General features: G+C 44.4%; 38 protein-coding genes (1 of these 38 only partly in view). 12 read left to right on the forward strand and 26 right to left on the reverse strand.

Going from position 1 to position 57,671, the window contains the following annotated elements; translation table 11 throughout:
• Positions 1–55 precede the first annotated feature (55 nt).
• The 6 genes from nrdJ (AACV78_RS02430) to AACV78_RS02455 form a co-directional block, all read right to left on the reverse strand.
• Positions 56–1,096 carry a ribonucleoside-triphosphate reductase, adenosylcobalamin-dependent gene (nrdJ, locus tag AACV78_RS02430; RefSeq protein ID WP_370528816.1) on the reverse strand — a complete coding sequence of 347 codons (1,041 nt, stop codon included), beginning with the start codon at positions 1,094–1,096 and terminating at the stop codon, positions 56–58.
• Between the two features lie 277 nt (positions 1,097–1,373).
• Entirely contained in the window at positions 1,374–2,618 is a 1,245-nt protein-coding gene (gene nrdJ, locus AACV78_RS02435; RefSeq protein ID WP_228042051.1) for a ribonucleoside-triphosphate reductase, adenosylcobalamin-dependent, read from the reverse strand.
• 257 nt (positions 2,619–2,875) lie between these two features.
• On the reverse strand, positions 2,876–3,163 hold the full coding sequence (locus tag AACV78_RS02440; protein ID WP_194008052.1) for a hypothetical protein: 288 nt from the start codon (positions 3,161–3,163) through the stop codon (positions 2,876–2,878).
• Positions 3,164–3,411: 248 nt separating this feature from the next.
• Positions 3,412–5,574 (reverse strand): DUF4394 domain-containing protein, encoded by a 2,163-nt coding sequence (locus AACV78_RS02445; RefSeq protein WP_194008051.1) that lies wholly within the window; start codon positions 5,572–5,574, stop codon positions 3,412–3,414.
• Positions 5,575–6,206: 632 nt separating this feature from the next.
• A complete protein-coding gene (locus AACV78_RS02450; protein WP_194008050.1) occupies positions 6,207–7,247 on the reverse strand; it encodes an ABC transporter permease in 1,041 nt (346 codons plus the stop codon).
• Positions 7,248–7,443: 196 nt separating this feature from the next.
• A complete protein-coding gene (locus AACV78_RS02455) occupies positions 7,444–7,956 on the reverse strand; it encodes an adenine phosphoribosyltransferase (protein ID WP_194008049.1) in 513 nt (170 codons plus the stop codon).
• 403 nt (positions 7,957–8,359) lie between these two features.
• Between AACV78_RS02455 and AACV78_RS02460 the strand changes: the two genes are divergently transcribed.
• Positions 8,360–9,526 (forward strand): pyridoxal phosphate-dependent aminotransferase, encoded by a 1,167-nt coding sequence (locus AACV78_RS02460; RefSeq protein WP_228042052.1) that lies wholly within the window; start codon positions 8,360–8,362, stop codon positions 9,524–9,526.
• A gap of 552 nt (positions 9,527–10,078) precedes the next feature.
• On the opposite strand, the gene AACV78_RS02465 is transcribed toward AACV78_RS02460, so the two are convergent.
• Together AACV78_RS02465 and AACV78_RS02470 are read right to left on the reverse strand one after the other, a co-directional pair.
• Positions 10,079–10,852: an RNA polymerase sigma factor SigF gene (locus AACV78_RS02465; protein ID WP_194008048.1), complete on the reverse strand. Its 774-nt coding sequence runs from the start codon at positions 10,850–10,852 to the stop codon at positions 10,079–10,081.
• Between the two features lie 441 nt (positions 10,853–11,293).
• On the reverse strand, positions 11,294–12,136 hold the full coding sequence (locus AACV78_RS02470) for a photosystem II manganese-stabilizing polypeptide (RefSeq protein WP_194008047.1): 843 nt from the start codon (positions 12,134–12,136) through the stop codon (positions 11,294–11,296).
• Between the two features lie 297 nt (positions 12,137–12,433).
• Here AACV78_RS02470 and AACV78_RS02475 point away from each other — a divergent pair, with 297 nt between their 5' ends.
• Positions 12,434–12,880, forward strand: a complete 447-nt coding sequence (locus AACV78_RS02475) for a hypothetical protein (RefSeq protein ID WP_339383435.1) — start codon at positions 12,434–12,436, stop codon at positions 12,878–12,880.
• 86 nt (positions 12,881–12,966) lie between these two features.
• Here AACV78_RS02475 and AACV78_RS02480 read toward each other — a convergent pair whose 3' ends face one another.
• The 5 genes from AACV78_RS02480 to AACV78_RS02500 all read right to left on the reverse strand — a co-directional run bounded on the left by AACV78_RS02480 (position 12,967) and on the right by AACV78_RS02500 (position 32,733).
• A complete protein-coding gene (locus AACV78_RS02480; RefSeq protein WP_194074271.1) occupies positions 12,967–14,457 on the reverse strand; it encodes a calcium-binding protein in 1,491 nt (496 codons plus the stop codon).
• Positions 14,458–14,664: 207 nt separating this feature from the next.
• Positions 14,665–20,196 (reverse strand): trifunctional serine/threonine-protein kinase/ATP-binding protein/sensor histidine kinase, encoded by a 5,532-nt coding sequence (locus AACV78_RS02485; protein ID WP_194008045.1) that lies wholly within the window; start codon positions 20,194–20,196, stop codon positions 14,665–14,667.
• A gap of 79 nt (positions 20,197–20,275) precedes the next feature.
• Complete coding sequence (locus AACV78_RS02490) at positions 20,276–26,191, reverse strand: trifunctional serine/threonine-protein kinase/ATP-binding protein/sensor histidine kinase (protein WP_194008044.1); 5,916 nt, start codon at positions 26,189–26,191, stop codon at positions 20,276–20,278.
• Between the two features lie 79 nt (positions 26,192–26,270).
• Positions 26,271–32,153: a trifunctional serine/threonine-protein kinase/ATP-binding protein/sensor histidine kinase gene (locus tag AACV78_RS02495; protein WP_194008043.1), complete on the reverse strand. Its 5,883-nt coding sequence runs from the start codon at positions 32,151–32,153 to the stop codon at positions 26,271–26,273.
• Positions 32,154–32,325: 172 nt separating this feature from the next.
• Positions 32,326–32,733, reverse strand: a complete 408-nt coding sequence (locus AACV78_RS02500) for an AEC family transporter (RefSeq protein ID WP_228042053.1) — start codon at positions 32,731–32,733, stop codon at positions 32,326–32,328.
• Between the two features lie 154 nt (positions 32,734–32,887).
• Here AACV78_RS02500 and AACV78_RS02505 point away from each other — a divergent pair, with 154 nt between their 5' ends.
• Both AACV78_RS02505 and AACV78_RS02510 read left to right on the forward strand, forming a co-directional pair.
• A complete protein-coding gene (locus tag AACV78_RS02505; protein ID WP_194008042.1) occupies positions 32,888–35,419 on the forward strand; it encodes a vWA domain-containing protein in 2,532 nt (843 codons plus the stop codon).
• A 98-nt stretch (positions 35,420–35,517) separates the two neighbouring features.
• Positions 35,518–35,862 (forward strand): hypothetical protein, encoded by a 345-nt coding sequence (locus AACV78_RS02510; RefSeq protein ID WP_194008041.1) that lies wholly within the window; start codon positions 35,518–35,520, stop codon positions 35,860–35,862.
• 115 nt (positions 35,863–35,977) lie between these two features.
• On the opposite strand, the gene AACV78_RS02515 is transcribed toward AACV78_RS02510, so the two are convergent.
• The 3 genes from AACV78_RS02515 to gyrA all read right to left on the reverse strand — a co-directional run bounded on the left by AACV78_RS02515 (position 35,978) and on the right by gyrA (position 41,152).
• Positions 35,978–37,273: a ribonuclease D gene (locus tag AACV78_RS02515; protein WP_194008040.1), complete on the reverse strand. Its 1,296-nt coding sequence runs from the start codon at positions 37,271–37,273 to the stop codon at positions 35,978–35,980.
• 388 nt (positions 37,274–37,661) lie between these two features.
• Positions 37,662–38,318 carry a Uma2 family endonuclease gene (locus tag AACV78_RS02520; RefSeq protein WP_339383437.1) on the reverse strand — a complete coding sequence of 219 codons (657 nt, stop codon included), beginning with the start codon at positions 38,316–38,318 and terminating at the stop codon, positions 37,662–37,664.
• A 116-nt stretch (positions 38,319–38,434) separates the two neighbouring features.
• A complete protein-coding gene (gene gyrA, locus AACV78_RS02525) occupies positions 38,435–41,152 on the reverse strand; it encodes a DNA gyrase subunit A (protein ID WP_194008039.1) in 2,718 nt (905 codons plus the stop codon).
• Positions 41,153–41,687: 535 nt separating this feature from the next.
• On the opposite strand from gyrA, the gene AACV78_RS02530 reads away from it, so the two are divergent.
• Positions 41,688–42,611, forward strand: coding sequence for a histone deacetylase family protein (locus AACV78_RS02530; RefSeq protein ID WP_194008038.1), 924 nt, complete (start codon positions 41,688–41,690; stop codon positions 42,609–42,611).
• Positions 42,612–42,651: 40 nt separating this feature from the next.
• Here AACV78_RS02530 and AACV78_RS02535 read toward each other — a convergent pair whose 3' ends face one another.
• Positions 42,652–42,822 (reverse strand): hypothetical protein, encoded by a 171-nt coding sequence (locus tag AACV78_RS02535; protein ID WP_194008037.1) that lies wholly within the window; start codon positions 42,820–42,822, stop codon positions 42,652–42,654.
• Positions 42,823–42,996: 174 nt separating this feature from the next.
• Here AACV78_RS02535 and AACV78_RS02540 point away from each other — a divergent pair, with 174 nt between their 5' ends.
• Positions 42,997–43,185 carry a hypothetical protein gene (locus AACV78_RS02540; RefSeq protein ID WP_194008036.1) on the forward strand — a complete coding sequence of 63 codons (189 nt, stop codon included), beginning with the start codon at positions 42,997–42,999 and terminating at the stop codon, positions 43,183–43,185.
• 661 nt (positions 43,186–43,846) lie between these two features.
• Entirely contained in the window at positions 43,847–44,869 is a 1,023-nt protein-coding gene (locus AACV78_RS02545) for an ABC transporter ATP-binding protein (protein ID WP_194008035.1), read from the forward strand.
• A gap of 129 nt (positions 44,870–44,998) precedes the next feature.
• Here the strand turns inward: AACV78_RS02545 and AACV78_RS02550 are convergent, their stop codons facing one another.
• Together AACV78_RS02550 and AACV78_RS02555 are read right to left on the reverse strand one after the other, a co-directional pair.
• A complete protein-coding gene (locus AACV78_RS02550; RefSeq protein ID WP_194008034.1) occupies positions 44,999–45,613 on the reverse strand; it encodes a Uma2 family endonuclease in 615 nt (204 codons plus the stop codon).
• Between the two features lie 147 nt (positions 45,614–45,760).
• Positions 45,761–46,918 carry an NB-ARC domain-containing protein gene (locus AACV78_RS02555; RefSeq protein WP_228042054.1) on the reverse strand — a complete coding sequence of 386 codons (1,158 nt, stop codon included), beginning with the start codon at positions 46,916–46,918 and terminating at the stop codon, positions 45,761–45,763.
• Between the two features lie 489 nt (positions 46,919–47,407).
• Here AACV78_RS02555 and AACV78_RS02560 point away from each other — a divergent pair, with 489 nt between their 5' ends.
• A complete protein-coding gene (locus AACV78_RS02560) occupies positions 47,408–49,732 on the forward strand; it encodes a DUF4189 domain-containing protein (protein ID WP_194008032.1) in 2,325 nt (774 codons plus the stop codon).
• Positions 49,733–49,948: 216 nt separating this feature from the next.
• Here the strand turns inward: AACV78_RS02560 and AACV78_RS02565 are convergent, their stop codons facing one another.
• From AACV78_RS02565 to AACV78_RS02585, 6 genes are all read right to left on the reverse strand, one after another.
• A complete protein-coding gene (locus AACV78_RS02565; RefSeq protein ID WP_194008031.1) occupies positions 49,949–50,302 on the reverse strand; it encodes a DUF433 domain-containing protein in 354 nt (117 codons plus the stop codon).
• A 184-nt stretch (positions 50,303–50,486) separates the two neighbouring features.
• Entirely contained in the window at positions 50,487–50,897 is a 411-nt protein-coding gene (locus AACV78_RS02570) for a type II toxin-antitoxin system VapC family toxin (RefSeq protein WP_194008030.1), read from the reverse strand.
• Positions 50,888–51,088: a hypothetical protein gene (locus AACV78_RS02575; protein ID WP_194008029.1), complete on the reverse strand. Its 201-nt coding sequence runs from the start codon at positions 51,086–51,088 to the stop codon at positions 50,888–50,890. The genes AACV78_RS02570 and AACV78_RS02575 overlap by 10 nt, the downstream gene beginning before the upstream one ends.
• A gap of 65 nt (positions 51,089–51,153) precedes the next feature.
• Entirely contained in the window at positions 51,154–51,267 is a 114-nt protein-coding gene (locus AACV78_RS28630) for a type II toxin-antitoxin system PemK/MazF family toxin (protein ID WP_194008028.1), read from the reverse strand.
• On the reverse strand, positions 51,257–51,463 hold the full coding sequence (locus AACV78_RS02580; protein WP_228042055.1) for a hypothetical protein: 207 nt from the start codon (positions 51,461–51,463) through the stop codon (positions 51,257–51,259). The genes AACV78_RS28630 and AACV78_RS02580 overlap by 11 nt, the downstream gene beginning before the upstream one ends.
• Before the next feature lie 3 nt (positions 51,464–51,466).
• Positions 51,467–51,673: a hypothetical protein gene (locus AACV78_RS02585; protein WP_194008027.1), complete on the reverse strand. Its 207-nt coding sequence runs from the start codon at positions 51,671–51,673 to the stop codon at positions 51,467–51,469.
• Positions 51,674–51,960: 287 nt separating this feature from the next.
• Between AACV78_RS02585 and AACV78_RS02590 the strand changes: the two genes are divergently transcribed.
• Together AACV78_RS02590 and AACV78_RS02595 are read left to right on the forward strand one after the other, a co-directional pair.
• Positions 51,961–52,851, forward strand: coding sequence for an ABC transporter permease (locus tag AACV78_RS02590; RefSeq protein WP_194008026.1), 891 nt, complete (start codon positions 51,961–51,963; stop codon positions 52,849–52,851).
• Between the two features lie 129 nt (positions 52,852–52,980).
• Positions 52,981–53,370 carry a hypothetical protein gene (locus AACV78_RS02595; protein WP_194008025.1) on the forward strand — a complete coding sequence of 130 codons (390 nt, stop codon included), beginning with the start codon at positions 52,981–52,983 and terminating at the stop codon, positions 53,368–53,370.
• Between the two features lie 285 nt (positions 53,371–53,655).
• Here AACV78_RS02595 and AACV78_RS02600 read toward each other — a convergent pair whose 3' ends face one another.
• A complete protein-coding gene (locus AACV78_RS02600) occupies positions 53,656–54,405 on the reverse strand; it encodes a methyltransferase domain-containing protein (RefSeq protein ID WP_194008024.1) in 750 nt (249 codons plus the stop codon).
• 276 nt (positions 54,406–54,681) lie between these two features.
• Here AACV78_RS02600 and AACV78_RS02605 point away from each other — a divergent pair, with 276 nt between their 5' ends.
• Together AACV78_RS02605 and AACV78_RS02610 are read left to right on the forward strand one after the other, a co-directional pair.
• On the forward strand, positions 54,682–56,151 hold the full coding sequence (locus AACV78_RS02605) for an adenylate/guanylate cyclase domain-containing protein (RefSeq protein ID WP_194008090.1): 1,470 nt from the start codon (positions 54,682–54,684) through the stop codon (positions 56,149–56,151).
• A 271-nt stretch (positions 56,152–56,422) separates the two neighbouring features.
• A protein-coding gene (locus tag AACV78_RS02610) for an adenylate/guanylate cyclase domain-containing protein (RefSeq protein WP_194008023.1) crosses the window boundary here: on the forward strand, positions 56,423–57,671 show its 5' portion. It continues 164 nt past the right edge of the window; only the first 1,249 of its 1,413 coding nucleotides appear in the window; its start codon is at positions 56,423–56,425; its stop codon lies off the right edge, out of view.

The raw sequence follows: 57,671 nt of genomic DNA on the forward strand, positions 1-57,671 counted from the left end.
AGCAATTAAAAACATAAAAAAAAATCCCCCGTTTGGGGGATTTCCTTCAAGGCTATTACATAGCCTTAGTTTCCGGCATCAAACACTTATCAGAATCGCATCCCGCCGGCCCAGAATCCATCATTTCACCCAAATCGTAACGGCTCAAAGCCTCGTGGAAAACATCAATATCGCGGCGCGATAAAGCCTCTGCCACCATTTTGGTGTAAGTTTCCTTGTTAATCGGTTCAAAGGGCAAGCGCGGGAAAGTTTCTAGAGCATCAAACCTGGCTAAAAGTGCGGCGGAAATGTAGCCTTCGTCATCGCGAATTGCTTCGTAAATTCGAGTACCCAAACTTTCAACTTCATTTTCCCGCAACTCAATCGTGGCCGAAGTATTGTGTCTGACATAGAACTTTTGCACCTGCATATAAAAGTCCATTTGTGCCGCCGCTGAGAATTTGTTGATGTCAATTTCGTCGGCACCGGGCAAATCTGCCCAACTTACGGCAACGGGTATTTCTACCAGCCATTCTGTACAGCGTTCGTCGAAGGGATTGTTGAGTAAATTGCCGTTTTCATCTTTGTCAGATTGAGACGGAATCACGTTGTATCCGTAGTCGATGCAGGCGAGGGCTACGGGGTCGTTTTTGCCGAAAGTGATCCGGCGAATAAAACGCTGGGCTTTCGGCGGATGCCAGCCGGGGGAAGCGCCTGTGAGCAGAGATTTTGTACCGGATGGTTGGACGGTTGTGCAGCGATTGGGGCGTTTCAAGGAATGGCGATCGCAATAATCCCATACTACCCGATCGACAATCTCCCGCCAACCAGTCAAATACTCTTCTTCCCGCTGTTTAAACGCCATACCCCGGTCAGTTTGCGGGCGGCCTTCCACCCACCAGCGCAGCCACTCAACGCCAAAAGCATGAACGAAGAAATCGAACAATCCCGTGAAAGATACGCCGACAATCGGGTCTAATTCGCGGCTGTATTGATAGCGGGGTTCGCTAAATTTATGATTGAGAAGTACGGCGACAGATAAACCTGCGGCCCTGAAAGCTTCCTCCTGTTCTTTAAAATTGTAAGGGTCGATTTGATTGAGGTGAACCTCCCCCAAGTTACAGTGGAAGTTAGATCCAATGATTTCCAGTTTTGTTATCCTAAAGGCTTTTTATCCTCTAGTTCTACAGATTCTATTTTCCCTGTAGCTCGGCGTACTTTTTCATTTACTTTAGTTATAAATGCCCCGCACTCTTGCCAGGATTATGTTCTTCTATCAAGAAGGTTCACCCGGTACGCTCTACGGTGGTAAAGGCTTTTTAATTCCCTTACTTACCTCGGAGTCAACATCTCAGTCTTCTCCGAATTTGCGAGGTTTTTAACGTGAGGCAAAATTACTTACCACACGGGTTTAAGCCCGAACGAACTGATCGATGCTCTAATTCTTCCGCAGTCATGTCAGGATAGCGTTTCTGCAACCAATCTTTAGCTTTTCCTTCGTTGTAAGCTTTCAAAAACTCAAGTTTAAGACTCCGTGTTGAAAGTAAATCAACGTTAGATCGAGCTACAGCTTCACCGGCCCATTGAATCGCACCTTCGCCGCTGTAATACTGTTTGCGGACAGCATCAATACATTCTTCTAGTGTAGGTTTGCTATGGAAAACTCGCGTATGGTTGGCCATCCGAAGGGCATCGCGTTCTGGATCTATTCTCCAGTTGCCAGTTTCATCTTGTTGCCACAAATTGTTTTTAGCATTTGCCCCCAGTTCATCACCAGATTCAAATTGACGCATCCCCGCGCTTCTTCTGATATTTCCGGCGACGATTGTGACGGCTGCTTCGTCAATCAACACGCAGCATTCAACTGAATTTAATTGCCGCCCTTGAGCTTTATTCAAAATTGCCGAACACCGTTGATAAAGGTCAGGCAATTTCACCGGATTTGCGACTCCGCCAAAACCTTTTAAAGGCTCTCCCACCGGGCGAACGTCGCTCAAATCTATGTAAACTTGAACTTCGCCTGCAAATCTTTCATCTGTGGATAATTCCAGTAACGTTTGATAGGATTGCACCCAACCTTGGCGAGAATCTCCGACATGGATAGTGGCGGTTTTTTCGTCTATTTTTACTTCGGTTGCTTGGCGGCGCGACTGGGCGGGTGTAGAGCCGATTTCGCCTTGCACTGTCACGGTTAAGCGGTTGCGGATTGGCGGCAATTGGTTGATATATTTGGGTTCCAAAACTGCACCGGTGCCGCAGCCCATCATTGCCAAATCCATTAACAAGCCAAAGGCGCGCCAGTCGATAATATTGGTTGAGGAACAATTATAGGCGCCGGAAAAGTTTTCGGGTTGTTCTATCCATTTGCTGCCGCCTACCCACAGCCAGCGCCCGGAAGCGAGGGTTTTGAGCTGTTTTTGCATCCGGTGTAGGAGCTCTGTTTCTTCAGCAGTGAGGTTTCCGAGCGATGCTAAGCCCTTGACTGTCCGATCGCACACGTCTGCCCAAGTCTCCCGCCCTGTCTCGGTACGGCGGCTGTAAGTCCTGAAAAATACTGGATTGGCTGCGGGTGCTGTTTCGGGGAAATCGGACAGGTTGCGTTTGTCGCTGGCACTCGATCGCTCTAATTTTGGAACCATAATTTATGTACTGACGCGGAATATATCAACAAACTACGAATATACAATAGGATTCAGATTGAGAGTTAAACGTTAATATATTGGATGAATTGCACTAAATAGGGTGTTTTGGGCTTTGTCAGATCCAAGACTTACGCAGTGTCAAAGAAACCCGGTTCCTGCTCATCCGTGCGCCGGCAAACTAAGAGTGCCCCAAAACTCAATCAAAAAACCCGATTTCTGCCAGAAACCGGGCGAAGCACAAAAGTTATCAATTGTCAATTATTTGTCAATAAAAACTCAATATTTGGTAACAGCGGGTCTTGAACAATCCCCACACCCTTAAAGCTCCAACGTTCCAGCAACTTTTTTACCTGAGACCCAGAAATAGATTCTACTCCGAATCGATCGGCAACATCAGCAGCATGGGTGTTCAGATAGCTCAAAGCGTCATAGTCTTCGCGAAACATTAACAAGTAACTAACTGCCGAATCAGGATTGGGATTGGCGGATAGATATTTGCCGTCAGCACGAGAACGGAGCAAGTAAAAAACTTGGGATAACATCTTATCTTTTTTGTCAAAATAATAGATTAACTCAAATTGGGAATCGGGAATGGGGAATTGGGAATCGGGAATGGGGAATGGGGAATTGGGAATCGGGAATTGGGAATTGGGAATCGGGAATTGGGAATTGGGAATTGGAAATGGGGAATCGGTAAATTAAAAAAGTTTAATTATTTTTCTTTCTTCTTCCTTCTTCCTTCTTCCTTCTTCCTTCTTCCTTCTTCCTTCTTCCTTCTTCCTTCCCATATTTAAATCAAAGTCAGTGCCAAACCTTTAATCGATCGCCCGTCGCCAATTGGACCGACGATGGAAGCCCGACCGGTCGTCAAATTAATATTGTACAGGCTCGAAACTCCCCCAACCTCGATCGCAGCCAAAGCCGTCTCGTTACCGCCAACACTCCTGACATCAAAGCCGAGAACCGTACCAGCATCAACTCCCAAAGATCCGATCGTATTCAACACTCCATTATTCGGCGGATCTTGCCGCACCAAAACGTCGGCGTTGCTGTCGATGGCAAACAAAGTTGTCGAATTTACCCCAGGCAAATTGTTAGTATAGGCAGCAGCCGCCACCGCCGGAGAATTTCCAAAATTGCGATCGCCCGCAGCATAAGCCAAATTCCCGTCGAGTTGAATTCCCCCCGTCAGCGTGTCAGTATCCACAACTGCCCCCGTATCTGGGTTGAGGCGGGCATTTTGACCGGCTTGATTGACAAACCGAATGCGATCGACTGTGGGATTGAAATCAAAACCCGCAGCCCCCGGAGTCAAACCAACAGGAAATTGCCCAGTCCCGACTTGACTTGCAGCCCCAGTCACCGGATCGATCGCGTACAAGCGATTGCTAGAACCCACACCGTAAAGTTGGCCGTTAGCGGGGCGAAAATCAATTCCCAGCAAACTTTCTCCAGGCTGCAAACCCGTAACTGTCGCTTCGCCCAGAATTGCCTGCGGTGCCGCCTCGTTAAAACCGACAATTGCTTCAGCGCCATTTCTGACAGTCAAGGCGTAAGCTGTAGGCAAAGGCAAAGCCAAACCGTTAATCTGTCTTCCGTCGGCAATTTGACCCGCGAAGGAAGCTTGACCGGTTGTCAAATTGATATTGTACAAACCGGAAACACCCCCAACTTCCAGCGCAGCCACCGCCACATCGCGGCCGCCGATAGTTCTGATATCAAAGCCGAGAATGCTAGTAGCATCAACTCCCAAAGATCCGATCGTATTCAACACTCCATTATTCGGCGGATCTTGTCGCACCAAAACGTCTAAATTGCTGTCGATTGCAAACAAAGTTGTCGAAGTTACCCCGGCCAAATTGTTAGTATAGGCAGCCCCAGCCACCCCCGGAGAACTTCCGAAATTGCGATCGCCCGCAGCATAAGCCAAATTCCCGTCGAGTTGAAGTCCCCCCGCCTGCGTGTCAAAATCCACAATTCCCGCCGTATTCGGATTGAGGCGGGCGTTTTGACCGGCTTGATTGACAAACCGAATGCGATCCACCGTCGGATTGAAATCAAAACCCGCAGCCCCCGGAGTCAAACCAACAGGAAATTCCCCGCTACCGACTTGACTTGCTTCTCCAGTTCTGGGATTGAGGGTATACAAGCGATTGCTGCTACCCACACCGTAAAGTACGCCATTCGCCGGCCGATAATCAATTCCCAGCAAACTTTCTCCCGCTGGTAATCCAGTCACTGGCAAATCTGAGATGACACTTCCCGGATTGGAAAGACTAAAACCAACAATCCGATTAGTAGAAGTTAAAGCATAAGCCGTTGTCCGCGGTGGAGGCGGGAGAGTGGGAACAATGCTGCTAATATTATTAGTAAAATTTGCCGGGCCGATCGAACTTTGTCTCACCCCTTGGAGAACCGCAAAAAATTCTCCTGTCACCCGGTCTTGAATAACAGTATTGTTTCCAGCTTCCAGAATATTCAAGTCGCTAAAACTGACACCTTCTCCCAAACCGATTAAATCTGTACCTGGTGCAAAATCTGCGATCGCGTCAGCATCGCCCAAACTTACACCGCCGCTGGTACGAAAAGGATCGGCATCAGCGTAGCGCCTCAAAACAAATACGTCTGCCCCCTCGCCGCCGCTTAGGATATCAGTACCGCGATCGCCCGACAAAATATCATTGCCGGAGTTTCCTGAGATGAAATCGCTACCTTTTCCGCCCACTAAAAAATCGCTACCTTCACCGCCGTTAATAGTATCGTTATCTAAATCTCCAAAAATCGAATCTTGACCCGAACCCCCATCAATGGAATCGCTTTGTTTTCCTCCAAAAATGCTGTCATTTCCCGAGTTTGCCGCGATGGTGTCATTGCCCGCCAAACCAAAAATTAGGTCATCTTCTGGAGTTCCGGCTAGCAATTCTGCTTGTGAGGTACCTCTAATTTCTGCCATGCTGTAATCACCCTCTAATTTTGATATTTCTTTTGCCTAAAAGCGGCGACTTTCTCAGTTCAACATATCACGAATTCGCACTGTCAGAATGTTTGTCCCACTCTAGACATCTCCAATCAAATTTTGGGCAGGCTGGATGCCTGCACCACAAGAATTATTGGAGATGTCTATTAGTAATATACGATGAATTCATAATTTTGGATCTGTACCTCGCTCGATTACTTTTCAATACCATCTCATCTATAACTAAATCCCCGGTCATACTGCTTGTGGATTTGCGCGATCGGGCTTTGACAGAGCGCAAAAAAATATTCGTAAATACTGATAATTCACGACTAAATTTACCCGATCCATGCTAGACAATTTCTCAATTAAATGAGATACGCGGTTTAGCAATTGCCAGATCGGATTGCCAAGTAGCTCTCCTATCTTCAAAGGCATCTGCTACCAACTGCATTACATCTGCGTAAATCTGTGTTTTTCTTCCTCAATCTGCAGTTTTCTTATCAATAAAAAACATGACATAAATCTACAATACATAAACCGCAGATGTCATGCAGACAAACACAGAACGACGCATATGGACTTCAATAGAATTTGAAAATGAGTGTAATCTTGTCTGATTTAGTTGACTATTTAAGATTTTCCAGTTTAATTCTAGGGTCAACTGCTTTGAGTAGTAAATCCGCCAACAAATTACCAACAATCAACATGGTCGCGCCCATCATCAAACTTGCCATGACTAAGTACAAATCTTGATTTGTCACGGCTTCCAACGTCAGTTTTCCCAAACCAGGCCAATTAAAGAAAAATTCAGCAATAAATGCACCGCTTAACAAACTAGCAAACTCAAAACCCAATAGCGTGACTAACGGATTAATCGCATTCCGTAAAGCGTGAACGTAAATTACTCGATTGTCGGGCAAACCTTTGGCCTTTGCGGTGCGGATGTAATCTTGACGCAGTACGTCCAATAATTGTCCGCGCATCAATCTTTGTAAGCCTGCAAAACCAGTAACGCTGAGGGCGACTGTTGGCAAAATTAAGTGCCAGCAGTAATCGAGGATTTGACCCCACCAAGGTAAGTCTGCATGGTCGATGCTGGTCATTCCTCCGACGGGGAAAAGAGGGGAAGTATTTTGAGCAAAAAATAGCAGCAGCAAGGCTGTGATAAAGCTGGGAAATCCCTGGCCGGTGTAGCTGACTACTTGCAAAACTCGATCGACTGTGCGGTTTTGATTGACGGCGGCGACTATTCCCAAAGGAAGCGCGATCGCCCAAGTTACAATCAAAGAGGCGATCGCCATCAACAGCGTCGCCGGCACCCGTTCCCACAGCAGCGACGCTACGGATCGCTGATACACAAAACTTGTGCCAAAATTCCCCCGCGTCACAATTTGTTGCAACCACAGCCAATACTGCACAATCGCTGGTTTATCCAAGCCGAACTGCTGTTCGAGTTGCTTGAGTGTCTCCGGCGAAATCTTGGGATTTTGGCTCAAAGTATCTAAGTAATTTCCTGGTGCCAACTCAATAATTGCAAAACAAAGAGCCGATGCTAAAAATAAGGTTAAAAGTGCCTGCAACAGTCGCTTGACTACATAAGTAAATGTCTCGCTACCCAACACAGAATTCAACATTCGCAACTTTCGATTAGATTTAATAGAAGTCATAGGATTTTAGATTTTAGATTTTAGATTTTAGATTTGTGAATGATATTAATTCCAGTTGCATCGGAATGATTTAACCGCAGAGATCGCAGAGATCGCAGAGAAAGAAAAGAGAGAGATGAATGATTCCGATGCAAAGGTCAAGGATATTATTGGTCAACAGTCAACAGTCAACAGTCAACAGTTAACAGTTAACTGACTAATACTCAACTAAGGTAACAATTGGCACATCAGGCAATTTCTGCCTGCCGCCCAAAGCCTGCAATTCAATGACAAAAGCAAAACCGATAAGCTCGCAGCTTGCTTGCTGCAACAACTGAGCCGTTGCTAACGCCGTTCCGCCAGTGGCGATTAAATCGTCCACAACCAGCACCCGGCTGCCGGATTTCATGGCGTTTCGGTGCATCTCCAGTCGATCGACACCGTACTCCAACTCGTACTCAGCAGAATAAACTTCTCCTGGCAGTTTCCCCGGCTTGCGGACAGGAATAAAGCCTATTCCCATTTTATAAGCCAAGGGCGCGCCAAAGATGAAGCCCCGCGATTCCATACCCACCACATAGTCAGCAGACATTGCAGAGCATTTTTCGGCTAAGCTGTCAATGGTGTAGCTGAGGCCTTGCGGGTTGGACAGCAAAGTTGTAATGTCTCTAAACATTATTCCCGGCTTGGGGAAATCAGGAATGTCGCGAATCAGAGATTTGAGATCCATAAGCTTGCAGGTCGGTGTTGAAGGTAACGAGGAATCAAAAATGGTACAATCATAGCGCCAATCGATTTGAGATTTGAGATTTTAAATTTGAGATTTGAGATTCACACTAAAATCTCAATTTTCGGGGTCTAAATTTTGGGACTGCCGGCGAACCTCTCCGGGGCTTCTCTCCCTATGCAGGTGAGGTGAGTCGATTTAAAATTTGAGATTTACTCCACAGATGCAATCTGGGCCTTAAACTAAGGTCTAAATTTTTGCTGAGAACTTCTTTAATTTTTATTTGTAAATTGTTTAATCCTTTGCGTACTATGTAAACAAATGTCATAATTCCCTAACACCAGGGTTGAATATCAAGATTTGTCAACCTATGATCTAAAGTCAAAAATATAGTATCTAAAATCCAATGATCGAGTTGACAGCACGAGTGGGTGAGGTTCTTCCTTCGATAACCTTGGCGATCGCAGCTAAGGCGAAAGCCATGAAGGCCGCAGGAATAGATGTCTGTAGTTTGAGTGCGGGAGAACCAGACTTTGATACGCCAGAACACATTAAAACAGCGGCTAAGCAAGCTCTGGACGCGGGGAAGACTAAGTACGGCCCAGTGGCTGGAGAACCGCTGTTAAAGGCTGCGATCGCCCGCAAACTCCGCGAGGACAACAATCTCAACTATCAACCGGAAAATATCATTGTCACCAACGGCGGCAAGCATTCCCTCTACAATCTGATGATGGCTCTGATTGAGTTTGGAGACGAAGTAATTATTCCGGCTCCCTACTGGGTGAGTTATCCAGAAATGGTCAAACTCGCCAGCGGCACACCCGTAATTGTACCGACAGATGCTTCGACAGCATATAAAATTACACCGGAACAACTCAACCGAGCGATTACTCCTAAAACCAAGTTATTTGTGCTGAATTCGCCTTGTAACCCGACGGGAATGGTGTACTCTCCAGCGGAAATCAAAGCCTTGGCCGAGGTGATAGTCGATCGAGATATTTTAGTCGTTTCTGACGAGATTTACGAAAAAATTATATATGACGGCGCTCAACACGTCAGCATCGGTTCCGTGGGTAAAGAAATCTTCGATCGCACGATCGTTAGCAGCGGTTTTGCCAAAGGTTACTCGATGACAGGCTGGCGCATTGGCTATTTAGCCGGGCCAGTCGAACTAATCAAGGCCGCGGGTACCATTCAAGGTCACAGTACCTCAAACGTGTGTACCTTTGCACAGTACGGCGCGATCGCAGCATTGGAAAGCAGCCAAGATTCTGTCGAAAAAATGCGACTAGCTTTTGCCGATCGGCGTAAAGTAATATTTGAATTGCTCGATGCCATCCCCGGAATTAGCTGCATCAAACCAGACGGTGCTTTCTATATGTTTGTCAACATCAGCAAAACGGGAATGACTTCTCTAGAATTTTCCGACGCTTTCCTAGAACAGCAACAAGTAGCAGTTATTCCTGGGATTGCATTTGGTGCAGACGACCACATTCGTTTATCTTACGCCACCGATTTAGACACAATTAAAAAAGCTGTAGAAAGGCTCGATAAATTTGTCGGAAGCATCTAAAAATTAGTCATTAGTCCTCAGTCATTAGTCATTTGCTACTAATGACTGTTGACTGTTAGCTGTTATTTGTTAGTTGTTATTTGTTAGTTGTTAGTTGTTATTTGTTAGTTGTTATTGGGAATTGAGAATTGAAAATTGGGAATTCGTAGCAAGTAACCAATAACCAATAACCAATAACCAATAACCAATAACCAATAACTAATGACTACTGACTACTGTTGACTGTTAGCTGTTGACTGTTAGCTGTTAGCTGTTAGTTGTTATTTGTTAGTTGTTATTGGGAATTGAGAATTGGAAATTGGGAATTCGTAGCAAGTAACTAATAACCAATAACCAATAACCAATAACTAATGACTACTGACTACTGTTGACTGTTGACTGTTGACTGTTAGCTGTTGACTGTTAGCTGTTAGCTGTTAGTTGTTAGTTGTTACTTGTTATTGGGAATTGAGAATTGGAAATTGGGAATTCGTAGCAAGTAACCAATAACCAATAACCAATAACCAATAACCAATAACCAATAACTACTGACTACTGACTACTGACTACTGACTAAAGCTGCTTCGTCATAATTTCCTTGAGCAAATCGAGTCCTTTCTTAACTCGCCGAGAAACTGTTACCGCACTGATACCCAAGCGTTCGGCGGTTTCCTTCTGAGTCAAATCGTAGAGAAAAACAAACTCCAATATCTCGCGAGTCCGTTGTTCCAACATCGCCAAAGCTTGCTGTACGCGAATTCGATCCTCTTGGGCCAACTGAAAACTCCGATACTTGCTATCGGGCATCAATTCGCCCAGACTTGTTGCACCCTCATCTTCATCCTGCATCGGCGCGTCCAAACTCAGAGGCGATCGGTTGAGGTGGGCTAACTTAATTTCTCGCCATTCTTCAACAGAAACCTCAAGCACTGCGGCTACTTCTGCATCCGTAGGTTTGCGGTTGAACTGCACCTGCAAATTCTTGATTGCTGCGACAGACTTGCGTTCCAGGGACTGCCAGTGGCGGGGAAATCGCACCGAAGGGCTTTTGTCTCGCAAGTAGTGTTGAATTTCGCCCCGAATGTAGGGAATTGCAAAGGAACTAAAAGCGTGTCCCCTCGACAGATCGAATCGCTCGATCGCCCTAATCAACCCTATACACCCGACTTGCTGTAAATCGTCGTAGCTTTCACCGCACTGGTTTAGCCAGTGGTAAACTTCTTTTCTCACCAGTCCAATATTCAGTTGAACTAACTGATTGCGGACTTCATTCGAGCCAGAATCTTGGTACTCGCGCAACAATTGCAAATTTTCGTTTTTTAGCTCGTTCGGGGCTGTGGTAGACATGGCGGCATAAGGGTTGGTAGAGCAGAGGACTGATGTTGCTTTATATCTAGTTTCCAATCTAGCTTAACAAAAAATATTTATAGGTGGTGTAATCCTAGCACTTAATCGTTGTGACAGCGAACACGCGAGTTTGATTTTGGGAAGGCGCAGGGATTTGAACTGATTATCCCAAGGTAGGAATTCAAATTTAACGGGAATTTTTTCACACCGCATTATAAGCTGAAAACGGTTTAAAAGCAATACTTTAAATAATTAAAAATCGTCTCTTAATAAATTGCAACTCAATCATAGTTTAATCATAAATTTATTCATTAGTCAACAGTCTTCAGCGATCTTGCTAAAGACTGTTGGCTAATGAAGAGCGAGCAGTAGCTTGAGGCCAAAAAACTGCTCTAGTTCGTTGGCGAAGCCCTCGCAGAGGATCGATCCAAAAAGCCAATTTTACGAAACAGAAGGCTCGATGCGAGCGTAAAATAAACCGCGAATTTTCACATCCAAAGCAGGTCTAGCTCCCAAATCAGTATCAGAAGTCTGCAAGCTTTCAAAAATCCCGCCTATTTCGCCAGTGGCACTGTTGACTTTTGCAACTTGGAGAGAAATTTTGCCCGCCTTTGTGTTGGTGTCAGCCAACTTCACATTAGAGCGTTTGAGTTTGGAGTTGTCAGTAGCCGGAAGCGCTACAGCATGGTCGTAACCAGAGGCTACCCCGCGAGCTTTAGGGTCTAAAAAGGTACCGCTGCGGTAAGAAGGAACGTTAAAATTTCCTCGCAAATCGGTGGAAGTATTGATAGCAACCACTCCTGGCTCGGAACTGGCTACCAGTTCTTTAATAGTGAACAAGAAAGGTACTTGCTCTCCGCCCGGTAACAGAATCGTAATTGCTTGAAAGTCCAAGCCATCTTCTTCTGTAAAAGTCAGAGTCCCATCCTTACCAACCTCTAGCGTACCTTGAACTTGGTCAATGCTCGACGTGAACCGAGTCAGCACTTTACCAGGCACAAATTCTGCCTCTTGGCGTTTGTTTGCTGGTTCTTCCTTCACAAAATAAGTTGTGGGCTGCAAACACATACCAGTCAGTTTATAGGTTGCGCCCGCTTCAATAGGGATAGATCCGCGAGAAGTTTCTGCCAAACTAGGGCAGTTATTTGCCAATCCAGTACCTTTGATCTGGTCGTAGGTGAGTAACTCGGTAGTCGCCACCGTTGTATCAGGAGCCGAAGAACAAGCAACCAGCGCACTCATGCAAAATGCTAAAAGTGCAACAATTAAAGCACGATATTTCATTGCCAACCTCAATCTCCAACATCGGATTATATTAAGAAAAAGCCCTATTTCGAGCAAAATACAATTGCTCGCGGGCAGGCCTGGCCCGTGCAACCATCCGAAAGCCATCACCGAGTTTGACTCAAACAGTCGAGCTAGCTACTGCGGTGAAATTAAGCCTTGACTTAGAATTTCTCAAATTTTTCGGATCGTCGCCCAATACACATGGTACGACGGGTGGTGCTCTTTTCCTGACTTGAGCGGTAAATTAATATTGCCTAGGTGAACCTACTTAAGTTAGGTTGCTCCTAGCCCCGAATGCCGATCGCCACTAGCTCGATTAGTCGGTTGACACCAGTGGCCCCGGAAAAACGCCTTGTAGATTTCAAAGGAAGCAGCAGTATGGACAACGGCAAAAATTTAGAGTCAGAAAAGTTGCAGTCTCAACTGCAATCGTTGACACAGGCGATTCGGACTTTAGCCGAAAGTTGTCAGGGAGACAGCGTACTGCTTTTGGCTTTGCTGCGAGCTTTGGAAGCTTCGCACCAGGAAATTCGGGACGGTTTGTTTCAAGCGTCTTTTCCCGACAACCGCCAAGCAATGTACAAACTGATCAGGAATATTGAAGCCAATGGCGGCTGGCCTTACATCCAGCGCATGAAACTTCGATCGCTCTTGGGGTACAGCAAACAATTATCTCCCCTAGAATACGATCCCGCCGAGTCTGAAAACGACTCGGCCGAGACTGAGCAAGACCTTAAATAGCCTGAGCGATCAGTTATGAGTTATGAGTTTTGAGTTGGTGAGTTTGACATTAACTCAAAACTCATAACTGAGCTGCCCTCGCGCCCCTAGAACCCGAAAGGTGTAGGAGGTACGGGTGTCGGACTCGGCAGCATCGAAGGAAAAATCTGCGTCTGGCCAGGCATTGGCAACAGCCCGGGAGTATGAGTCGGGGCGATCGAACTAATTGACACCATCGAATCAGGTGCCGTAATAGTCGGCGCAGTCGGAATCCTCGAAGCAGTCGGAGTCGTCACCGGAGTCGGAGTTGTCGCCGGAGTCGGAGTCGTCGCCGGAGTCGGAGTCGTCGCCGGAGTCGGAGTTGTCGCCGGAGTCGGAGTCGTCGCCGGAGTCGGAGTCGGAGTTCCTATCGTAGTCGTAGTCGTAGTCGTAGTCGTAGTCGTAGTAGTCGGCCTGGGGCTAGACGTCGCGCTCACAGAGATAAAATCATTGGCATCAATCAGCGCCGATGGAGTGTCTACCAAAATCGCTAACAGCTTGCCGTCGATCGTAATTACAGTATCTCGGAGATTTGCGCCGTTACCTTGGCTCACTTGCAGTTGACTGAAAGATAAACTGCTCGGCAGTCCAAAGAAATCCTCTGCCTCATTGTAATCAGTAATTAAAACCAAACTTCCAGGGCCCGCTCCCAATCCAAAGACATCGCTGCCGCTACCGCCAGTCAGAGTATCCGAACCCTCACCTCCGATCAGAGAATCATTACCCTCTGCCCCAAATAAATTGTCATTACCGAAACTGCCCAAAATTGTATCGTCACCGAGACCACCGGCCAAGGAATCATCGCCAAAACCGCCGTCTAGAACATCATTACCTTTGCCACCGAAGAGGAAGTCGTTGCCTTCATCTCCCATTACCGAGTCATCGCCTAAATCGCCGCGAAGCGTATCGGAACCGCTGCCGCCAAAAACCGTATCGTCAGCCTTCCCCCCGAATATTTGGTCGTTGCCGGAGTCACCGAAGAGCGAATCAGTGCCGTCATTACCATACAAAGTGTCGTCGCCGTCGGCACCGAGGAGATAGTCGTTGCCGTCACCGCCAAACAGTTGATCTCCGCCGCTACCGCCGTTGAGAGAATCATTCCCCGAATCTCCGTAGAGAAAATCGTCATCAGCATTCCCGAACACCGAATCGTCGCCGTCACCCCCCACCAGGCTGTCATTGCCAGTACCGCCGGCAATCACATCAAAGCCCGCGTTGCCGCGAATCACGTCGTCGCCGGCATCTCCGAATACAGTGTCTAACCCGTCGTTGCCTTCGAGGACGTCGTTGCCCAAACCGCCGAGAATTGAGTCGTCGCCGTTTCCGCCTAAAGCAAAATCGCGACCTTGGTTGCCAATGAGTTCGTCATTTCCTTCGCCCCCAAACAGCGAGTCTGCTCCGTCGCCTCCGAGCAGTTGGTCGTTGCCCGCGTCCCCTTCTAGGGTGTCATCTCCTCCCGCACCCAGGAGCGTGTCATCGCCATCTAAAGCACGAATTCGATCGCCCTGCGGAGTTCCTAAAATAAAGTCGTTGCTGTCTGTGCCGATCAGGTTTGCCATAGGGGATACACCGCTCCTTAATCAAATCAATTGTTTTAAAGTATGTCAATCGCCTTCATGACAAGGCATTGCTGCTTGCCTACGTTAGCATAGTTGAGATTTGGGCCATCTTGCCTAGGAGTGGGGGAGATGGCTGCTAGTGTCTTGATGGGCGATCGACAAATAGGTTCGTAGTGCGGTAAAGTCCGCGCTACGAAACTAATTTTATTAAATGACGAAAGGCTGCAATTTTTGTTCGCTAATAGGTAAAACTATCACAAATTCAGTTCCCTCTCCCTGATGGGAATTCACATCAATTGTGCCACCGTGGGTTTCGACTACAATCTGGCGGGCGATCGCCAATCCCAACCCGGTACCTTTACCCACAGCTTTTGTAGTAAATAAATGGTCAAAAATCCGCTGTTTCATAGATTCCGTCATCCCCGCACCGTTATCGGCAATTGTAATTTTGATGTGCCGATCGCCCTCCAAACCGATCCGAACCACAATCCTGTTAGGATTCGCTTCAATTTCAGCAAAACTGCGGCCTTGATTTGAGTCTTCCAAGGCATCGATCGCATTGGCCAACAAATTCATAAAAACTTGATTCAGTTGACCGGGAAAACATTCGATTTTCGGTAGATTTCCGTAGTCTGTGAGGACTTCGATCTGCGGACGGTATTCGTTAGCTTTCAGCCGGTGTTTCAATATTAAAATGGTACTGTCAATCCCTTCATGGATCTTAAAGGGAACTTTGTAGTCTTTATCCGCTCTGGAGAAGGTGCGGAGGCTGGTGCTAATGCCGCGAATGCGATTGCACCCCACTTTCATCGACGACAGCATCTTGGGCAAATCTACTAAGATATACTCCAAATCAATATCCTCAGCATCTTGTTGAATTTCTGCGCCGGGATTTGGAAATTTTTCTTGATATAATTTTAAGTGTTCAATTATATCTTTGATTGTCATCGTTGCTTCGTCAATATTGCCGTTGATAAAGCCGATAGGATTGTTTATTTCGTGGGCTACACCCGCGACAAGATTGCCCAAAGCCGACATTTTCTCGCTTTGCACTATTTGTAACTGGGCTTGCTGCAAGTCAACGAGCGATCGTTCTAATTCTTCTCCATAAGCTTGGGATTGTTGGTACAAGCGGGCATTTTCTAGAGAAATAGCCACTTGGGCGCACAACATTTGGATGACTTCAGTACGATCGCCAGTAAATGCCTCAATTGTCAAGTTATTTTCTAGATATAGCAACCCGATTAATTTACCCTGATGCAAAATCGGGGCGCACAGCAAACTTTTGAGATTTTTATCCATCAAATACGGATCTGACATAAAATCGTTTTGTGATGTATTATTCAAAACCACAGTTGTTAAAGTGCGCTTAACATAGTTAACCGCAGCAGCCGGAACTTCTTCTCTGAGTGACAGCGGTACAGACATTGAGATGACATTTTCCTTGAGGCAGGCTACAGTTTCGACTGACAGATTCCCATCCTTCAGCAACAGCAGAACTGCTTTTGTTGCCCCGGCATTTTCGATCACCACAGACATCAGTGCCGCCAGCAATTTTTCTAATTCAATTTCACTCGATAAAGCTTGGGAGGCTTTGAGAATAGCAGCCAAATCGAGGGCTTCGGAAATATTGCTGCTAGATTTAATTGTTTGGATGGTTTGATGCAGCATTGACAAGTTATTGATTGCTTGGAGGCGGGTTTCGCCGACGTTCGCAGAACGGTTTTGTTTTGCCTGCAATATGGGAACAAGAAGTTGGGGATAGCGTTCTTCTAAGTCATCTATTTTAGCTTTTGCACCCCATTTTGCATAACAGTAGTAGGCTTCTTGCATATAGCCTGCGGCGACTTTTTCTTTGCCCCAGTCGAGGTAGAATTTAGCTGCTAGTTCGTTAGCGAGAGCTTCTTCTTGGATGTATTCGTTAGCTTTGGCACCGGCGATCGCGCGATCGTACATTTCGATAGCCAGCTCTAGCTTATTCAAGGTGCGGTAACGTTCTGCTTCGATCAGACACCACTTATGTTGATAATTCATCGGGGCGTAGTATGCCCAATTTTTCATCTTTTTCTGGTTGCGAGCCACTTGCTTGAGGCGATCGTGCTTTTCAGACGGGTTAGCCTGCTTTAATTCTGCTAAACAAGTTAATGAATCATAAAAATAGAAAACAACTAAACCGGGCGATGCAATTCCTCCGTCTTCGTACTGTCTAGCTAGTAGAAGGGTTTGACGAGCCAGGGCAAAGTCACCAAACAAATATCTGAGTGTGGCTTGGTTTGTGTAAGCGAAAAACAGTCCCGTCTTGTCGCTGTTAGCCTGTTGTTCTACTGACCTCTGACTCAGGCAATAAACCTCACCTTCTAGCGCTGCTGCTTCTCCATCACCCAATAAATTTAGTGTCGTTTGATGAAATATTTTGCAGTAAAGTTCAGCCGCTTCTTGGTTGAGTTTGGCGATAGATTCAGTATAAAATTCCAGCTTTTGATTCACTTCAGCTAGATAATGTCCGCTATAGTAAGAGTTCGCACACGAGATCAGTACCGCCCAAGCAGCATATTCTGTATCCCCTGTTTCTAGTCCGCTTTGATAACTTATTAAAAGTGGTGCAATTGTATCGTTTAAGTGATTTTTCCAACAAAATACAAAATAGTAAATAATAAATAATACCCTACATTTGATTTCTTTTGCATCAAATTTATCCAACAGTTTAAGAGCCAGTTCACCAAACTGATAGCCAGTTTTAATATCTCTGACTACGCCGCACAAAATTAACCCATACCAGGCATAGGTGAAAGCCGCCAGACTGGTATTACCATATTTTACAAACAGATTCACCTTGCGAAATACCATCAGTGGCATCAAATCTGGGGCTGAAATGTAGGCTGCCGAGAGAGTTTTTGCCAAAATTTGCGTCACCGCAATTATATTGGGGGCTGTCATCGCTGGCTGGTTTTCTAGGGTTTGGATAGACTTCCCCAAGAGGGCAATCTTAGTTTCGGCTAAACCTAGCAAAACCTGGGGTGTTGTGGGATTGGCTGGAAACTTGATACCTAGTTTTTCGACCAGCAATAAAGCCGTTTTGACCGCCACTAGGGATTGCCCCTGCAAAATCAATGCCTGAATTTTAATTTCATAGACAGTGACTTGTTCTAGTAGCGATCGCGCGTGATTGATGACTCGATCGATCGTCTGCTCCATCTGCTCAAAATCACCCGCCAAAAAAGCGGCGAGAGCAAGCTGGTTCGAGATTTCTAAGCTCAGCGAGTATTGACTTTCCCAAGCATCAGAGTTTAATAGCTGCACGCTTGTGAGCAAATAATCGACTGCTGACTTGTAAGCTGTTGAGGTGTTAGCTTTTATACCTGCTTGCAAGTTGAGCCGTGCGATCGTCTCTCGCTCACCCGATTCAATCAGCTTCAGCCCGCGGTTAAGTTGGTTAACCAGCGCAAAAATTTGCTCATCGCCGGATGTTGCCTTATTTGCCAGCAGCAGTCTGCCAATTTGCAGATGAACGCTTTGTTCTTGTGATTCGGGAATTAAAGAATAAGCGGCTTGCTGAACGCGATCGTGCAAAAACTTGTAATTTACCACCTCCAAATTTTCAGCCTCATCCCGTCTTTCTGCCCCTAGATAAAACTTGTAAATTTCAGTTTCAGGCAAGATTAACCCTTCTTGCAAGGCGTTCCACAAATCCGCCGCCGTTTCCGTTGCCAATTGCTCAGAAATTATGGCCAAAGTCCCCAAATCAAACTGATTCCCAATACAAGCTGCCAACTTCAACACATTCTGAGTCGCTGGCGGCAATTTTTGCAACTGCAACGCCATAAACTCCACCACATCCTCTGTCAGTGCCGCGGCCCTAACTCCAACAAGATCGCATTGCCACCCCCCCGCAGCCACCCTCTGTCCCCCTTGACTAAGGGGGGATGAAAGGAGAGTGGGGGTTGGGGGAGTAAAATTAATCAATCTATCCTGATACAGTGCCTTGAGAAACTGCGTAGCAAAAAATGGATTTCCTTGAGTTTTTTGTGCTACCAAATCAGTCAATGGTCTTGCCAAATCTGGAGCGCAATTGAGCGTATCAGCCACCAAATGATTGAGACTTTCTGAACTCAACGGTTGCAGCGCAATCGTATTTACCGTTGCCCCAGCTTTTACTACTGTATCCAGTGTCAGCATCAGCGGATGCGCTGGCGAGACTTCATTATCTCGGTAAGCACCAATTACTAATAGATAGCTTATTTCCGATTCTGACATCAGCAACTGCATTAACTGTAGCGAGGCGGAATCTGCCCACTGCAAGTCATCTAAAAATATTACCAGCGGATGCTCTTTCGCAGTAAATATTTTAATAAAATTTTGGAACAGCAAATTAAACCTATTTTGTGCCGCAGTTCCTGAAAGTTCGATCGCCGGTGATTGTTGACCAATAATTTTTTCAAGTTCGGGAATTACTTCAACGATCACTTGTCCGTTATCGCCCAGCGCTTGCAATATTTGAGTTTGCCATTTTTCTAACTTCTCGTCACTTTCACTCAACAATTGCCCCATTAAATCTCGAAATGCTTGCACCAATGCTGAAAACGGAATATTGCGGTTAAACTGATCGAATTTCCCTTTAATGAAATAACCATGCTGCCGCACAATTGGTTTGTGAATTTCGTTAACTACAACTGTTTTTCCAATCCCGGAAAAACCCGCGACCAACATCATTTCTGCCCCCCTCTGTCCCCCGGATGAAAGGGGATCCGCAACACGCTCAAAGGCTTGGAGTAGGGTTTCTATTTCGGTTTCTCTCCCGTAGAGTTTTTCTGGTATGATGAAGCGATCGCACAAATCCCTACTCCCGATCGCAAAATTTTCAATCTCACCACTTTCTTGTAATTGACTCAAACAAAATTCTAAATCAAATTTCAGTCCTAACGCGCTATGATAGCGGTCTTCAGCATTTTTAGCCATCAATTTGCTGACAATGGACGAGACTACCTGCGGGATTTGCGGATTGACTTCATGCAGTAATGGCGGTTGCTTGGCAATATGACAGTGTACCAATTCCATCGCATCGCGGGATTGAAATGGCAACTCTCCCGCCAGCAATTCATAAAAAGTCACGCCCAAAGAATAGAAATCTGTTCGGTAGTCAATGCCGCGATTCATCCTGCCGGTTTGTTCGGGTGACAAATAACCCAGTGTCCCATCTAGTGCGTTAGGATTGCTTATGGTTAGAGTTTCCCTCGGCAGCAAAGATGCAATACTAAAGTCAATTAGTTTAACTTGTTTTGTTTGGGGATTAATTAAAATATTGGCTGGTTTAATGTCTTTGTGAATTATCCGGTGGTGTCCGAGTATATATAAAATGTTGCTGATGTCGATCGCCATTTGCAAAAAATCGCTTAAATCTGGTGAAGTTTCCCCTTGTTCCACCCATTGTTTTAGAGAGATTCCACCGAAGTCTTCCATTACCAGCGCATAGCTGTTTTGGTAAGCTTCCAAGCTGTAGGTTTGGATAATTCCGGGCAAATTGAGGTTTTTGGCAATAGTATATTGATTGCGAAATTGCACGAGTTCGCTGAAGCTTGGATACTCATTTTTGAGCAGTTTTATAACCACAGGTAATTGGTCATGGATACGGATGGCTTGATAAACTAAGGTGCGATTTCCGTCATAAATTGTTTGGATAATTTGATAGTTTAAAATTTGACTGGTTATGTTTGTGTTGTGATTTTTGTGGGAGTTGTTCATGGCTATTGTTGACGTAAAGTTAGTGCGTGGTTTCTTGATGAGTCTGAATATCGGGAAAAAATTAACTGTTTAGCTCTACTTAAATTGGCAAGCTGATGATGAATTCTGTTCCCGCTCCCGGTGTTGAATTGACGTGAATTGAACCGCCGTGTTTGTCTACCACGATTTGACGCGCGATCGCCAATCCCAATCCAGTGCCTTTTCCTACGGCTTTTGTTGTAAATAAATGGTCAAATATCTTTTGTTTGAGCTCTTCATTCATTCCTTTACCATTATCAGAAATGGTTATTCTGACAAAATTATCTGCATTTGAAGTGGTGACATTAATTCGATTTGGATTCGCTTTAATTGACTGAAAGCTTTGTCCAATATTTGACTCATCTAATGCGTCAATGGCATTAGCCAAAATATTCATAAATACCTGGTTTAGTTGTCCCGGAAAACACTCGATTTGAGGAAAATCGCCATAGTTTGTAATCACTTCAATAGCTGGACGTTGCTCATTAGCTTTCAGGCGATGTTTGAGAATCAAAATTGTGCTATCAATGCCTTCGTGAATGTTGAAAATAACTTTGCGATCGCGATCCGCACGGGAGAATGTTCGTAGTGAAGTGCTGATCTTACTTAACCTCTCGCAGGCGACAGACATCGCATCCATGATTTTTGGCAAATCTTCCAAGCTATAATCTAAATCAATTTCTTCGGCATGAGCGCTAATTTTATCAGGTGGATTTGTTAGCGTTTGTTGATATAGTTTTAAGTGTTCAACAATGTCATTAAATGTGGGTTTTGCTTGGTGGAGACTAGCAGAAATAAAACCCAAAGGATTATTCATTTCGTGAGCTATCCCAGCCATAAGATTACCCAGTGCAGACATTTTTTCACTTTGGACTATTTGTAATTGAGCGTTTTGTAACTCGGTTAGGGCTTCTGCTAAATCTTGCGTTTTTTGCTGCACAGCAAGTTCTGCTCGCTTGCGATCGCTAATATCAATTACCACTCCATCCCATAAGATTGCACCATCTGCTTGGCGCGCTGGCCTAGCAGCAGAGAAAACCCATTTTACGATTCCTGAAGGCACAATAATACGCCATTGTTGCTCAAATGGTGTTAGATTTTGGGCAGAGTAGATCATTGCTTGTGTAATAGTTAGGTCATCATCAGGATGATGCATAGCGTTAAGGCTATGTACACCTGCCATCACTAACTCTGGTGCTAACTCATATAAGTCGAAACAGCCAGAGCTGACATAAGGTGTTGAAATTGAACCGTCAGCCCCCAGACGTAATTGGTACACCGTACCAGGAATATTATTTGCTAAATTGTGGAAACGGGTTTCACTAGCCTGCAATTTTGCTAGAGATTGTGTTAACTGTTGTGCATATTTTTGAGAATTTTGATAGAGTCGCGCATTTTCTAGAGAAATTGCAGCTTGAGCGCAAAGTAAATTCAGCAGTTCGACGCGATCGCTCGTGAAAGCACCCTTTGCTAAATTATTTTCTAGATATAAAATGCCCATCAACTTCCCTTGATACAAAATCGGGCTGCACAAAATACTCTTCGGCTGCTGGCGCATGATATAAGGGTCATTGGCTAAAGTCAGATCGGCACTCGCATCAACTATTACGGTAGTCTGCCTGTTGTGCTTGACTTTGTAAATCAGCTTCAGGGGAATTCCCTCACTCTCTTCAATGGGAAGGCGCTGCAACACGACTGGCTCTGTCCCCAGGGTAATCGAGCCTTTAATCAACAGGCGATCGTCTCGTAAGAGCATTAACACGCATTTATCGGCTCCCGCATTTTCGATGATAATGGAAAGCAACGATGAAAGGAGTTTTTCGAGTTCGATTTCACCTGAGATAGTATGGGAAGCTTTGAGAATCGCAGCTAAATCTAAAGCCACATAAGCACTGCTGCTAGAAATGGCGGAACTGGTGGATGTCACAGTCCCCAAGGCGAAGATAGTTTCGTTAGTGCAAAGAGCAGAACGAGTTGGCTGTAATACAGGATCAAGTAATTGCGGATAGCGTTTTTCTAAATCAGCGACTTTGGCTTTTGCACCCCAACGAGCATAAGCATAGTAAGCTTCAATCGCGTATTCTTGCGCGATGCGCTGTTTATTCCATTGCAAGTAAAACTTGGCTGCCAATTCATTGGCGAGAGCTTCTTCGTTGATAAATTGATGTTCTTGAGCAAGATTTATGGCTCGGTCATAACACTCGCTGGCTGCGATTTTTTCACCCAAAACTCGATAACGTTCAGCCTCCACTAGATACCATTTATGCAAGTGGTTCATCGGGGCATGGTGCGCCCACTGGTGCAGAATCGTTTGATGGGTGGCAGCAACAGCAAGCAGTTCGGCTTGCTCCGGTTCTGGTAGGGTAGGGAAGAGTGCTAGATGAGTTAGCGCGGCATAAAAATGGAAAATAGGAACAAAAATCGATCCCGATACTGCCATTAAATACAGCTTGGCTTGGGCAATATAGTTGCGTGCATCTGTATAATTACCAAAATAGTAAGCAAGCAGCAGTTTGTATATATAGGCTTGTGCCATGGCTGTTAAATCGTTATCTTGCTCGTGCTTAGTTAGCATCAACGTTTCATTATAGGCATTGCCGATCAAGCAATATGGTTGACTGACTAATTCAATCAAGTTTTCTGCTGTTTGTTTTCCTAAATTTACATATACTCGAGCAGATTCTTGTTTCACCTGAGCCAATGCCACACTATAATCAGCCATGTCTTCAATAAAACTATTCAGTTCTTCACCGCTAAAAAACCGGCCATTACTGTGACCACCGAGAGCAAAACCAGCGTGTAAAAAATCTCCAGTTTCTATGCCAGCCTGGTAAGCTGTTTTTAGAGTCGGAATTGTAGCATCCAACCGCTCTTGGTAATGTTGAATAAAGCAACCAAATAGAGACATCACGCTGGATTTAATCTTTTGTATATTAAATTTTTCCAGTAAACTTAGAGCCAATTTACCAAAAGCATAGCCTGCGGAAGGATCTTCCAAGAAAGCACACAATACCATGCCATGAATACCATACCCAGTTGTTGATGCCACGGTATTTCCCGATCGAAGGGATAAATTCACCATCATCGAACTCAGCAAGGGCAATAGACCGGGCATTCCTTGAATAATTGGTGAAAACAACATTGCCATCAATTCCATTGCAGCCTGAGCGTTAGGGTCGGTCATTAATGGCAGATCGCTCAAGTCTTCAATTTGTCTACCTTCGAGTTGGGTGGCAAGGCTTTGTAGCATTCTGCTAGTCTGGGATGGATCGGGTTCTGCAGGCAGTTCAACCCCCAATTGCTCCAATGCTTGTCTGCCAATAGCGATCGCCTCCAGCACATTACTTTGTAAAACTTGCGCTGCAATTTGAATTTGATAAATTTTTATTTTATCTAAAATCGTTTTAGCCGATCGCAACACGATTGTTGCTATCTGTTCCATGCCCTCAAAGTCACTATTCAAATAACTAGCTTCAGCCGCCGCAATATGGAGGTTTAAAGCGAATTCATACTGGCTGTGCCAACAGTTTGTTTGTAGTAGCTCGATTCCTATTTTGAAATATGTCCTTGCTGCCGCGTATGCTGTAGAATGTATCGCCTTACCTCCAGCTTTTAAATTTAGTTCAGCTAATCTTTCTTGTTCTTTCTGTTCAGTAATTAACTTAATTCCTTTGTTCAAATGCTCCACAATATCAAACAGTTTTTCATCTTGTTCTATTTCTGATAAATTTTCTCGAAGTAACTGTCCAATTTTGAGATGAGTTGCTTGTTTTTGATGGTCGGGAATTAAAGAATAAGCCGCTTGTTGTACTCGGTCATGTAAAAATTTGTAGGTAGCTGTCATTTGTAATCCGTCATTGGTCATTCGTTGTTCTTCGTCTACAAATGACCACCCTTCGACTTCGCTCAGGGCAAGCTGACTATTGACTAATGACTCTTGTTGATAAAATTTATAAACATCACTACTCGGTAAAATCAATCCTTCTTCTAATGCTTTCCACAACTGGGCAGCAGTTTCTATTTCTGAATGTTCCGAAATAATTGCCAAAATAGCTAAATCAAATTGATTGCCAATACAAGCCGCTAATTTTAATACATTTTGAGTCGATTGTGGCAATTTTTGTAATTGCAATGCCATAAAAGTTACAACATCATCTGTAAGCAGTTGCTGATTCACTTGAGCAAGGTCGCATTGCCAGCAGCCCGCATCAAAATCAAACTTAATGAAATTTTCTTGATGTAATGCTTTGAGAAGTTGAGTTGCAAAAAACGGATTTCCTTGGGTTTTTTGATAAATTAATTGTGAAAGAGTCCCTGCAAAAAATCTTGTACATTTAAGCGTATCAGCAACTAATTGAGTCACTGTGACTTGACTCAGGGGTGCTAAGCTAATTGTATTAATAGTCGATTTTGTTTTTTTAATCTCGCTCAAAGTCAACATCAATGGATGTGCTGGGTTAACTTCATTATCACGGTATGCACCAATTAATAAAAGATGACCTGTATCAGCCATTAAAACCTGGATTAATTTCAGTGATGCCGAATCTGCCCATTGCAAATCATCTAAAAACATCACTAAGGGATGTTCAGCACTGGTAAATACTTGCGTGAATTTTTGAATCAATAAATTAAATCTATTTTGTGCTGCTGTTCCTGCTAATTCTGGAGCCTGTGGTTGTTGACCGATAATTATTTCTACTTCGGGAATAACTTCAATAATGACTTGTCCGCTGTCACCAACCGCCTCTAAAATCTGAGTTTTCCATTCCTGAATTTCTGCGTCACTTTCGGTTAGCAATTGCTCCATTAAATCCCGGAATGCTTGGACAAATGCACTGAAGGGAATATTCCGTTGAAATTGGTCATATTTGCCTTTGATAAAATAACCGCGTTGGCGCACGATCGGTTTATGCACTTCGTTGACTACTGCTGTTTTACCAATCCCAGAAAAGCCAGCTACCAGCATCATTTCTGTTGCGCCCAGACTCACTCGCTCGAATGCTTGCAGCAATGTTGATACTTCAGCTTCTCGTCCGTAAAGTTTTTCGGGAATTAGGAAGCGATCGCACAGATCCCTCTGTGCAATTTCAAAACTCTGAATTTCCCCAGTTTTTTTAAGCGTATCTAAACATTTTTCTAGATCGGTTTTCAGTCCTAACGCACTCTGATAGCGGTCTTCCGCATTTTTGGCCATCAATTTGCTGACAATCTCTGAAAGTACAGATGGAATTTGTGGGTTAATGGCGTTTACTAATGGTGCTGCTTTGGCGATCTGGCAATGCACTAACTCCATCGGGTTATTTGATTGAAATGGCAACTCGTTTGTGAGTAATTCGTAGAAGGTAACTCCTAAAGAATAAAAGTCTGTCCTGTAGTCAATCCCTCGGTTCATTCTTCCGGTTTGTTCGGGAGAAATGTAAGCAAGTGTTCCTTCTAATACATGGGGATTCAGCAGGGTTTGGGTTTCCTTTGATAAGAGTGATGCAATACTAAAGTCAATTAGTTTAACTTGTTTGGTTTCGGGATTAATTAAAATATTGGCTGGTTTAATGTCTTTGTGAATTATCCGGTGGTGTCCGAGTATATATAAAATGTTGCTGATGTCGATCGCCACTTGCAAAACATCGCTTAAATCTGGTGGAGTTTCCCCTTGTTCCACCCATTGTTTTAGAGAGATTCCACCGAAGTCTTCCATTACCAGCGCATAGCTGTTTTGGTAAGCTTCCAAGCTGTAGGTTTGGATAATTCCGGGCAAATTGAGGTTTTTGGCAATAGTATATTGATTGCGAAATTGCACGAGTTCGCTGAAGCTTGGATACTCATTTTTGAGCAGTTTTATAACCACAGGTAATTGGTCATGGATACGGATGGCTTGATAAACTAAGGTGCGATTTCCGTCATAAATTGTTTGGATAATTTGATAGTTTAAAATTTGACTGGTTATGTTTGTGTTGTGATTTTTGTGGGAGTTGTTCATGGCTATTGTTGACGTAAAGTTAGTGCGTGGTTTCTTGATGAGTCTGAATATCGGGAAAAAATTAACTGTTTAGCTCTACTTAAATTGGCAAGCTGATGATGAATTCTGTTCCCGCTCCCGGTGTTGAATTGACGTGAATTGAACCGCCGTGTTTGTCTACCACGATTTGACGCGCGATCGCCAATCCCAATCCAGTGCCTTTTCCTACGGCTTTTGTTGTGAACAAATGGTCAAAAATCCGCTGTTTGACTTCTTCTCTCATCCCCACACCGTTATCAGTAATAGTAATTTTAACAAAATTATTTTTGATGGAGGTTGTAATGGCAATGCAGTTAGGATTCGCCTGAATTTCGGCAAAACTCCGACCTGTATTTGATTCGTCCAACGCATCGATCGCATTAGCCATAATATTCATAAACACCTGATTTAATTGTCCGGGGAAGCATTCGATCGCCGGAATATTCCCGTAGTTAGTGACAACTTCAATCGCAGGACGAGTATCATTTGCCTTGAGGCGATGGCGTAAAATCAAGATCGTGCTATCAATCCCTTCGTGGAGCTTGAACTTTTGTTTGTGGTCGCTATCGGCACGGGAGAAAGTGCGGAGACTCTTGCTGATCGATGTGATGCGATCGCCTCCATCTTTCATGGCTCTGATTAATTTGGGTAAATCAGAGCGTAAATATTCTAGGTCAATTGTCTCTAATTCCTCTTCAATTTCAGTCCCTGGTTGAGGGAATTTATCGTTGTAGAGGTCAATCAGCCCAAATAGGTCATTGATGGAATCTTGGACAGCACCAACGTTGCCAATAATGCAGCCGATGGGATTGTTGATTTCGTGGGCAACTCCGGCGATTAAGTTACCTAGGGCAGACATTTTTTCACTTTGGATAATTTGGAGTTGGGCTTGCTGCAACTCATTTAAGGCATTTTCTAAGGCAAGGGATTTCTGCTCTAAGGCAATTTCTGCAGTTTTGCGATCGGTAATATCATCTGCCAGCGAAGCAACTCCTATTAACTCGCCATCGGCATTCATAAGTGGATTGTTATACCAAACACAAATAATCGTTTTGCCATCCTTTGTCAAATTTTCATTGATACTGTAATTCCCACCCTGCTGCGATATAATATTGACGCTCACTCCTTCTAGTTGTGCTTTAATCGCTTCAGGAACGATAAATGTGAAGTGATGTCCCAAAGCCTCCTGCTTGGTATAGCCAAAGATTCTTTCTGCTGCTGGGTTCCAGTCAGTAGCGAGAAAATTGATATCCCACTCTATGACGGCTACTGGAGTTTGCTCAACTAATAGCTGGAGTCGTTGCTGGGATGCTTGCAACCGAGATTGTGATGCACTCAACCGATCGAGCGATCGCTCTAATTGTTGAGCATAGGCCTGAGATTGTTGGTACAAGCGGGCATTTTCGAGTGAAATCGCCGCTTGGGCGCACAACAGTTGGATGACTTGAGTGCGATAGCCCGTAAATGCCGCAATTGTCAAGTTATTTTCTAAATACAGCAACCCGATTAATTTACCCTGATGTAAAATCGGCGCACACAGCACGCTTTTGGGCTTTGTTTTCATCAAATATGGGTCTGCCATAAAATCGCTTCGTGCTGCTGCATTATCCAAAACAACAGTTTTTAAAGTGTGCTTAACATAGTTGACCACAGCAGCAGGAACCGCCTCATTCAATGACAGCGGTACAGAGATTGAGACCGTATTTTCCTTGAGAATGGCTACAGTTTCGACCGCGAGATCTCCATTTTTAACAAATAGCAATACAGCTTTTTTTGCCCCGGTATTTTGTATAACCACCGACATCAATGCAGCCAGCAATTTGTCTAATTCTATTTCACTTGAGAGGGCTTGTGAGGCTTTGAAAACAGCAAGGAAATCGAAGGCTTCGGAAATATTGTTTCCAGCGTCAGTTGTTTGAAATGTTTGATGTATAATTGAAGATTTATCGATTGTTTGAAAGCAAATTTCGCTGAAAGCCGAACGATTTTGTTTTGCCTGCAATATGGGTGTCAGAAGTTTGGAATACCACTTTTCTAAGTCATCAATTTTGGCTTTTGCACCCCAACGAGCGTAACAGTAGTAGGCTTCTTGCATATAGACACTCGCGATTTTCTCTTTGCCCCAATCGAGGTAGAATTTAGCGGCGAGTTCGTTGGCTAAGGCTTCTTCTTGGATGTATTCGTTAGCTTTGGCTCTCGAAATTGCCTTGTCGTAAAACTCTATCGCTACGGCTTTTTGTCCTAAAAATCGACATTTTTCCGCCTCCACCAAATCAAACTTATGTTGATAATTCATAGGAGCATGGTGGGCCCATAACTCTAACTGCGTTTGGTTTTGTTCTACCCGCTGTAATGCTTCTGCTGTCTCATCTGACGGTTGACTCAACAATGCTATAGCAATTAGAGAATCATAGAGATAAAATGCAGCTTCACCGACGGTTCCCGCAACAGCCATTAAATAGCGTCTGGCACAGAGTGCATGGTTGTTAGCTTGCTCAACTTCCCCAAACAAAAAGCAAAGATTCAGCTTGTACAAATAGAAGTTATACAACCCAAATAAATCGTTTCCAGACAGCAGCAGCGGCAGCAAATCTGTCTCTTGAAGGGCTTTCCCAGACAACATAGTAGGGTGTTCCGCAAAACCCAGCAAATTTAAAATAGATTGCCAATATATCCGGCAGTAATTGGCTGTGATCGATTGGTTCAATTGCACTAACTGATTGCAGTAGTTGCGAGTATCCTGCTCTAAGGTAGCAAGGGGCTGACCGCACCAAAAAGAATTGTAACAAATAATGTTAGCATTATGTCCGACAAACTCCAGGTTTCCGACTTCTAAGGCAGTCCTGTAACCATCGCTCAAGAGTGGTAAGCTATCTTTGATGTGATATTTACGGCTCGCGATCGACATTCCTAGCACCAAGGACACTTCAGGTTTAGTAGCTTTAGCATCCAGTTTTGAGACTACCTGGAGTGCTAACTCACCAAACTGTGTTGCTGTATTTACATCTTGCAACAGATTACACAAAATGATGCCGTAGCAAGCATAGCTAAGACCTGAAACAGGTGTGTTTCCGTACCGGATGGATAGTTTGACTGACAGCGAAATCACTAAGGGAAATAAGGGAGATCCGCAGGCATAAGTTACTGACATGATGCTGCTGGCAATCTGGATAATTGCGAGCTTTTTCGCATCTTTCATCACAGGTAAATTGACAAAATCTTCAATTTTTCGGTCTCCAATGAGTTCCCCAATCTCTTGGATTTCCTGTTGAATATCTGTCGGCGCGGGTATTTCTGGAAAAGTTACGCCAAGCTGTTGCAGGACTTGTTGGGCGATCGCAATGGCTTCGCTAAATTTAACCTGGGATATCTTAGATTGAATTCTAATTCGGCAAACATTGATTGTTTCTAGTAAGGATCGTGCCTGTTGGGTGACAATATCGCTCAACTGTTCCATTTCTTCAAACTCACCGCACAAAGCAGCGACTTCCGCTGCTAATTCATGCAGGGCGAGGGTAATTTCATACTGATTTTGCCAACCATTTTCACTCAATATTGATAATCCCGCTGCGGCATATTCGCGAGCCGCTTGATAGGCGGTGGCTGCTCTGGCTTTGCGACAGGCAGTAAGATTTAGCTGTGCTAATTCATCTCGTTCTGTTTGTTGGGAAATCAGAGATATTCCGTAGTTTAATTGATTGACGAGTTCAAAAATGTCTTCTTCTCTAGATTCAGGGGAAATTTGTTGTAAAAGCAGTTGTCCGATTTGGTAGTGGGTAATCTGTTTTTGGTCTTCAGGAATCAGAGAATAAGCGGCTTGTTGGACGCGATCGTGTAAAAATTTGTAATTCAGTGTTTGATGTGGCGCGGTTGGCTCTAAATCGCTTTCTCCCAAATAGAATTTGTAAATTTCACTTTGGGGCAAAATAAGTCCTTCCTGCAAAGCTTTCCACAGTGTAGCGGCCGCTTCTACTTCGGTTTTTTCAGAAACAATCGCCAAGGTGATCAAATCAAACTGATTCCCCACACAAGCCGCCAACTTCAAAATATCCTGAGTCGCCGGCGGCAACTTTTGCAACTGCAACGCCATAAACTCCACCACATCCTCCGTCAATGCCGCTTCCCGAACCCGAACAATATCGCACTGCCAGTGTCCGGCTTTCCAGTTAAACTCAATCAACGCATCCTGATGCAGTGCTTTGAGAAACTGCGTCGCAAAAAATGGATTTCCCTGGGTTTTTTGTGCCACTAAATCAGTCAACGGTACTGCCAAATTTGGAGGGCAATTGAGGGTATCAGCTACCAAATAATTTAGACTTTCTGAACTCAAGGGTTCCAGAGTAATAGTATTAACCGTTGCCCCGGCTTTGACTGCTGCATCCAGTGTCAGCATCAACGGATGTGCAGGGGAAACTTCATTATCTCGGTAAGCACCAATTACTAATAAATACCCCGTTTCCGACTCGGAAATCAACAGTTGCATTAACTGTAGGGATGCGGAATCTGCCCACTGCAAGTCATCCAAAAACATCACCAGCGGATGCTCTGGTTTTGCGAACACTTGAATAAATTTTTGAAATAATAAATTAAACCGATTCTGTGCCGCAGTTCCTGATAGTTCTACTGCGGGTGGTTGCGGCCCAATAATTTTTTGTAGTTCGGGTATTACTTCAATAATAACTTGCCCGTTTTCGCCTATTGCTTGCAGTATTTTAGCTTGCCATTTTTCTAAATTATAGTCACTTTCGCTGAGCAATTGTCCCATCAAGTCGCGAAAGGCTTGCACAAAAGCTGAGAAGGGAATATTGCGGTTGAATTGGTCGAATTTGCCTTTGATGAAATAGCCGCGCTGCCGCACAATTGGTTTGTGAATTTCATTGACAATTGCAGTTTTCCCAATTCCCGAAAAACCAGCTACTAACATCATTTCGACCCCCCTATTTCCCTCCTTGCTAAGGGGCGATGAAAAGGGGGCCGCAACGCGCTCAAATGCCGAGAGCAGGGTTTCTACTTCGGTTTGGCGGCCGTATAATTTCTCTGGTATGCTAAACCGATCGCACGCATCCCTCTGACCTATTTCAAAACCCTCTATTGTACCGCTTTGTTTTAATTGGCGCAAACAATTTTGTAAATCAAATTTCAGCCCCAAAGCACTCTGATAGCGGTGTTCGGCATTCTTCGCCATCAATTTGCTGACAATGGACGAGAGTACCGGCGGGATTTGCGGGTTGATTTCGTGCAGTGACGGCGGTTGCTTGGCAATATGAGAGTGTACCAATTCCATCGCATCCTCGGATTGAAATGGCAATTGTCCCGCCAGCAATTCGTAAAAAGTCACGCCCAAAGAGTAAAAATCTGTGCGGTAGTCAATGCCGCGATTCATCCTGCCGGTTTGTTCGGGAGACAAATAGGCGAGGGTGCCTTCGATTTGGTTAAAATTCTGTAGGGTTTGAGTTTCTCTTGGCAGCAAAGATGCGATGCTAAAGTCAATCAGTTTGACTTGTTTTGTTTCGGGGTTAATTAAAATATTGGCGGGTTTAATGTCTTTGTGAATTATCCGGTGGCGGTAGAGTATATCTAATGTATTGCTGATGTCGATCGCCATTTGCAAAAAATCGCTTAAATCGGGTGAAGTTTCCCCTTGTTCCATCCATTCTTTTAGAGAGATTCCACCGAAGTCTTCCATTACCAGCGCATAGCTGTTTTGGTAAGCTTCCAAGCTGTAGGTTTGGATAATTCCGGGCAAATTAAGATTTTTGGCAATAGTATATTGATTGCGAAATTGTACGATTTCGCTAAAGCTTGGATACTCGCTATGCAACACTTTGATGGCGACGGGCCGTTTGTCGCACAAGCGAGTTCCGCGATAAACTAGGGTGCGAGTGCCCGCATAAATGCGATCGAGAATTTGATAACCTGTCAGTGTAAAATGTGTAGCATCCATAGTTTTTATTATAATTTACCTTTTTTTTAGGTTGTTTCTAGCTTAACATCAGTCAAGAGAGTTGTTACTTCAGTGATTGTTAAGTATAGTTTATCTGACAGAGATAGCTCAATAGTTGTGATTGAGATCACAGGAGTAAAATATTTTTTAAACTATCGAAATTTGATTTTAATTAAAAACTAAATAGCCTCATCCATATTGGAATAGCGAACAATAACGTGACGCAGCCGATGCCGATCGCACTTACGGCAAATTTGCGATCGAGATTGAAAACTTCTGCCAGCAAAGTAGTATCACAAGCCGGAGACATTACCATTTGCAGCACTAGCGAAAGTCGCGGCGCGCCCCCGATCCCAACAAACGTTAATCCCCTGCCAATTACCAAAGAAATCAACAGAATTTTAATCGCCAGACAAGCCAGAACTTGTTTGATATTGTGCCAAGAATTCAACTTGCTCAACTGCATTTCAATCGCAATCAAAGATCGACTAATTACAGCCCGAGCACCTGTTGTTAACAATGCTTTGAGCAGCACGGGCGGAACCACCCACTGATTGTGCGATCGTTTTTTAACATACAATTTGAATACCGCAACAGCTTATGGGGATTGCCTTACAAAAACTAAGTATTAATGCTTATTTTAGCTAATCGTATAATTTTTGGCAAGGGCCTTGACAGTGACAAAAGCGCGTGTCAGGATAGTGTTGAAGAATCAATCAACACAGGTGAGAACGATGGCACGGCAAGCAAAACAATCATCTCAAGTCAAAAGTTCCAGCAGCCAAGCAGCCTCCAATACTCGCACCAAATTTACCCTCTACAATTTTGCCGGAAACGAAAAAGCATTTTATTTGGTCGATCGCACAAATCTCGAAAGAACACCAGGCGATATCCCAGAAAAATCCGTCGCCCACAGCATCATCATTATCGATCGATCCGGCTCAATGTATTATGACTTAAAGCCGCTGAAAGAAACCCTAATCAAGCTTTTGACCTTAGACGAATACAACAATTACCAGCTAATAATCAGCTTAATTTCCTATGCTGACAATGGGGACGTGATTTGTCACTTCCAGCGAATTCCGATTCAAGAAGTGATGAAGTTTGACTCTCAATATATCAAAGCCATTCAAAAAATACACACCGCTGGCTGTACCTGCATATCGCAGTCGATGGAACTCGCTAAATCTCTGGTGAAAGCGCCAGAAGTGACAGCAATTAATTTGCACACAGACGGTTATGCAAATGACCCCAGTGCTAATTCTGAATCGGCAAAGCTAGCAGAAATTTGTGAAGAACTCAAAGACATGGATGTCTTTGCAAATACCATATCCTATGGCTGTGCTGACTTCAAACTGCTCTCCAAAATTGCCAACACCTTATCGGGAAATTGCATCCGCGCTGGCGAAGTGAAAATGGTTTATGATGCTCTTTACGACAGCACGAAACTGTTAGGCGGTTCCGTTGCGCCACCGCTGGAAGAACCGTTAATTAACGAATACGATTATCAAGTTTTTGTTTCTAAAAGCGGCAAGAAAATCAGCGGTTCGTCGAGTACGCTGAAAATTTGCGGGCTGAAAGCAGACGATATGGGAATGTTTTACAAATATCAAAAAGTCGCCAAAGAAGAGTATGACAAAGTAGATGTTCCCGTTGCTCAAACTGATGATTCGGTGTTTGCTTTTGCGAAAGCTAACCTCGCTGACGGCAATTTAAATACGGCGAAGTACGCGCTGGCGAGCACCTTCGACGCGACTTTGACGGAAAAACACGCAAAAGCTTTGACAAACGCCCAAATAGCGGAGTTTACGGAAGATTTGGAACAGGCTGTTTTTGCGCCTGATGTGTTGCAAAATCATCAAATTGGCGATCGGGTAAAAGTCAGCGACAAAATTTCCCTGCTGGAGTTAGTCAAAATATTAGAGGAAAACAGCAACAGCATCATCATCAACTTGAAACACTTGCAAGAAAACTATCAGCGCAAAGGTTTAAAGCGAGTTGAAGGAAAGCGCGACGAAAACGGTAACATTGTCAAGCCTTGGCTGAAAACTGAATTCTTAGATGGCGGCGAATACGTGCGGATGGGTTCATTTGCGATCAATCAAAATACCGCTACCATCAATATGCTGATTGCCCGAAAAGTTAAGCTGGTAAAAGTTGAGGATGGAAGTGCGATCGCAGAAGTTGCAGGAATTCTGGTGACAGACCTCAATACTTTCAACAATTATACCATTGTCAGCGACGGCGAAGTTAATATTAAGTCGCTGCGAACCAAAATCAGCAGTCAACCAGTGTTTGACTTGCTTAACAAATGCGGTGTACTGGAAAAAGACGGCTCACCTGTGGCAGAATTTGACTTCCATGCAGAGTATGATATTAAATTAGCAAGTTTGCCGTTAGTTCCTTTTGACGGGCGTTACAGCAGCCTTGACGGAGTGTTTGAAGAACTCGCAAACATTAAAATTATCTCCAGCATTCTTTCGGCTCATTTGAAGGAAGAATCCGAGGCTTATACGGCCCAACAATTGGAAGAATTGAAACAGCATTATCTGTCGAAAAGCCTTTACATCAACTTTCCGACGACTACGGAATATACGGAATTGAAAAGTGCGATCGCCAACGGTGAAGTAGATTCGCGAGTCAGCTACAAAATCGACATCGGCAGCAAAAACATCCTCAACTTCGGCAAATTCCACTCAGCCAACAAATTTCTCGATCGCCTTTACGAAGTTTACCACAAAAACACCGGCGAAAAACTAGCAAAACCAACATTTGAAATCACCTTAGACGAGCCTGTCGTCTTCGCCCACAAAACGCTGTCATCCCGAACAAAAATCACCAAAGTTGACGACTTGATGAAACTGATTTTCGATGAGTTTCTGGGGTTGGAGGATAACGGAATTGTTAGCGCTACCTTAGCAAAAGTCGGTGCCGATAGTCTGCTGCGGCTTTTGCAAGCAAAATGGCAGGGAGAAGATGTCAAGCGAAACGAGTTTGTAGCAGCTTTAACCCGTGCAAACGAGCAACTAGAAGCTTATGCTAACAAAGTGTATGGCGAAAAAGTTTCCCCGTTGGTTTTCTACATCGGTTCGACTGGACTTATCCCCGATGAAATGGAGGCAAAAGCGGCGACGGCGGATGAACTCAGCTCTAAGTATGGCAACTTACAATTTTCTAAAGATGAGCAAGAGGGGATGTTTTTTGAAGTCGGCGACTGCATTATTAGCGTCTACGCTAAAAATGAGTATTTCACGGTAAGGAAGTAGGATTTAGGGTGGGCATTATTTGCCCACCTTGCTCAAATATGGCGGATTGAAATGAACTGCAAAGGCGTAGTCGATGCTAACCAATAAGGTAAAAAAATATGGATACACCACCACTGCCACAACCCCAACTCGATCGCACACCGATCGATTTCGATCAATACGCAGCCTACACACCAGAAAAACTAGAACTGTGGGATGGTTTCTATAACTATGGAGGGCAAGACTTGACAGGTTTTTATCTTGCAGTATTGGCAAATATGGGGTTACGGAACGCTGTGCGCCATGTACCGCTTTCACTATGGCTTGAGGCAATTCAAGAGTTAGCTTTGCAAAATCCTAAACTCAATTTTGATACTGAGATTGGGGAAGCTATGCTGAACCGCTTGAATCGAGGATTGGAAGATTTGCAAGCAGTTGCGGAGTATTTGGAAGAACAAGGTTAATTGCGATCGGTACAAACAGCAAAAACGAAACGCTATTCGTTTATTGTATCAGGTGCGTCGCTGTAAAATTATCGATCTTTCTTTGGATATTTTTCATGGCGACGCACCCTACGACTTAAAACGGGATTTCCTCATCTTCATCTTCCACAGTCTTCGCCGTCATCCGCCAACTGGTAATATAATCAATTTTCACATCAATTTTGTTAATCGCATCCCCTAACTGCCTTTGAATGTATTGAGTCAGCGTCACCATAAAATCCAACTCAACTCCCGCAGATAGCGCAAGTTTTGCCAACCTAGCAAAATCTACCTTCAAAATCGAAGAACTAGATAACTTAAAATGAGGAGTATTGCCCTTATTTTGCACCAACATTGCTTTTTTAATCCGCTCTTTCAGATGCTCAACTTCTGAATCCAGCAGCTTCCATTCAGGCAAAATTTCTTTGTACCTTTCCCCCAATGCTGTGAAATCCTCAGTCTCCGGTTGCGGCACAACTTTCTTAGTAGTTGATTTTCGACCCTGCTTGATTGTAGAATTCAACCGCCAACTAGCAATATCTTCAACTGCCAAAGATGGATCGGCGATGACTTCCCCTAACTGTTTTTGAATTTCTTTTGTCAGCGTCACCGGAAAATTCAACTCAATTCCCTCAGCTTGCGTTAGTTTCGCCAGCGTCATAAAATCAACTTTCATCGCTATCGAACTGGAAAGCTGAAAATAAGAACTATCTTTGAGATTTTGCGCCAGCATCCCCGCTTTAAATCGTTCCTTGACTTCAGCAATTTCTGCATCTAGGGGCTTCCACTGAGATTCTATTTCCTGATATTTTTCCCCCAAGGCGGTCAAGTTTTCTGTGGCGGGATCGGGGTAAGATTGGGCAAGGATTTCTCGCAGGCGCTGATGCACTTTCGCTAAATAAACCGCGTCCATTTTGGCATATTCTAGCTGCTTCTGCGTCAGGGGACGCTTTGCCCAATCGCCGCTTTGTTCTGTTTTATCTACATAAGCAATGCCGCAAAGTGTTTCGATTAATGTTTTGAGTTGTCGGTTGGGTAATGGCAGAATGTAAGCTGGAATCTTTCTCGCCATTTGCAACGTGCAAGTGACATTTTGAGCGTCGTCATTGCCCAGAAATCTGATGTCATAGCTGGCGTTGTGCAATACTTTTTCAATATTTGGATTTACCATGATTTGGCTGATGAAATTTTTTGCCAATTCAGGTTTGTCTAATACATCTAGTAAAAACGTGGCATCTCCTGTCGCATCGGTGGAGTCTGCTAACACTTGAATCAGAGATAATCTGGGGTTGGATTTATAGTCTGCTATTTCTGTGTCAACCCACAGAATTTTAGCTTGGGAAAATTGAGAAATGACTGCTTTGATGTCGTTTGCTGCTGTTAAATAAGGCATTTTTACAGACTTTTACTATTAAATTTAGACTTATATTATGCTATAGCAATTATCGTGTCAATTGTCAATGATTGAAGTGCCGGACACAGGTAAACCTCAGAAACCCGGTTTCTTTCTCGATTTCTCGTTACTAAATACAAAACTCGCAGAAACCGGGTTTCTCGCCTCCAGTTAAACTAGAGACGCATATACCTCAGAAACCCGGTTTCTTCTTAGATTTCTCGTTACTCAACACAAAACTCGTAGAAACCGGGTTTCTCGCCTCCAGTTAAACTAGAGACGCATATACCTCAGAAACCCGGTTTCTTCTTAGATTTCTCGTTACTCAACACAAAACTCGTAGAAACCGGGTTTCTCGCCTCCAGTTTAAAAAAAGAATGCGATCGCACTATTGAGGATTCCCGCGAACTTCCTCTAAGAACCAGTTGCCTACTTCTGTATTGTCCGTCTGGCGACTGCGGCGCAAACCTTCCTCTAATAAAGTAACTTTTAGCCCCGGCAAAACTTGAGATTCCGTCAGACGTTCGCTACCACGGTTAGCAATTATTTTGAAAGCAATAACTTGCGCTTTTTGTACGTCTACTACCCAATACTCAGACACTCCTAATTCTTCATAAATCATTCTTTTTGTTCCCAAATCGTCAACAAGAGAACTGTCGGCAATTTCAATTGCTAAATCTGGGGAAACTGCGCTATCTAAATTCACTACCGAACTGCCGCGAGGTGCCATTTGTACCCGGTCTCCGATGTAGTAAGAAGCATCAGGTTGAGCGCCTCTGACACCTGTTTTGGCGTAGCTACAGTTGACCAGCAGTCTCATTTTTATACCTTTAGCAATGCCAAATAAATTGATTAAGATGACGATAATTCCGTTGTCATCAGCATGATCTGCCCCGACTGCTGCCATTTCAATCCTCAACTGTCCGTTGTAGTAGTAGCATTTTGCTCGATCGTACTCCGGCTGTTTAATAATTTCTATATATTCATCCCAAGTCGCTGTAACCCAGGTATCAGTTAGTAGTTTGGTTTGGAGTTGACTCATCATTACCTCACCGGAAAAAATATTTGACTTTTGAGGGAAAACTTCTGAGTAGGGGCGATCGCACTTTTAGCATTCAACAGCAGTAAGGTGCACCGCAGCGCACCCTACAAACTATTAACCTATGACTCCTCTGTCGCTTCCTCAGATGCCGATTCTTCGATCGACTCTTCGCCCGAAGCCGGCACCAAAGCCACAGCTACAATCGAATCATCCTCATCCAACCGCTGCACCCGCACGCCCGTTGCAGTGCGCGATTGCGTGGAAATTGCACTCACAGCCTGACGGATAATAATACCTCGGTTGGTAATAATCATCAACTCATCATTGTCGTTGACAATTCGCAGCGCAGCCACGTAATCCTTAGCCTTTTTCGACTTGAATTTAGTAGCAGTCAATCCCTTGCCAGCGCGTCTTTGCAGGCGGAATTGAGAAACTGGAACCCGCTTGCCGTAGCCGTTGCTAGTGATTACCAACACCGAGGGAACTTCGCTGCTAACTGCGGTAATTTCTTCGGCATCTTCGCCTTCAATTTCCTCAGCTTGCAGTTCTAATTCTTCCTCTTCAAATTCCACATCTTCAGCTTCTAATTCAGCAATTTCTGCTCCTTCAAATTCCAATTCTCCCGATTCTAGCAGAGCAGCTTCTGCTCCTTCAAATTCCGATTCTCCCGTTACCAATTCAGCAATTTCGGCAATAATTGAACTCGGTAAAATGTCCATGCTGATCAGCTCGTCGCCCGATCGCAATTTCATTGATTTTACACCCCGAGTCGCGCGGCCTACCGGGCGCAACTGCTCGTGATTGGTGCGGAAATGAATCGCCATACCTTGGCGCGTGCCGATGATAATGCTGTCACCAACTTTTGCTCTCCGCACCCAGCGCAGTTGGTCGCCTTCTTCCAGAGAAATCGCGATCAAACCGTTAGTACGGATGTTGCCAAAAGCAGAAAGTGCGGTTTTCTTGATATAGCCGCCGCGAGTTAGCATCACCAAATATTCTTCGCTAGTAAATTCTGTCACTGACACCATAGAAGTGATTTTTTCTTCTATAGGAATCGGCAGCAGTTGCACCACGGGAGTGCCGCGAGCAGTCCGGGAACAGACGGGGATTTGATAAGCTTTGACAGAGTAAACTACGCCCCTGTCGCTGAAGAACAAAACGCTGTCGTGATCGCAACAAGAAAGGAAATGTTCTACTCCGTCATCTTCCTTCATTTTCGCGCCTGCTTTGCCGCGAGTAGCGCGACTTTGGGCCTCGAAAGTGCTGATCGGCATCCGCTTGATGTAGCCTTGTTCTGTGATCAGAATAATTGCTTGTTCGTTGGCAATTAAATCTCTTTCATCGATTTCTCCTTCGGCGTGTTCGATGACGCTGCGTCTAGGAGTGGCGATTTTGGTTTGGATTTCGACTGCTTCAACTTCGGCGATTTCTAAGATGCGTTCCCGGCGCGCTAAGATATCTTCCAAATCTGCAATTTTAGCTCGCAGTTCTTCGTGTTCTTGCTGAATTTTTTGCGCTTCCAAGGCTGTCAAGCGCCGGAGCTGCATTTGCAGAATTGCGTCGGATTGCTGTTCGGAAAGACCGTAATTATCGATCAATTCCTGTTTGGCTGCTGCGGAGTCGGCAGCGGCGCGAATTAGGTGAATAATTGCGTCTAAGTTGTCTAGGGCAATTAATAAACCTTGCAGGAGATGGTCGCGTTCTTCTGCTTTGCGGAGTTCGTATTGAGTCCGACGAGTAATTGTTTCAATGCGGAAGTCTAGGAAGACATTGAGGAATTGTGAGAGCGTCAGTAGTTGGGGTTCCCCATTTACTAGCGCTAACATATTGGCTCCAAAGTTTGATTGGAGCGGTGTTTGTTTGTAGAGGTTGTTGAGGACGACGCGGGGATAGGCATCGCGTTTGAGTTCGATCACGATCCGCATTCCGTCTCTGTCGCTTTCGTCGCGAATGTCGGAAATTCCATCTAATCTTTTGTCGTTTACCAGTTCGGCAATTTTCTCGATTAGCGCTGCCTTATTTGTTTGGTAAGGCAATTCGGTGATAATAATTGCTTCTTTGTCTGGGCGGCCGACGTGTTCGATGGTTTCAATGTTGGCAACTCCGCGCATGGTAATCGAACCGCGCCCGGTGGTGTAAGCATCGCGAATGCCGCCTCTGCCGAGAATTTGCCCTCCGGTGGGAAAGTCCGGGCCGGGAATGTACTGCATCAATTCCAGGTCGGTAATTCCTGGATTGTGGATTAGCGCTATTAAACCGTCAATTATTTCGCCCAAGTTGTGTGGCGGAATGTTGGTGGCCATCCCGACGGCAATTCCAGAGGAACCGTTGAGCAAAATTTGGGGGATGCGTGCGGGGAGCACGAGGGGTTCTTGTTGGGAACCGTCGAAGTTGTCGCCGAAATCTACTGTTTCCGAGTCGATGTCGCGCAGCATGGAGTCGCTAGTCAGGGCTGTGAGGCGACATTCGGTGTACCGCATGGCAGCGGGCGGGTCGTTGTCAACGGAGCCGAAGTTGCCGTGGCCGTTGATCAGGCGTTCCCGCATGGAAAAATCCTGAGCCATCCGCACTAGGGCGTCGTAAACCGCTGTATCTCCGTGGGGGTGATACTTACCGAGCACCTCCCCGACGACGCGGGCGCATTTGCGGAATGGTCGATCGGGAGTCAAGCCCAATTCGTTCATGGCGTAGAGAATGCGTCGGTGAACGGGCTTGAGACCGTCCCTCGCATCTGGTAGCGCCCGACCGACTATTACGCTCATGGCGTATTCCAAGTACGATCGGGACATCTCACCACCCAGATCCGTCGGGATTATCCGCGACTCAGAGATACTCATAGGTTGAAAAACTCCGTTAAAACTTTAAATTTGACCGCTATAAATCTCAAAAATGCGATAAAATCGATTTGGATTCAGTAGAGCTGCCAAATATTGCAAATTACTCCTAAAATTATATCACAATTTGCCTTTGAGTTTAGGGGCAAGTTGCCAGAAAAATTAAGGGACGAAACAAGGGAAATTCGTAAGTTGGTAGTTGGTGATTTAGTCATCAATTTTCCTGAGCTAGAAAGGGTTTTTTAGGCGAGCGGCTTTCATGCTTTGGTGAGTTTTTTTGAGTGCTATCTAAAAAATGAAAAAAAAGCATCGATCGCGTCAGCTTTAATGGGTGCTATCGAGAGTTTGCAGAGGGTTAGATCTAGAAGCGAGTTCTCAATAGCGCGCATTAAGAAAAAATCCTTTGACCAAGCCGCAAATACTCCCAATTAAAATGGTTGCTTGGACGCAATTAAAGTTTAAAAAAGCTTTGTATCCAATTCAAGCAAACTAAAAACCTAAAATCTAAAATCTAAAATCTAAAATCTAAAATCTGCCGATGCTACCCGTCATCTACTCCCCTGATTTTTTGCTGCACAAGACTGGAATGCTTCACCCAGAGCGACCAGAACGTTTAACGGCGATCGTCAATGCTCTGAAAGCTGCCCCTTGGGCCGATCGCCTTGACTGGCAACTGCCGGAGCCAGTGGCGCAGCGCCAAACAGAATTGTTCTCGGCGCTCAAAAAAGTTCACGCGCCAAGATACATCAAAGAAGTCGAACATTTGTCTCTTCAAGGAGGCGGCTACCTCGACGGCGATACGCCGATTTCTGCTGAAAGTTACGATGTAGCGCTGCTGGCGGCGAGTGCTTGGCTCGATGGGGTCGATCGAGTATTGGCAGGAAACGCACCAGCTTTCGTGCTGGCCAGGCCGCCGGGACACCATGCCGAAAACAATCGCGCGATGGGTTTTTGTTTGTTTTCCAATGCTGCAATCGCAGCGAAGTACGCCTTGGAACAGCCGGGAGTCAACCGCGTCGCCATCCTCGACTGGGACGTGCACCACGGTAACGGCACTCAATCCGTGGTGGAAAACTGCCGGAAAATTGCCTACTGTTCCCTGCACCAATCTCCCTGCTATCCGGGAACTGGAGATGCCGACGAGCGCGGCAGCTACGACAACGTGCTGAACATTCCGCTGTATCCCGGCAGCGGTATAGCTGAATATCGGAGCGCTTTTGAATCTCTTGTGGTGCCGTTTTTGTCAAATTTTCAACCAGATTTGTTGATTGTCAGCGCCGGTTACGATGCTATTGTCTCGGATCCGCTGGCGAGTATGAATCTGGCCCCGTCAGATTTCGGTACTTTTACCGGATATTGCTTGCAAATCACCAGCCGCCTCGTCTTTGGTTTGGAGGGGGGTTATGCGCTCAAAGAATTGGCCGAGTCGGTGGTGGCGACTATTGACCGATGCCTCAATTAAATGCAAAATTGACAGAGGCGAAAATGATGTTGAAAACGGATTAGTAAGGGATTGAGAGCAATGGCGATCGGCGGAGTTTTGTCGATCGCCCGATCGGCCCTCTTCCCTCTCCCCTCTTCCTTCTTCCTTCTTCCTTCTTCCTTCCTTCTTCCTTCTTCCTTCTTCCTTCTTCCTTCTTCCTTCTTCCTTCAACATCAGTGACTGGGATCACAAATTAAAAAGATCCGAGTCACAGGGTTTCAAAGTCTAGGTCACAGATTTGTAGCCTAAAAATCACACGGTGTCAATGTTTTCGATCGCCCAAATAGGCCCTTGTACAAAGCATAATAGATATATCAGGAGCCTGTGAAAATTTTATTTATCTCAATCAATTAAGAGGTTTATCATGTCAGTTACCCAAATGACACTCGAAGAATTATTTGGTCAAGTCATGTTTTCCAGCGTCGTGACTCGCCACGACCGGAGACAGCTCAGATCCGCACTCTTAGAAAGAACGCTGAATGAAGATGAGTATGCCATCATCAACCGACTGCTGTACAACGTGCGCCGCGGTTGGGTAAAAATTATCGACTAAAGACACCGCAGTCAACTCTCGTTTGGGAGTTAATACTACTTTCGATTTCGATTGGGGCATTGAAGATTAAAGAATTGGGAATGACCGATCGCTATCGGAGTTGATATCGGGGGCTTCATCATTATTTGGATTGTTTGGGTAAGTGGTTAAAAGTAGAACTTACCACCTGCGGAAGTTTTGGTTTTTTACTGGGATAGACAGTTTGATGTGTTTGAGAGCGGTGTTAATGATTCAAATCGCGATCGACATCAACCTAGAGGTAGAGATAATTATATAAGAACAGGCTTCGGGTGCATCTCTACTAATTGAATAATCTTGAATTTTGAGTAACTAACTAAGAAGTTATAGTTAACTCAATTTTTTTTGATAAAAACATCAATCAACGAGAAAAGAAATCAGAGCTGGTGCATAAATATTAAAGAAACCGGGTTTTGGACAGGGATTAAAGGTTGAGATGCGCGGGTTCGTTAAAAAAAACCAGTTTCTGCCTCGGCGCATCAATATTAAACAAATTGGGTTGTGGAGAGGGATTAAAGGTTGAGATGCGCGGGTTCGCCAAAAAAATCGGTTTCTATGGAGACTTGGGCTTTGAATTTCGAGATTCCGGCAAATCAAGCCCAGAAGTGTCAAAATATTAACAACCAGTTCATCCTTAAAATATATGGCTCCCGCCGTTTTAATTGAAAATCTTCAGAAACGCTACGGCACTGTAGAAGCCGTTAAAGATGTTTCCTTCAAGGTAGAACCGGGGGAAATATTTGGTTTGCTAGGGCCCAACGGTGCTGGTAAAACCACTACCCTGCGGGTACTTTGTACTTTAACATCGCCAGACAGCGGACGCATTGAAGTGTCTGGCATTTCTGCTGTCAGCCAGCCGAGAATTGCCAGACAAAGACTCGGCTATGTCGCCCAAGAAGTTGCTCTGGATAAGGTGCTGACTGGGCGGGAACTCCTGCAACTGCAAGCGGCGCTTTACCATTTGCCGCGCCACACGATTAAAGGGCGGATTGACGACATGGTGAAACTCCTCGGTTTGGAGGAGTGGGAAAATAAAAAGACGGGCACTTATTCCGGCGGTATCCGCAAGCGCTTGGATTTGGCTGCTGGGTTGCTTCACCAGCCGGATGTTTTGGTGTTAGACGAACCGACTGTGGGGCTCGATATTGAAAGTCGGGTTGTGGTGTGGGATTTCCTGCGCCGCTTGCGAGAGGAAGGTACTACGGTTTTGATTACGAGTCATTATCTCGAAGAAGTGGATGCTTTGGCCGATCGGGTGGCGATTATTGACAAGGGTACGGTGATTGCACAGGGCACGCCGGAGGAGTTGAAAAATCGGGTTGGGGGCGATCGGGTGACTCTGCGGATTCGGGAGTTTTCGCCACTGGAAGAAGCCCAAAAAGCCCAAGCTTTAATGGAATCTCTGCCTTTTGTACAGGAAGTAATTATCAACAGCGCCCAAGGAAATTCTCTCAATTTGGTAGTGAGTGCCCAAAGTGACGCGCTGGTGACAATTCAGCAAGCTTTGAAAGATGCGGGACTTCCTACTTTTGGGATTGCTCAATCTCGGCCGAGTTTGGATGATGTGTATTTGGCTGCGACTGGTAAAACTTTGTTGGATGCGGAGTTGGCTGCTGCTAGCAACCGCGATTTGAAGGCGGAACAAAAGGCAGCGATGCGATCGTAATTTGAGGGAAGAGAAAAGTTCGTCAGAAACAGGCAAGATGCCTGTTCCACAAAGAGTGAATTTTCTTGTGGAACAGGCATCTTGCCTGTTCATAAACGAGATAAATCGATATTTAAGCTGGATTTGATATCATACATCTAACACTTGCTCTGCTGTCAGCGCTAATTCTGGGAAAGTTCGAGATATAATGCGCTCAGTGCCTCGGTAAGCAGTCATTTGATAAACCCCATTTTCATCAAGTAGATAAACAAAAACAGTCGGTTCTTTCGGGTTTCCCAAATAGTTTCTGCTTCCCAAAGCTAAATAATCGACAATCCAATATTCAGGAATTCCCAGCCGCTGATATTCATCCAGCTTGTCGATATAATCATCTTCCCAATTTGTTGAGACAACTTCTACCACTAATTGTGGGGGTTCAGTTAGGGCTGAATAGGCGAATGGCTGCGATTTCCAGACGGTTTTGTCTACTACAGTAACATCAGGATGGCGGCCTTGTTCTTTACCATTCGGGGTTAAAGTTCTCAGCATAAATCTGCCAGATACCCTGTAATTGAGCGGGACGAGATCGACTTCTCTATCAAATTGTTTGATTAGAAAATCGGCAACATCCTCATGTAGTCTTATTGGTAATATTCTCACAATTTCTCCATTCACAAGTTCATAGCGGCCCTCTTCATCGGGAAGTTGCTTTACAAATTGCTCGAAACTGAGCATTTGCTTAGGTTGAATACGAGTTGCGGTCATGGTTTTCTCTCATTTAGCTAGATTAGGACTTACGATGCTGGCCCAGAAACCGGTTTTTTTTACAGAAAGATGCATTACACACCGTAAGTTCGGTAAAAAACCCGGTTTCTTTGGTCGGAGCGCGTCTAGGACTGTAGATATTTAGGACTATTCTGCAACCATTTTAACATACTGTTTTAACACAGGTGGAATCGTGAAAACGGTTTCAGCTTCACAGCTCAATTTTGCAATTATTCCCCGTCTGGCTAAAGATTGAATTGCTTTAAATAATTCGCCTTGTGAGCCTTGACATTTTGCCATCAATTGGGTAAGCAAAACAGGTTCACTTTCATTGCTGATTAGGGCGATCGCCTGTTTTTCTATTTCCGACAACCGCTGATAGTGCTGCTGCAATATCGGTGTCAATTCATCGCTTAAAAATACTGGTTGATAGCTTAAATATTGAGAAACTCTGCGGTTAAATAAGTTGTTAATAGTTTGAGCGACTAATTTTAACCAGAGGGGATTGCCTTGATAAAGCTCAATCAATTCTGGCCAGTGTTCTTCATCTAATAAACCTTTTTCTTTCAGAATTTCGGTAGCGGCTTCACCTAAACCAGTTAACTGTAATAAACGTACTGCTGAATTATCGTCGGTGAAGCTGAGGATGTCTGAGGGAGGTTCCCAACTATTGAGAATTAAGCAACTGTTGTGGGGAATTTCGCCGATGAGTTTAAATAGGGCTCCGTAGTTTTCATATCCGGGTTTATAACTTCCTGCAAGTTGCCCGCTGCTGAGAACTTGCTGCACGTCATCAAGGATGATGAGACAGCGATTTTCGCGCAAGGTTTCTATGAGGATTGACAATTGAGTGTCGGTGTTGGCGGGTATGCTAATTTCTGGTTGATTTGAGAGAAATTGAATGAGGGTTTTGAGGGTTGTTTCGAGGGGTGGGGAGGTGCGGAGACTGCGCCAGATGATGCGATCGAACTGAGTTTGAATTTGGGGGATGAGGTTACGGGCGATCGAGCTTTTGCCGGTGCCTGCCATGCCTGTGATGGTGAGGAGGCGGCAGTTTTGGCGGGCGATCGAGTTTTCGAGGGCGGTGAGGGGAGAGTTGGCGTAGTTGTAGAAGGTTTTGAGCTCCGGTGCATCTCTTAAATCGAGTCGCGGTTTTTGTTGGGTGTTGTCTTGATTCGAGGTTTGTGTAGGAGGTGAGTTTTGTTTGTGGTGTAAGGTGTCTGGACAGACGTTAATGTTGCCTTTGTTTTGTACAAAATTAAAATCCCCAAAATTTGAAACTTTAGAGATTCGATACCTCTCCATTGTGGATCGGAAATTTGATTTATGGACCTTTTCTCCCAATATATCAGAGAGAAGTTTCCATAATTCCCTGGCCACCTGTTTAATACGATCCTCACTACGGTTGCAAGCTTTAGCTATTTCTGGGTATTTATGACCTTGCCACACTTGCTCTAATATACATCTTTGCAGCGAATCAAGATGTTTTCCCCTCTTAGCCAATACCCGGTCGTCTGTCCATTGTAATACATCTTGAATGTCCATAGGGCTGCCTGGGAGTATGGTTGAATTTAGGATTTCCCCACTTTATAACACTTTTTCCAACTTAAACAACTAAATCACACTAAAATCTCACTGTAAACTTTTGTGAATTTCACTAAATCCCACGTTTTACCTCTAGCAACAACCTCAAGAATACTTAATAATGGTTAATAGCATCATCCTGCTGAACAGGGCATCGGACTTTCCCCAAATAAAAACTTCAGATTTGTTAAAAAATTAGGGATTAAAATAATGAGTTCTTACTTATTTAAAGCTACCCATATTACAAGAAGAGCTAAGTTATTCGTAGCTACTCTCTCAACAATCAGCTTGCTTGGCGGTTGTAGCTTGCTCGATTTTTCAGGAGTTGAGGTTAAGGTAACTGATATCCCTGTGGGCCAGTCTGAACTCAAGTCTGGGAAAATTATGACGCTTACGGAATCAAAATTAATTAAAGAACAAGGACAAAGGATTAAGCTAACTAAGAAAACGGAAGGTCAAACAGAAAACTCTACCAACTCTACCGCTATTGTGGTTGCAAAATTTGGTAATGAACTCAGATTAATAGATTTTTTTGTACCTGAATTTAATGAAAAACCTCAATTAAGCTTTGTATCAACTGCCCGTAGCCTAGTTTTTATGAATCCCTTATTTTTAGGCTTGCCTTTGAAAAAGCAGATTTCAATTTTTCAAGCAATCGAAAAAAACAAGCAGTTTAAAGATTTAGTCAATTTAGTTTCTAAATCTACGTCACTATTTGATGAAAATATATTCAAATTAGCTTCTGAGATTGCTCTTGATGTAGCTATAGATCAGCAAGTATTTTTACCTGAGACTTCCCAAAAATCCTCAAACCAACTTCAAGAACAATTAAAAGGCAATCAAGAATTAGTTAAGAATCAGACCTTGGGTGGTCAAATATTCCCATCTGGGGAGTGGGTTATTTCCTCTGCTAACGCTCAAGCTACCTCAAACAATCTTGAATATGAAATTACTAGCAAATTTACCGATGAAGGAAAAATTTCTAGTACAAATTGGCCTTTGTGGCACGGACTTGAATTGCAAGCAAGCTCTGAGGGTATAAAAGTTAAAGGAACTTCTCCACTCGCACAGCAAATTTTGATTATTCCTGCGGGTAAACTACAGTATCCTGTAACGCACAATGACTATGGTGGGCCTAAAAATAAGGAGCAAAATGTTGTTGGAGAATTGTTAATTTTACCAGCAGAAATTGGCGTTTGGGATGGAAGTATCATAAAAACTATTTCAGGAGGCAATCAGATTGAACAAGCTTTAATATCTAAAGATGGTCGATGGAAACATGGTCGTTATGATGTTATTTTGTCGGGAGGTAGTTTTTCCAATAGAAGAAGTGAATCTCAAAAAGTAGGCGCATTTGATATTAATCTTTCCTTGTTGGCAATGGATATTTTTGCTGTGGCTGCTGGTTCCACTGGTAAAAAACCAATTGATGTAGCTCTTCAACTTAGTTCGGTTTCATTAGATTGCCAAAATGAATTAGCCTTGAATGCTAAGAACACTCTTTCTGCTTTTACTACTTTGATGTCTTGCCTATCTAAACCAGATAATTCAACTAAAATAGCGCAAGCAGTTGGTACAGAAGATAAAGAAATAATTACCGAGGTTTTAAGCAAATTATTTCAATTTCAAGGTAAGGCTTGGGAACAATTTACCAAAAAAGTAGGTAAAGGAGGAGCCAGGGTTATTAATGTATTTGATAAAGGTGCTGCTATCAGTCGAATTGGAATATTCGGAAAATATTTAGATCATGAAAACTTGACTAAAAGATTTTATAGTGGTCAGTTTAATGTTATCGATCCTGCGAATGCAATTCAAGATAAAATAGCATTATCTATTGATACAAATAGTGTGTTCTCTGGCAGATGGGTAGGATACCGATCGGGCGATCAACTGGATAAAGCTTTTACTCTTCGCTTCACTAATTTTGATAAAACATCTGGAGAAATTATTGGTGAAATAACAGATCCTGATAGAAAAATGTATTTTCAAGGGAAAGTATTGGGAACACAACTGAATTTTACAATTACCAAATCAGATACTGGCATTGTGTGGGGAGATATGTTTCCAGATTACCTTAAGGGTACATTTTTCAGTCTTAGCCAAACGGCTAATCCAGGAGTGATGAAAGGAAGATTTAAACGTGATAATTCACTAAAATCCATAGAAGGAGATGTATATTTACTGTTACCTTATTCTAGTACAAAAATAAAGTCAACTGAAAAATGGGGAGCAATCGCGTCTGCTTCTAGTCAAGAATTAGGATGGTCTTGGGACTCTCTTACTCGTGAAGAAAGCGAGATAAGAGCCTTAGAGAATTGTCAAAAGCGTTTTCGCTCTTGTAGGAGTCTAGTGTCTTTCAATAATTGTGCAGCTTATGCAGGTGGTGAGCTGTTTGCAAGTGCTAATTCAGCCGGATATTGGGGTACTAGCGATTCTCTTGAGGCCGCAAAAAACGCAGCTTTACAAGGATGTCAAACACAGGGAATTTGCAAAATTATAACAGCTTTCTGCTCAGATGGTCGAGGTACTAATTAGAATAAATTTCAAAAAATAGCTCTCCAATTTCCCCAAACCTGCCCTCAAAAATCATAGAGTGTCACGATCACCCTGGGGAGTTTCTTCATATTTTTAGTCAATTAAATCTCCTGCTTCTAATTCTTGCCATTCTCTATCTTCCTGGTAATGCTGCAACATTACCTCAGCTTGTTTTGCTAGAATGTTTCGCCTCTCTTCTAACGGCAATTGCATAAATTATGTGCGAGTGGGATAGTCGGGTAGTGTTGGTATTTCTAAATCTATATCGGTCTGCAACTTGGGAATTTGACGATCGCAAATCAATGCTTCTATTCGATCGCCCTCAGCTTCCTCCGCTGCAATGTCAGCATCAATTTCCTCTCGATTAGCATGGTAATAAGTCAAAGCTGCATAGACTTGGGTGAGAGTTAAATGCCCGATGCGATCGGCAATTTCTTCTGCACTCAAACTTTGCTTGTACAAAATAGCAATGCGCCGGACTGTAACACCCGTTCCGGCAATAATTGGACAGCCACCATGTATGTCAGGCTGACGGCTAATTAGAGTTCCTATATCGGTGATAGTTGACAAGATTTTTTCCTCCCTATTCCGATCGCTCTTTTATCTAGGATAACACTGTCACAGCAAGTGCGATCGCTCTTCCTTAAGTCAAGTGCGATCGCCCTTATCCCATCCCCATTAACTCTCTTTCGTATGCGATCGCCAAAAAGTGAGCTCGCCCTTATTCCCAAAAGTGCGATCGCCCTTTCCATGCTCATGCTCTTGATTCGGCGGCAGGAATAACTTCAATCAGTCCCGTATGAAAAGCTGTATCGTAGGTAATAACTGGTAAATTTTCGAGTTCAGCTTGTGCCATAATCATCCGGTCAAACGGATCGCGGTGGGCAATAGGCAGGCTGCCAGCGCGAAGGGCATGGACTGAAGTTATAGCTAGTTCGATAAATTGCGATCGGTGGAGGATTTGCGAATATTCCCCGACAATCTGTTTGGCTTCGGGAAGTTTACCGATGCGATATTTGGTGACTATTTCCCAGGCTGAAACAGTGCTGACAATGATATTAAAATCCGGGTTGCGAATGATGTCGCGGCATTTGGCATTGAGCTTGGGGTCGTCAAAGAGCCACCACAACAGGATATGGGTGTCAATGAGATAGCTTATTCCCATTGTTCGAGTTCCTCGAATGGTAGGGGCTCAAAAAAAGTATCACCCAGTTTTCCTGTCAGTAAACCAGGCGTGCGAGGCTGTGGCTGTTCTCGTCCTAATCCGAGGCGAAAGTAGTGAATCAAGTCATAGATTTCTGCAAGTTTGTCTTCGGGAATGTCTTGTAGTTCTTGAACAATCTTCTCAATTAGCATAAATCAAACACTCCGATAGTTGCTGGTTAATCGATCGAGCTACTGCGATCGCCCTTAATAAGTAACTACTGATACTCTACTACAGCCGGACGAATTTTTTTGATTTCGGCTCCCAGTGTTGGGTTAAAATTAGCCAACCAAATATCACCCCGTTTAGGAGAAGGAGAGTTAGCAGTCAATTAAATCTCCTGCTTTTAATTCTTGCCATTCTCTATCTTCCTGATAATGTGGCAACATTGCCTCAGCTTGTTTTGCCAGAATATTTCGCCTCTCTTCAAGCGGCAATTGCATAAATTCTCGGCGGCTGGGATAGTCGGCTAGTGTTGGTATTTCCAAACCTATATCAATATCTAATGGCTGTGCTTTACCTTCCAAAATTTATTGTTTGGCGCGTTTTGCAGCCACAATCAGCGATTGTTCTGTATTCTGAAAAGATACATTCCACTGTTCTTCATCCCTCAAGTCTTCAAGATATTCTCGCAAATGTTCAACGACTCTATCTTGCAGAGTTTCCGGCAAAGATTCCATGATTTTGACCAAAGTGGCGCTCCTCTTCGAGGGCTTCGCTAACGCCCTTGATGACATCAGCCAATCCTCCTAGTAAATCAAGTTTTTATTTAGCATATTTGATGAGCTTATTCTCAATTGTAAGGGCGATCGCCCGCCCGGCCCCACCAATACCCCCAGACTTGCTACCCTAAAGATAGTTAGATTTAACTCACGCCCAGAGCAGCATTCTCAAGAACAGGCTCTCCGGCCTGTTCCACAAAGAGTCAATTTTCTTCTTGTGGGGTGGGCTTATAGCCCGCCCTAAAGGGATGATTGCAACTGGTGCAATATCTCAGATTTAATCAAAATCAACCCAAGCAATTATGAGCGGTACTGTTACATCCCCCAACAACCTCAACCAGCAGCGGCCACTCGCCACGCCATCCGCTGACACTTCGAGTTCCCTGCTGGGCGACTTCATCCAAGAAACACTAGCCTTAACCAAACGCCTGTTTATTCAATTGCAGCGCCGCCCCTCGACGCTAGTTGCAGGAATTATTCAGCCGCTGATGTGGTTGGTTTTATTCGGAGCTCTGTTTAAAAATGCACCCGCCGGCTTGTTCGGCGAAAGCCAGAATTACGGACAATTTCTCGGCGCTGGCGTGATTGTTTTTACTGCATTTGCAGGGGCGCTGAATGCCGGTTTGCCGATTATGTTCGATCGCGAATTCGGATTTCTCAACCGCCTGTTAGTCGCGCCCCTAGCTTCCAGATTCTCGATCGTCCTAGCTTCGGCGATTTTCATCGTCACCCTCAGCTTTATCCAAACAGGCGCAATCGTTACGGCGGGCGCGTTTTTGGGTTCGGGATTCCCCGGACTTGCCGGACTCGGGGCGATCGCCCTAATAGTCCTGCTGTTAGTTTTGGGAGTCACCGGCATCAGTCTCGGTTTAGCCTTCGCCCTCCCCGGCCACGTAGAATTAATCGCAGTTATTTTTGTTACCAACTTGCCCCTATTATTTGCCAGCACCGCCCTCGCGCCGCTGTCATTTATGCCAGAGTGGCTGCAAGTTGTAGTGACTCTCAATCCTCTGAGTTACGCGATCGAACCCATCCGCTATTTGTACCTGCACAGCGATTGGTCGCTAGCTAGCGTCGTCATGCACGCTCCTTGGGGTAATGTTACCTTTGGAGGAGCGCTGTTAGTCTTGCTAGCCTTTGATGTCGTAGCGCTGCTGAGCATTCAACCCCTGCTGCGCCGCCGGTTTGCTTAGGGCGATCGATTTTTGTGGGGTGGGCACGCGAGCCCGCCCTCGACTAGCTTTTGAGTGGTACAATATTTAGCCACAAGTCAGCATATTGTTGAGATACAATTGTTTTTTTCAAGGTTAAACTAATAAATTATGAAAGCCAAAACTTCTAAATCAGGCAAATTGATCGTTCGGATTGCCGCCAGCGCGATCGCCACCTGTGCTATTTTATCGCCTCAAGCAACCTTCGCTCAAGCCAGCAATTTAAATAATAATAACGCCCAACCCCTGCAAGACTTTCAAACTCAAGACAACAGCGACCCATTTTCCGGCCGCAGCAGCGGCAGCGGAATATTTGATTTAATTCACAGATCCCGATTGGGAGGCGGCCGCAGCATGGAAGAATTCAATACCGAACAGCGCCAAAATTTGAACGATGCCGCCGCAGAATTTCGCAACAAACAGCGCCAACTACTCGAAAAACAAGCAATACCTGCACAAGGGGCGATCGCACCTACAGAAATTACCGCCCCCGCCCCTTAAATTGATTTCTTAGATAATTCGGCGGTATCAACCGCCGAGTTTTAATCTTAATTTCTTAGTCCGCGGAGGCGGACTTCGTTAGTGTAGCAGCGGTTTCAACCGCCAAGTTTTAATCTTAATTTCTTAGTCCGCGGAGGCGGACTTCGTTTATGTAGCAGCGGTTTCAACCGCCGAAATTAATCTTAATTTCTTAGTCCCCCTCTGCTCGGACTTCGTTAGTGTAGCAGCGGTTTCAACCGCCGAAATTAGTCGTTCTAGCAGCGGTTTCAACCGCCCAAATTAATCTTAATTAACAAATCCCCCAAACACCGCCATACCGTAATACTTCCAAGGAACCGCCACAGTCTCAAATCCCGCATTTGCCAGCATTTCCAACTGTGCCGCAAGTGTAGCTAGGCGATCGGGATTAGAATACCCGTAAGAAACACTCGTCCCCACCTTTGCCCGAATTTCTGCTAAAGTTTCCCCCTGACTCAGCGCCCAATCTTCCCGCGCCGCTCCATAAATATCCTTCATTGCTGCCGATTCTGCCACCACAGGATCGGCATTCCAAAAACAGCCGCCAGCATTTAAACTTTCCCGAATTCGTTGAAACAATTTCAGCTTCATCTCATCCTCAAGATGGTGAATTGCCAGAGACGAAATGCCAGCATTAAACTTATCGCCCAAACCTGAAAAACTTGGATTGTTCGCCCATTCTCCAAAATCCAATTCTATGCCAGTCCACCGGGCTGAATATCCTGCTGCCTCTATTTTGGCGCGGGCAAAATCCAGCATTCGCGGCGAATAATCCACAGCAACAATTTCCGCAGACTCGTAGCGTTGCAGAACTTTTAAACTCAGTTCGCCCGTACCGCAGCCGAGTTCTAAAATCCGCTGGTTTGTGTTAGCAATGCAGGCTACTAATACATCCAGCATTTCGTCATATTTCGGTAAAAGCCGCCGAATGCCAGTATCAAAATCCGCAGTATTGACGAAAACTTCTCCCGGAAAAATTTCGTTGTTCGCAGTTGAGACAGTAGAGTCAGAATTCACGATCGCCAACCATAGACTACAATTGCTATCCTAACCGAGATAGAACAAAAAATGCGCGAAGCAGCGAGCACCTGTAATTCACTCAACAGAAAACCACTATCAAGTTATGCGTATTCTTACGGATAAGCGAAACACTCGTGGTAAACAATAACTAACCATCCTTTGCACTATCCTGTCTGGCTTTACCCTGACGCCAGCAAAACACTCTGAACAAGCAGTGTTATGTTAGTAGTGCATAAAATCAAATCAAGCTTAAACCTCACAGTTGAGGATACCATGCGCCAGTTGATTTCTCGCATTCCGGCTGCCATCAGCCAATTAATTTACAAGCGAATTCTCCTTGCGGTGACAATTTTATTTTGTGTAGGTGTCGGAGTAGCGATGGCAAATATGTCTCGTCTTTCCTCCACCCTCATCGAATCGCAAGCCCTCCAAAATGCCACCCTCTACGCCCAAGCTATTAAAGAAGCCCGCACCCTTTACAGTTCCGATGTTGTCAATCCTCTAAACACCGCTAAAGCGATTAACTTTACCCACGACTACAACCCGACAAAAACAACAGTTCCCGTACCCGCTACTTTCTTAATAGAACTAGGCAACCACATCGCCAACAAAAATCCCGAAGTCTCAGTTCGTCTCTACAGCAACTACCCGTTTCCCTGGCGGCGAAAAGAAGGTGGTGCCCGAGACGATTTTGAACGTCAAGCTATTACCTACTTGACCAAAAATCCGACAGATAAATTTTCTCGAATAGAGGATTTTCGCGGCAGGCCAGCATTTCGATATGCCGAGGCAGACATTCTAACTTCTAGCTGTGTCAACTGTCACAATACTCACATTTACAGTCCTAAAACTGATTGGAAAGTAGGAGATGTCCGGGGGATATTAGAAATTACTCAACCCTTGGAAACCATCACTAAAAAAACTCACAGCGGACTTAAAGACCTGTTTTTACTGTTAGCAGGGATTTCAACTTTAGGCATCGCCGGATTAACTTTGTCTATCAGCAGGTTGCGCCAAAATGCTAAACAATTAGAAAATCGCGTCAGGGAACGCACGGCACAATTGCAAGAAACTAATGTAGAATTGTTGAAAGAACAGGAAAAGTGCGATCGCCTGCTGCTCAATATTTTACCCGAATCCATTGCAGCTAAGTTAAAAGACGGTCAAAGCAGTATCGCTGACGGCTTCGCAGAAGTCACGATTTTGTTTGCAGATATCGTAGGCTTTACCGTACTTTCAGCACAAATATCTCCCGAAGAATTGCTCGTTTTTCTCAACGAGATTTTTTCGGCCTTCGATGGTTTAACGGAAAAGTACGGCTTGGAAAAAATCAAAACAATTGGAGATGCTTACATGGTAGTCGGAGGTTTGCCAAATCCCAGCACCAACCACGCCGAAAAGATTGCGGAAATGGCCTTAGATATGCAAGAGGAACTAGCAAAATTTAATGCCAAACATCAGGCAGGAATTAACATTCGCATCGGCATCAATACCGGGCCTGCCATTGCGGGGGTTATTGGCACCAAAAAATTCATTTACGACCTCTGGGGCGATGCCGTCAATACAGCAGCCCGCATGGAATCCCACGGGATTGCCGGCGCGATTCAAGTCACGCAATCAACTTACAATATTTTGCAAAACAAGTATCTGTTTGAAAACAGAGGAGTTATCCACATCAAAGGCAAAGGCGATATGAATACTTATCTGCTGGCAGGCAGGTTAGTCAGCGCAGTTTCAGTTTAATTTGTTTATTATATTATTCAGGGGCCTGCTAGTCGTAAGCGAATACGCGATTGATAATAAGACGCTTGCGGTTGAAACCGCTTCTATACAAGCAAAACCCATGCCAAGCGGGCGATTAAAATTACGTTATCTGTTTCATTCAGTCCGCGTCGGCGGACGAAAGTTTGTCTAAACCTGGTTTCAACCGCCGTCTTATCTCTCAGATTTTTTAGGAAAAACTGGGTTTGTTTTTCTATATCCTAAATTAGCCATTTGCAGCATAGTAAATTTTATGTCAGCGCGCATTTTATCATTTTTGGGCTTTTTCAAATCTCGTTTGTCTCGGCAAATAGCTTTGTGGGTATTTGCTAGCATTCTTGTCATAGAGGGAATTATTTTAGTCCCCTCTTATTTTCGGCGCGAAAATGAACTTTTAACTCAACTGGAACAGCTATCTCGGACAACTGTTGATTCCCTCGAATTTTTGCTAGCACAAGATGTTTCCGATCGCACTTTGTTTCAAGAAGAAGTAAAAAATATTACTAAGGATTCTCAAGTAGTCTTAGGACTATCTATTTATCAAGCTAACGGTGAATTAATATATACACTTGGCGAACAGCCTCAAATCAGTTTAAATGAACGGAAAATTGCTCGTATAGTTCACAAGCACAATTTCGATAGCAATCGCTACGATGTGGCTTGGACTGAGCGACATTTGGGAGGCGATTACATCTTAATTGTTCGCCACGATGCTTCCACCGTTCAACCGGAACTTTACGCATTTATCGGGCGAATTGCCATTCTGGTCATCATTATATCAGCCTTTGTAACTTCTGTGACTATGTTTTTTTTAGGGGTGACAGTAATCGCACCAATCTTGAGATTGCGCGATGACTTGCTCGCTGCCGGAGACGCTTTGAGCAAAGATCGAGAAAAACCCGATTTCTACTCTCTGTCTGTCAAGCGCGATGACGAATTGGGAGAATTGATGGTCGCATTCAATCAAATGTTTCACCGAGTATACAAGGAAATCGCACAGCGGAAACAAGCTGAGGAAATATTGCGCGCCGAACAAGAAAAGTCGGAACGTTTACTGCTAAATATTTTACCCGTAATGATTGCCGATCGCCTAAAACAAGGCCAGATAAATATTGCGGACGGATTTGCCGAGGTGACGGTACTGTTTGCCGATATTGTGGGCTTTACCGAAATATCCTCCCGCACGTCTCCTGAAGAATTAGTCAAATTGCTTAACAAAATATTTTCATCTTTCGATAGCTTGAGCGAGCAATACGGCTTAGAAAAAATTAAGACGATCGGCGACAATTATATGGTAGCAGGCGGTTTGCCGCTGCCCTGTACAAATCATGCAGAATCTATTGCCGAAATGGCCCTAGAAATGCAGCAAGAAATTATGAAATTCCGCGACGAATGCGGTAAACCTCTTAATATCCGCATTGGCATCAATACTGGGCCTGTTGTGGCAGGTGTCATCGGTACTAAAAAGTTTATTTACGATTTGTGGGGAGATGCTGTGAATA

It is taken from the genome of Tychonema sp. LEGE 07196 (genome assembly GCF_963890365.1).
In the GTDB taxonomy this organism is placed as follows: Bacteria; Cyanobacteriota; Cyanobacteriia; order Cyanobacteriales; family Microcoleaceae; genus Microcoleus.

Bases quoted from the DNA above. Each gene is read 5' to 3' on its own strand.
- nrdJ (WP_228042051.1), bottom strand. From the start codon at position 2,618: ATGGTTCCAAAATTAGAGCGATCGAGTGCCAGCGACAAACGCAACCTG.
- AACV78_RS02440 (WP_194008052.1), bottom strand. From the start codon at position 3,163: ATGTTATCCCAAGTTTTTTACTTGCTCCGTTCTCGTGCTGACGGCAAA.
- AACV78_RS02445 (WP_194008051.1), bottom strand. From the start codon at position 5,574: ATGGCAGAAATTAGAGGTACCTCACAAGCAGAATTGCTAGCCGGAACT.
- AACV78_RS02450 (WP_194008050.1), bottom strand. From the start codon at position 7,247: ATGACTTCTATTAAATCTAATCGAAAGTTGCGAATGTTGAATTCTGTG.
- AACV78_RS02455 (WP_194008049.1), bottom strand. From the start codon at position 7,956: ATGGATCTCAAATCTCTGATTCGCGACATTCCTGATTTCCCCAAGCCG.
- AACV78_RS02460 (WP_228042052.1), top strand. From the start codon at position 8,360: ATGATCGAGTTGACAGCACGAGTGGGTGAGGTTCTTCCTTCGATAACC.
- AACV78_RS02465 (WP_194008048.1), bottom strand. From the start codon at position 10,852: ATGTCTACCACAGCCCCGAACGAGCTAAAAAACGAAAATTTGCAATTG.
- AACV78_RS02470 (WP_194008047.1), bottom strand. From the start codon at position 12,136: ATGAAATATCGTGCTTTAATTGTTGCACTTTTAGCATTTTGCATGAGT.
- AACV78_RS02475 (WP_339383435.1), top strand. From the start codon at position 12,434: ATGCCGATCGCCACTAGCTCGATTAGTCGGTTGACACCAGTGGCCCCG.
- AACV78_RS02480 (WP_194074271.1), bottom strand. From the start codon at position 14,457: ATGGCAAACCTGATCGGCACAGACAGCAACGACTTTATTTTAGGAACT.
- AACV78_RS02485 (WP_194008045.1), bottom strand. From the start codon at position 20,196: ATGAACAACTCCCACAAAAATCACAACACAAACATAACCAGTCAAATT.
- AACV78_RS02490 (WP_194008044.1), bottom strand. From the start codon at position 26,191: ATGAACAACTCCCACAAAAATCACAACACAAACATAACCAGTCAAATT.
- AACV78_RS02495 (WP_194008043.1), bottom strand. From the start codon at position 32,153: ATGGATGCTACACATTTTACACTGACAGGTTATCAAATTCTCGATCGC.
- AACV78_RS02505 (WP_194008042.1), top strand. From the start codon at position 32,888: ATGGCACGGCAAGCAAAACAATCATCTCAAGTCAAAAGTTCCAGCAGC.
- AACV78_RS02510 (WP_194008041.1), top strand. From the start codon at position 35,518: ATGGATACACCACCACTGCCACAACCCCAACTCGATCGCACACCGATC.
- AACV78_RS02515 (WP_194008040.1), bottom strand. From the start codon at position 37,273: ATGCCTTATTTAACAGCAGCAAACGACATCAAAGCAGTCATTTCTCAA.
- AACV78_RS02520 (WP_339383437.1), bottom strand. From the start codon at position 38,318: ATGATGAGTCAACTCCAAACCAAACTACTAACTGATACCTGGGTTACA.
- gyrA (WP_194008039.1), bottom strand. From the start codon at position 41,152: ATGAGTATCTCTGAGTCGCGGATAATCCCGACGGATCTGGGTGGTGAG.
- AACV78_RS02530 (WP_194008038.1), top strand. From the start codon at position 41,688: ATGCTACCCGTCATCTACTCCCCTGATTTTTTGCTGCACAAGACTGGA.
- AACV78_RS02540 (WP_194008036.1), top strand. From the start codon at position 42,997: ATGTCAGTTACCCAAATGACACTCGAAGAATTATTTGGTCAAGTCATG.
- AACV78_RS02545 (WP_194008035.1), top strand. From the start codon at position 43,847: ATGGCTCCCGCCGTTTTAATTGAAAATCTTCAGAAACGCTACGGCACT.
- AACV78_RS02550 (WP_194008034.1), bottom strand. From the start codon at position 45,613: ATGACCGCAACTCGTATTCAACCTAAGCAAATGCTCAGTTTCGAGCAA.
- AACV78_RS02555 (WP_228042054.1), bottom strand. From the start codon at position 46,918: ATGGAGAGGTATCGAATCTCTAAAGTTTCAAATTTTGGGGATTTTAAT.
- AACV78_RS02560 (WP_194008032.1), top strand. From the start codon at position 47,408: ATGAGTTCTTACTTATTTAAAGCTACCCATATTACAAGAAGAGCTAAG.
- AACV78_RS02570 (WP_194008030.1), bottom strand. From the start codon at position 50,897: ATGGGAATAAGCTATCTCATTGACACCCATATCCTGTTGTGGTGGCTC.
- AACV78_RS02575 (WP_194008029.1), bottom strand. From the start codon at position 51,088: ATGCTAATTGAGAAGATTGTTCAAGAACTACAAGACATTCCCGAAGAC.
- AACV78_RS02585 (WP_194008027.1), bottom strand. From the start codon at position 51,673: ATGTCATCAAGGGCGTTAGCGAAGCCCTCGAAGAGGAGCGCCACTTTG.
- AACV78_RS02590 (WP_194008026.1), top strand. From the start codon at position 51,961: ATGAGCGGTACTGTTACATCCCCCAACAACCTCAACCAGCAGCGGCCA.
- AACV78_RS02595 (WP_194008025.1), top strand. From the start codon at position 52,981: ATGAAAGCCAAAACTTCTAAATCAGGCAAATTGATCGTTCGGATTGCC.
- AACV78_RS02605 (WP_194008090.1), top strand. From the start codon at position 54,682: ATGCGCCAGTTGATTTCTCGCATTCCGGCTGCCATCAGCCAATTAATT.